General features: G+C 46.4%; 48 protein-coding genes, 1 pseudogene, 1 riboswitch and 1 other annotated feature. Of the genes and pseudogenes, 32 read left to right on the top strand and 17 right to left on the bottom strand.

All coding sequences use genetic code 11. The features are described from left to right. Positions 1–368 precede the first annotated feature (368 nt). Entirely contained in the window at positions 369–1,262 is an 894-nt protein-coding gene (locus C232_RS0110585) for a metal ABC transporter solute-binding protein, Zn/Mn family (RefSeq protein ID WP_018663993.1), read from the bottom strand. Positions 1,263–1,637: 375 nt separating this feature from the next. Further along, positions 1,638–1,886: a membrane protein insertion efficiency factor YidD gene (yidD, locus tag C232_RS0110590; RefSeq protein WP_018663994.1), complete on the bottom strand. Its 249-nt coding sequence runs from the start codon at positions 1,884–1,886 to the stop codon at positions 1,638–1,640. A 132-nt stretch (positions 1,887–2,018) separates the two neighbouring features. Here yidD and C232_RS0110595 point away from each other — a divergent pair, with 132 nt between their 5' ends. Further along, positions 2,019–2,468: a Dps family protein gene (locus C232_RS0110595; protein ID WP_018663995.1), complete on the top strand. Its 450-nt coding sequence runs from the start codon at positions 2,019–2,021 to the stop codon at positions 2,466–2,468. A gap of 360 nt (positions 2,469–2,828) precedes the next feature. Here the strand turns inward: C232_RS0110595 and C232_RS0110600 are convergent, their stop codons facing one another. Beyond that, positions 2,829–3,077, bottom strand: a complete 249-nt coding sequence (locus C232_RS0110600; RefSeq protein ID WP_018663996.1) for a DUF6154 family protein — start codon at positions 3,075–3,077, stop codon at positions 2,829–2,831. 190 nt (positions 3,078–3,267) lie between these two features. Between C232_RS0110600 and ytkD the strand changes: the two genes are divergently transcribed. Next, a complete protein-coding gene (gene ytkD / locus C232_RS0110605; RefSeq protein ID WP_018663997.1) occupies positions 3,268–3,738 on the top strand; it encodes an RNA deprotection pyrophosphohydrolase in 471 nt (156 codons plus the stop codon). A gap of 32 nt (positions 3,739–3,770) precedes the next feature. On the opposite strand, the gene C232_RS0110610 is transcribed toward ytkD, so the two are convergent. The 3 genes from C232_RS0110610 to C232_RS0110620 all read right to left on the bottom strand — a co-directional run bounded on the left by C232_RS0110610 (position 3,771) and on the right by C232_RS0110620 (position 6,428). Further along, the gene (locus C232_RS0110610; RefSeq protein ID WP_018663998.1) at positions 3,771–4,577 is read right to left on the bottom strand and encodes an ABC transporter permease; all 807 of its coding nucleotides are present in this window, start codon (positions 4,575–4,577) and stop codon (positions 3,771–3,773) included. Next, complete coding sequence (locus C232_RS0110615) at positions 4,561–5,334, bottom strand: ABC transporter ATP-binding protein (RefSeq protein WP_018663999.1); 774 nt, start codon at positions 5,332–5,334, stop codon at positions 4,561–4,563. Before C232_RS0110615 ends, C232_RS0110610 begins: the two co-directional genes overlap by 17 nt. Before the next feature lie 74 nt (positions 5,335–5,408). Further along, entirely contained in the window at positions 5,409–6,428 is a 1,020-nt protein-coding gene (locus tag C232_RS0110620; protein ID WP_018664000.1) for an ABC transporter substrate-binding protein, read from the bottom strand. Positions 6,429–6,654: 226 nt separating this feature from the next. On the opposite strand from C232_RS0110620, the pseudogene C232_RS18545 reads away from it, so the two are divergent. Next, a pseudogene (locus C232_RS18545) lies at positions 6,655–6,843 on the top strand (GntT/GntP/DsdX family permease); the annotation flags it as partial. Between the two features lie 191 nt (positions 6,844–7,034). Here C232_RS18545 and gntK read toward each other — a convergent pair. Next, positions 7,035–8,585, bottom strand: a complete 1,551-nt coding sequence (gene gntK, locus C232_RS0110630) for a gluconokinase (protein WP_018664002.1) — start codon at positions 8,583–8,585, stop codon at positions 7,035–7,037. A gap of 214 nt (positions 8,586–8,799) precedes the next feature. Between gntK and C232_RS0110635 the strand changes: the two genes are divergently transcribed. The 4 genes from C232_RS0110635 to C232_RS0110650 all read left to right on the top strand — a co-directional run bounded on the left by C232_RS0110635 (position 8,800) and on the right by C232_RS0110650 (position 11,052). Continuing rightward, positions 8,800–9,342, top strand: a complete 543-nt coding sequence (locus tag C232_RS0110635; protein WP_026314577.1) for a flavodoxin family protein — start codon at positions 8,800–8,802, stop codon at positions 9,340–9,342. Positions 9,343–9,348: 6 nt separating this feature from the next. Then, a complete protein-coding gene (locus C232_RS0110640; RefSeq protein ID WP_018664004.1) occupies positions 9,349–10,131 on the top strand; it encodes an alpha/beta hydrolase family protein in 783 nt (260 codons plus the stop codon). Between the two features lie 47 nt (positions 10,132–10,178). Continuing rightward, positions 10,179–10,415 carry a DUF2584 domain-containing protein gene (locus C232_RS0110645; protein ID WP_422723661.1) on the top strand — a complete coding sequence of 79 codons (237 nt, stop codon included), beginning with the start codon at positions 10,179–10,181 and terminating at the stop codon, positions 10,413–10,415. Between the two features lie 202 nt (positions 10,416–10,617). After that, a complete protein-coding gene (locus C232_RS0110650; protein ID WP_018664006.1) occupies positions 10,618–11,052 on the top strand; it encodes an NUDIX domain-containing protein in 435 nt (144 codons plus the stop codon). Here C232_RS0110650 and pckA read toward each other — a convergent pair. Beyond that, complete coding sequence (gene pckA, locus C232_RS0110655) at positions 11,049–12,641, bottom strand: phosphoenolpyruvate carboxykinase (ATP) (RefSeq protein ID WP_018664007.1); 1,593 nt, start codon at positions 12,639–12,641, stop codon at positions 11,049–11,051. The genes C232_RS0110650 and pckA overlap by 4 nt on opposite strands. A 200-nt stretch (positions 12,642–12,841) precedes the next feature. Continuing rightward, positions 12,842–12,989, top strand: a riboswitch (SAM riboswitch). Between the two features lie 188 nt (positions 12,990–13,177). On the opposite strand from pckA, the gene metK reads away from it, so the two are divergent. Together metK and asnB are read left to right on the top strand one after the other, a co-directional pair. Further along, positions 13,178–14,389: a methionine adenosyltransferase gene (gene metK / locus C232_RS0110665; protein ID WP_018664009.1), complete on the top strand. Its 1,212-nt coding sequence runs from the start codon at positions 13,178–13,180 to the stop codon at positions 14,387–14,389. Positions 14,390–14,670: 281 nt separating this feature from the next. Next, positions 14,671–16,569 (top strand): asparagine synthase (glutamine-hydrolyzing), encoded by a 1,899-nt coding sequence (gene asnB / locus C232_RS0110670; protein ID WP_018664010.1) that lies wholly within the window; start codon positions 14,671–14,673, stop codon positions 16,567–16,569. A 165-nt stretch (positions 16,570–16,734) separates the two neighbouring features. Here asnB and C232_RS0110675 read toward each other — a convergent pair whose 3' ends face one another. Next, entirely contained in the window at positions 16,735–17,253 is a 519-nt protein-coding gene (locus tag C232_RS0110675) for a gamma carbonic anhydrase (protein ID WP_018664011.1), read from the bottom strand. Positions 17,254–17,425: 172 nt separating this feature from the next. Here C232_RS0110675 and C232_RS0110680 point away from each other — a divergent pair, with 172 nt between their 5' ends. From C232_RS0110680 to C232_RS0110690, 3 genes are read left to right on the top strand one after another with little or no spacing between them, the layout of a single operon-like run. Further along, positions 17,426–18,232: an alpha/beta hydrolase gene (locus C232_RS0110680; RefSeq protein WP_018664012.1), complete on the top strand. Its 807-nt coding sequence runs from the start codon at positions 17,426–17,428 to the stop codon at positions 18,230–18,232. A 13-nt stretch (positions 18,233–18,245) separates the two neighbouring features. After that, positions 18,246–19,340 carry a tetraprenyl-beta-curcumene synthase family protein gene (locus C232_RS0110685; RefSeq protein ID WP_018664013.1) on the top strand — a complete coding sequence of 365 codons (1,095 nt, stop codon included), beginning with the start codon at positions 18,246–18,248 and terminating at the stop codon, positions 19,338–19,340. An 18-nt stretch (positions 19,341–19,358) separates the two neighbouring features. Next, positions 19,359–20,363 (top strand): LLM class flavin-dependent oxidoreductase, encoded by a 1,005-nt coding sequence (locus C232_RS0110690; RefSeq protein WP_018664014.1) that lies wholly within the window; start codon positions 19,359–19,361, stop codon positions 20,361–20,363. A 174-nt stretch (positions 20,364–20,537) separates the two neighbouring features. Here C232_RS0110690 and mnmM read toward each other — a convergent pair whose 3' ends face one another. After that, on the bottom strand, positions 20,538–21,110 hold the full coding sequence (mnmM, locus tag C232_RS0110695; RefSeq protein ID WP_018664015.1) for a tRNA 5-(aminomethyl)-2-thiouridylate-methyltransferase MnmM: 573 nt from the start codon (positions 21,108–21,110) through the stop codon (positions 20,538–20,540). Then, positions 21,107–21,319 carry a hypothetical protein gene (locus C232_RS0110700; protein WP_018664016.1) on the bottom strand — a complete coding sequence of 71 codons (213 nt, stop codon included), beginning with the start codon at positions 21,317–21,319 and terminating at the stop codon, positions 21,107–21,109. Before C232_RS0110700 ends, mnmM begins: the two co-directional genes overlap by 4 nt. A gap of 90 nt (positions 21,320–21,409) precedes the next feature. Between C232_RS0110700 and C232_RS0110705 the strand changes: the two genes are divergently transcribed. The 8 genes from C232_RS0110705 to C232_RS0110745 all read left to right on the top strand — a co-directional run bounded on the left by C232_RS0110705 (position 21,410) and on the right by C232_RS0110745 (position 28,166). Then, a complete protein-coding gene (locus C232_RS0110705) occupies positions 21,410–21,685 on the top strand; it encodes a YtzC family protein (protein ID WP_018664017.1) in 276 nt (91 codons plus the stop codon). A 23-nt stretch (positions 21,686–21,708) separates the two neighbouring features. After that, the gene (locus C232_RS0110710; protein WP_018664018.1) at positions 21,709–21,882 is read left to right on the top strand and encodes a hypothetical protein; all 174 of its coding nucleotides are present in this window, start codon (positions 21,709–21,711) and stop codon (positions 21,880–21,882) included. 184 nt (positions 21,883–22,066) lie between these two features. Continuing rightward, on the top strand, positions 22,067–23,263 hold the full coding sequence (locus C232_RS0110715) for an MDR family MFS transporter (protein WP_018664019.1): 1,197 nt from the start codon (positions 22,067–22,069) through the stop codon (positions 23,261–23,263). Positions 23,264–23,318: 55 nt separating this feature from the next. Further along, positions 23,319–23,527 (top strand) — a binding site (T-box leader). A 67-nt stretch (positions 23,528–23,594) separates the two neighbouring features. Next, positions 23,595–26,009 (top strand): leucine--tRNA ligase, encoded by a 2,415-nt coding sequence (leuS, locus tag C232_RS0110720; protein WP_018664020.1) that lies wholly within the window; start codon positions 23,595–23,597, stop codon positions 26,007–26,009. A 714-nt stretch (positions 26,010–26,723) separates the two neighbouring features. Further along, positions 26,724–26,942, top strand: coding sequence for a hypothetical protein (locus tag C232_RS0110730; RefSeq protein WP_155891567.1), 219 nt, complete (start codon positions 26,724–26,726; stop codon positions 26,940–26,942). A 25-nt stretch (positions 26,943–26,967) separates the two neighbouring features. After that, positions 26,968–27,441: a hypothetical protein gene (locus C232_RS0110735; RefSeq protein WP_018664023.1), complete on the top strand. Its 474-nt coding sequence runs from the start codon at positions 26,968–26,970 to the stop codon at positions 27,439–27,441. Then, positions 27,431–27,934 carry a hypothetical protein gene (locus C232_RS0110740; RefSeq protein ID WP_018664024.1) on the top strand — a complete coding sequence of 168 codons (504 nt, stop codon included), beginning with the start codon at positions 27,431–27,433 and terminating at the stop codon, positions 27,932–27,934. Before C232_RS0110735 ends, C232_RS0110740 begins: the two co-directional genes overlap by 11 nt. A gap of 49 nt (positions 27,935–27,983) precedes the next feature. After that, positions 27,984–28,166, top strand: coding sequence for a sporulation protein Cse60 (locus tag C232_RS0110745; protein ID WP_018664025.1), 183 nt, complete (start codon positions 27,984–27,986; stop codon positions 28,164–28,166). A gap of 47 nt (positions 28,167–28,213) precedes the next feature. Here the strand turns inward: C232_RS0110745 and C232_RS0110750 are convergent, their stop codons facing one another. After that, positions 28,214–29,488 carry a BaiN/RdsA family NAD(P)/FAD-dependent oxidoreductase gene (locus C232_RS0110750; protein WP_026314578.1) on the bottom strand — a complete coding sequence of 425 codons (1,275 nt, stop codon included), beginning with the start codon at positions 29,486–29,488 and terminating at the stop codon, positions 28,214–28,216. Positions 29,489–29,749: 261 nt separating this feature from the next. Here C232_RS0110750 and C232_RS0110755 point away from each other — a divergent pair, with 261 nt between their 5' ends. After that, positions 29,750–31,375 (top strand): putative polysaccharide biosynthesis protein, encoded by a 1,626-nt coding sequence (locus tag C232_RS0110755; RefSeq protein ID WP_018664027.1) that lies wholly within the window; start codon positions 29,750–29,752, stop codon positions 31,373–31,375. Between the two features lie 165 nt (positions 31,376–31,540). On the opposite strand, the gene C232_RS0110760 is transcribed toward C232_RS0110755, so the two are convergent. After that, the gene (locus C232_RS0110760; RefSeq protein WP_018664028.1) at positions 31,541–31,723 is read right to left on the bottom strand and encodes a hypothetical protein; all 183 of its coding nucleotides are present in this window, start codon (positions 31,721–31,723) and stop codon (positions 31,541–31,543) included. Positions 31,724–31,951: 228 nt separating this feature from the next. Beyond that, positions 31,952–32,173, bottom strand: a complete 222-nt coding sequence (locus tag C232_RS0110765) for a DeoR family transcriptional regulator (protein ID WP_018664029.1) — start codon at positions 32,171–32,173, stop codon at positions 31,952–31,954. A gap of 358 nt (positions 32,174–32,531) precedes the next feature. Between C232_RS0110765 and pepV the strand changes: the two genes are divergently transcribed. Together pepV and dat are read left to right on the top strand one after the other, a co-directional pair. Continuing rightward, a complete protein-coding gene (gene pepV / locus C232_RS0110770) occupies positions 32,532–33,950 on the top strand; it encodes a dipeptidase PepV (protein ID WP_018664030.1) in 1,419 nt (472 codons plus the stop codon). 36 nt (positions 33,951–33,986) lie between these two features. After that, positions 33,987–34,856 (top strand): D-amino-acid transaminase, encoded by an 870-nt coding sequence (gene dat, locus C232_RS0110775; protein WP_018664031.1) that lies wholly within the window; start codon positions 33,987–33,989, stop codon positions 34,854–34,856. A gap of 36 nt (positions 34,857–34,892) precedes the next feature. Here the strand turns inward: dat and C232_RS20015 are convergent, their stop codons facing one another. Continuing rightward, entirely contained in the window at positions 34,893–35,057 is a 165-nt protein-coding gene (locus C232_RS20015; protein WP_018664032.1) for a hypothetical protein, read from the bottom strand. A gap of 156 nt (positions 35,058–35,213) precedes the next feature. On the opposite strand from C232_RS20015, the gene thpR reads away from it, so the two are divergent. From thpR to C232_RS0110795, 3 genes are all read left to right on the top strand, one after another. Beyond that, a complete protein-coding gene (gene thpR / locus C232_RS0110785; protein WP_018664033.1) occupies positions 35,214–35,786 on the top strand; it encodes an RNA 2',3'-cyclic phosphodiesterase in 573 nt (190 codons plus the stop codon). 13 nt (positions 35,787–35,799) lie between these two features. Further along, entirely contained in the window at positions 35,800–36,771 is a 972-nt protein-coding gene (locus tag C232_RS0110790; RefSeq protein ID WP_018664034.1) for a hypothetical protein, read from the top strand. 376 nt (positions 36,772–37,147) lie between these two features. Next, on the top strand, positions 37,148–37,939 hold the full coding sequence (locus C232_RS0110795) for a phosphotransferase family protein (protein ID WP_018664035.1): 792 nt from the start codon (positions 37,148–37,150) through the stop codon (positions 37,937–37,939). A 45-nt stretch (positions 37,940–37,984) separates the two neighbouring features. Here the strand turns inward: C232_RS0110795 and C232_RS0110800 are convergent, their stop codons facing one another. Next, positions 37,985–38,260 carry a YtzH-like family protein gene (locus C232_RS0110800; protein WP_018664036.1) on the bottom strand — a complete coding sequence of 92 codons (276 nt, stop codon included), beginning with the start codon at positions 38,258–38,260 and terminating at the stop codon, positions 37,985–37,987. Between the two features lie 212 nt (positions 38,261–38,472). Here C232_RS0110800 and trmB point away from each other — a divergent pair, with 212 nt between their 5' ends. Together trmB and C232_RS0110810 are read left to right on the top strand one after the other, a co-directional pair. After that, positions 38,473–39,150 carry a tRNA (guanosine(46)-N7)-methyltransferase TrmB gene (gene trmB, locus C232_RS0110805; protein WP_018664037.1) on the top strand — a complete coding sequence of 226 codons (678 nt, stop codon included), beginning with the start codon at positions 38,473–38,475 and terminating at the stop codon, positions 39,148–39,150. Between the two features lie 150 nt (positions 39,151–39,300). Beyond that, positions 39,301–40,140, top strand: a complete 840-nt coding sequence (locus C232_RS0110810) for a YtnP family quorum-quenching lactonase (RefSeq protein WP_026314580.1) — start codon at positions 39,301–39,303, stop codon at positions 40,138–40,140. Positions 40,141–40,599: 459 nt separating this feature from the next. Here the strand turns inward: C232_RS0110810 and C232_RS0110815 are convergent, their stop codons facing one another. After that, positions 40,600–40,911 (bottom strand): propeptide PepSY amd peptidase M4, encoded by a 312-nt coding sequence (locus C232_RS0110815; protein ID WP_018664039.1) that lies wholly within the window; start codon positions 40,909–40,911, stop codon positions 40,600–40,602. A 197-nt stretch (positions 40,912–41,108) separates the two neighbouring features. On the opposite strand from C232_RS0110815, the gene C232_RS0110820 reads away from it, so the two are divergent. From C232_RS0110820 to C232_RS0110850, 4 genes are all read left to right on the top strand, one after another. Then, the gene (locus C232_RS0110820; protein WP_018664040.1) at positions 41,109–42,182 is read left to right on the top strand and encodes a M42 family metallopeptidase; all 1,074 of its coding nucleotides are present in this window, start codon (positions 41,109–41,111) and stop codon (positions 42,180–42,182) included. Positions 42,183–42,240: 58 nt separating this feature from the next. After that, complete coding sequence (locus C232_RS0110825; protein WP_018664041.1) at positions 42,241–42,777, top strand: DUF84 family protein; 537 nt, start codon at positions 42,241–42,243, stop codon at positions 42,775–42,777. A gap of 455 nt (positions 42,778–43,232) precedes the next feature. Next, the gene (locus C232_RS18550; protein ID WP_018664043.1) at positions 43,233–44,489 is read left to right on the top strand and encodes an MFS transporter; all 1,257 of its coding nucleotides are present in this window, start codon (positions 43,233–43,235) and stop codon (positions 44,487–44,489) included. Between the two features lie 193 nt (positions 44,490–44,682). Further along, positions 44,683–45,759, top strand: coding sequence for a DUF1646 family protein (locus C232_RS0110850; protein ID WP_018664044.1), 1,077 nt, complete (start codon positions 44,683–44,685; stop codon positions 45,757–45,759). Positions 45,760–46,066: the final 307 nt, after the last annotated feature.

A 46,066-nucleotide genomic window follows, 5' to 3' on the forward strand; every position in this document is an offset into this window, starting at 1 on the left:
TACTTTAGCTTGGTTTTCGCAACTTCGGTATACATGGTGTAGGCGATTGAACGTTGAAGATTTTACGTGACAGACGTTTTTCCTGTCACAACCTCATATCTTCAGTTTTCAAAGAACAACTTACAAGTATATAATAGCACATATGTTCCTGTTCTTCAACAACTTTGGCTAACGCCAACCGACATTCATCTCCCACCTATTCATTGGGCTAATGCCCTTCACATTCCTTGAGGTGGGAGTCTTCTGTCGGAAAATGATAAAAAGAAATGCAATAACCATTATAAAAGAAAATTTCTATACAAGAACCCTATATCCTGTTCAAGGATATAGGGTTCCAAATCTTTTTGAACAAACGTCCAAGCGTTGGTCTAGTGCAAGGCTTTTTTTAATGCCGCTAAGTTATTTTGCATCAATGTAAAGTAATCTTCATGCGCATTGATTTCTTTTTTTGTGCGGACGCCGAGGTGGTGGATGTATACCGGCTTCGTACCCGTTTCATCCCGGACCACATTCGCAATTTTTGAGGAAGCATTTTTTTCAAAGACTATATATGCCAGGCGGTCCTTTTTCACGCGTTGAATAATGTTCTCCAGCTGTTTTTGCGACGGTTCATCCGAGGTCGAGAGCCCGGCAATCGGGAGCTGCCTGATTCCGTATCGTTTCACCCAGTACCCGTAGGCTGCATGGGAAACGACAATTTCTTTGTTGGGTGATTTTTTCACGGTTTCTTTATATTCCTGATTGACATTATCTAGTTTTTTGGCCAGCTGTTTGTAGTTGGTTTCAAAATACGCTTTTTTCTTTGGCATTTTTTTCGATAACTGCGCGGTGATCATGGCTGACATTTGTTTGACGTAAATGGGATCCAGCCATACATGCGGGTCAACGTTCTGGCTGTTTTTATCCGGAACATCAAGCCGGTCCCCAAGCGCCACCATTTTCACATTCTCGCCTTGCAAAACATTTTTCGCCTTATTTGCAAAGCCTTCAAGCCCGAGACCGATGTAGAAGAAAAAATCCGAATCGGCAAGCTTTAAAATATCTTTTTGGGAAGGTTCATAGGTGTGTTCATCCGTTCCCGGCGGGTAAATCGTATTGACTTTAACATATTTTCCGCCAATTTGCTGGGTTACATATTCCAATGGATATACAGTTGTATACACGGAAATCGTATTGCCCGCTGATTTATTTTGCCCATTGTTAGCACAGGCGCCAAGAAGCAGTACGGTGCAAATGAAGAGCGCGAATGCGGTTTTTTTCAAAACAAAAGCTCCTTTCAGTTGATGTTTTCCGGTTAATCTTTCGGGTTTTTTCAGCTGCAGGTATTTGTGAATAAGAATGATTACGATTTACCATGCAAAAAACATCATACTAGAAAGCTGGCGTGAAAGCAAGTAAAATTTTTGCTGCATGAAAACGAAAAAGGGCAGCGTAAAAGTCTGCCCCTGTTCTCCATGCGCGCTGCCTTTATCCTCCACAGCCAGCTGTTTCCAGCATGTCGTATGAGCTGTTCATCGCTTGTACATGCAAGTCCGCACCAAAAGAACAAGCTTTTTGGTGCGGACTTGCAAATTTTATGTTGCTTTCTTTTATCATCAGCAGCGTATTCTACATAAAAGGCGGATGGCGTGTCTGCCTTATTCATGGGAAGTATGTTTTTTTCCGGGCCATTGTTCCGGAACGGGATCATAGCCGCCGGAGTGGAACGGGTGGCATTTTAAAATTCTTCTGATGGTTAAATACCCGCCGCGCAATGCTCCAAACCGCTTAATGGCCTCCAACCCGTAATTGGAGCAGGTTGGCTGGAAACGGCAGCTTGGCGGCGTGAGAGGGGAAATCACCAGTTGGTAAAAACGGATCATTTTGATTAAAATCAATTTCAGCATCGGCCGGCCCCTTCAATCAAATATGGTTCTGACCTTATTTTAGCATGATTTGAATAGATCTGTACAAGATATGTATTAGGTGTTTGAATACCTGGCAAACGGGTATCACAAAAAACAGGAGGTTGATTATACATGGCTGAAAATGAACAATTACTTGGCATATTGAACAAGCAAGTGGCAAACTGGACAGTGCTGTACACAAAATTGCACAATTACCATTGGTATGTAAAAGGCCCGCAATTTTTGAGCCTTCATGCTAAATTCGAGGAATTATACGATCTTGCCAACTTATACATCGATGAATTGGCAGAACGCTTACTGGCTTTGAACGGTAAACCGGTTGCCACTTTAAAAGAGTCCCTGGCTACTGCATCTATATATGAAGCAAACGGCCATGAAACAACGGAGGAAATGGTGGAGCAGGTTACCAATGATTTTGCGGTCATCGCAAAAGAACTGGAAGAAGCCATCCAATTGGCAAACGAAGTCCACGACGACGCAACCGCCGACATGTTTATCGGCATCCAGGAAACCCTCGACAAAAACATCTGGATGCTCGAAGCCTACCTCGAAAAACGGTAAAAAGAAAAGCGGAGGGCGCTTGCCCATCGGCGACAGGCAACTGGGCCGGCCCCAATGAAGTCCGCCCTTTGACTTCAATGGGGCAGGAACAGTTGACCCCGAGCCGATAGCGCCCACAGCTGGATCAAGAAAAGCGGAGGCGACTGTCCATCGGCGTACGGATTTTGCAGTCTTTGACTGAGATAAAGGAAACACGATGAGCCTGATAAGGCGAATCGATGTTGACTTATCGCAGGGAAAAGACGTAGAAATCCGCTAGCCGATAGGAGACGCAGCTGGATCAAGAAAAGCGAAGGGCGCTTGCTTATCGGCGTCTAAATTCAAAAAACAGCTGCTCCGGAAAACCGGAGCAGCTGTTTTTTATTGCAAATATTTGGTTGACGGGTAAGCATCATAGCTGGCGTAATCCGCGAACTTATTTTTTAACGTTTCCAATATGTATAGTCCGATAAAATGCTCAAGTTCTGCATTGCTCATATCATTTACGATTGTGAGCAAATCTTTGCGGTTATAATTTTCAATTACCGCTGCTGTGATCGCGTCCAAGTCCTCTTCATCCCCTGTCAGCTGGTCCCGGTACAACTCGAACAATTCATCAACTAACCTCATAGCCTCTCCTCCTTTGCCGGTTTATCCCACCTTAACGGGCACTTTATTTTACACGTATCCTTAAATATGCACTTTTAAACATTGTATGGTTATTTTATCGGAAAGTACAGCAGAAAATACACAGGCTTACAAGAAAAAATTCGATCCATTTCGCGGCCCCTGTCGTATAATGGGGTCCAGGGGGGATTTTATGTGCCAATTTGTCGATTTGAATGGCAACCCGGTCTTATTAAAATTTAAAAAAAACGCATTTTCTATTGAACCCCGCCATGTCCTTGTCCTCGCAAAATACAAGAAGGACTGGCTGTTAACCAAACACCCGATACGCGGCCTTGAATTTCCGGGCGGCAAAAGGGAACCAGGGGAAACGGTGGAAGAGGCGGCAGCCCGCGAATTATTTGAAGAAACAGGCGGCATTGCCGAAAGCATGGACTACCTCGGTGAATACATGGTGGAGGACCGCCGGAACGAGCCGTTTGTGAAAGCTATTTTGTACGCGGAAATCAGCCGTATGAAAGCAAAGGAAAATTACAGGGAAACAGACGGACCTGTCCTGATTCAAGGAGAACTGCGGGACAAACTTCATGATTCGGAATACAGCTTTTTGATGAAAGACGGGGTTGTGGAAACGGCAATCGAAAAATTATCGGATAAGTTATGATCCGGTGCAGCAAAAAATGCACCGGAACAAGCTTATTTGTCTTTGATTAATTTTTTCTCGAGCAGATCAACCAGCTGATACATAATCGTGGCGATCACGGCGATGATGATCATGGACAGCATTACGAGTGTAAAATTAAAGACCTGGAAGCCATAAATAATCATGTAGCCGAGTCCTTGTGAGGAAACCAGGTACTCGCCGACAATGACGCCGACCCAGGCAAGCCCGACGTTGACTTTTAAAGTGGAAATCACAGTCGGAATGGTCGCCGGGACAATCGCTTCACGGAAGACCTGGAAGCGGGTAGCACCGAAGGAACGCAGCACCTTCACATAATTTGGATCGACATCGCGGAATGCCGTATAGATGACAATCGTCGTCACAATCACGGATATAATAATCCCCATTGAAATGATGGATAAAAACCCGGGGCCCATCATCACGATCAAAATCGGTCCGAGCGCCACTTTCGGCATCGCGTTGAAAATCACCAAATACGGATCAAAAACTTTGGATAAAAATGGCGACCACCAGAGAATTGCGGCGATCACAGCACCGAGAAGGGTTCCAAGGATAAAACCCATCACTGTCTCGAATACGGTGATGCCCAAATGGACATAAAGCGATCCGTCCTCGATTTTGTCTGCAAACAGCGCCCATACCTTTACCGGCGAGCTAAAAATTAGCGGGTCTATCCAGTGGTAGCGGCTCGCGATTTCCCAGAAGCTGAAAAATAAAACCAGAATCAGCAGCTGGTAAAAGCGGACTTTGCGTTTTTCTTTTTGAATCCCGGTAATATAGTCTTGGTGCTGGAGCAGCGGCTTACCGTTCGTTTTCAAGAGACTCCAGCTCCTTCCATATTTCATTAAACAGCACTGTGTAAGATTCTTTGCTGCGGGCTTCAAACGGGCGGACCATGCGCAGCTTTTCAGGCACTTCAAACACTTTATGGAGCCGTCCCGGTTTTGCAGCCAGCAGCAAAATCCGGTCGCTCATCGATATGGCTTCCCCGATATCATGGGTCACCAGAATCGCTGTTTTCTTGAACTGTTTTAATGTCGCAAACACCAGATCTTCAAGTTTTAACTTTGTCTGGAAATCGAGTGCGGAAAACGGCTCATCCAGCAGCAGGATTTTCGGGTCCACGGCCAGTGTCCGCACAAGTGCCGCACGTTGCCGCATTCCGCCTGAAAGCTGGCGCGGAAACTGTTTTTCAACTCCGTGCAACCCGATATCATGCAAAAACTGCAGTGCCTTTTGCTTCGTTTCCGGGTTCAATTGGTTTTTCATCTTAAGACCCAGGCAGATATTTTCTTCAATCGTTTTCCACGGAAACAAATAATCCTGTTGCAGCATATAGCCAATGGAAGATGCACGGAGATCGGGTGCTTTCCCGTCAATCCGTACTTCGCCCCCGGTTGGCTGCAAAAGTCCGGAAATGATCGAAAGCAGTGTTGTTTTCCCGCAGCCGCTTGGGCCAAGAAGCGAAACAAATTCGCCTTGCTCCATACTGAAGGAGATCGCTTCTAGTGCCTTCGTCGCCTGCTTTGTCGTGAAATAAGTATGGTTAACGCTTTTAACGGTCAAAAAGCTCATGAATGATGCCTGCTAAGAAGCATAGCAGGATCCACCACCTTTCTGAAAAAATTGGCTGCAGCCAGGTATCATATTTATTTCGATGCATTTTTCACAATCGATGTGTTGACAAGCTGATCGTAATCAATCTTTTGCTCGAGTTCGCCGGCTTCTTTCATAATGTCCTGGAGCGTGTTCCAGCCTTTTTTGGTTAAAATCATATCCGAACTAAACGAGCCCTGGCTGCGGTAACGTTCAATAGAGGAAGCAAGAATGTCCGGCTCCGTATCTTTAAAATAAGGATGAACACTTTCCGCAACTACTTTCGGATCGGTTTTTTGCACCCATTTTCCAGCCTTCAGCAGGGCGCGGACAAATTTTTCGGCGGTCTTTTCGTTTTTGTCCAAGTAACTTTGTTTGGACATGAATGTTGTGTACGGCACTTCGCCGGATTCTTTTCCAAACGAAGCCACAATCGTACCTTTTCCTTCTTTTTCCATGATCGAGGCCGTCGGTTCAAACAGCTGGACAAAATCACCAGTGCCGGACGCGTAAGCATTTGCAATATTGGCAAAGTCAATGTTTTGGATCAATTTCGTGTCATTGTGCGGGTCAATATGATGTTTTTTCAGTACGTATTCGCCGACCATTTGCGGCATCCCGCCTTTACGCTGGCCAAGGAAATCCGAACCTTTCAGCATATCCCAGGAAAAATGGCTGATCTTTTTGCGCGAAACAAGGAAAGTCCCGTCTGTTGCTGTAAGCTGTGCAAAATTGATGACCGGATCTGAGGTCTGCTGCTTGTGGACATAAATCGATGTTTCCGAGCCGACAAGTGCGATATCCGCTCCGCCGGAAAGCAGGGTGGTCATCGTTTTGTCGCCGCCCCAGGTGGTGGTCAGTTGAACATCCAACCCCTCCTCTTTAAAATAGCCCTTTGCAAGTGCCACATAGAGCGGCGTGTAGAAGACGGAGCGGGTGACTTCCGCGACACGCACTTTTTGAACTTGCTGTTTTTTCGTCCCCGAAATCTTCCCGCTGCCGCATGCACTCAAGCTGAATAACAGAATAGCGGCCAAAAACAAGGAGAAACCAATTTTCAACCATTTAACCATGAAAAAACCTCCTCAAAAATTGGGCTTTTTTCTTATAGCCTATGCCGGAAAAGGGGATGTGTGAATGATGATAAATCTTCCAGTAAAAGTGAAATCGTCCGTTTTCATGTAAAATTAATTTTTCCAGGCGATACTTGATTTCAAAAAATTTTTTATATAATAGTAGGTATGAAAACCTCATGAATACTCTTTTTGAAATCGTTTACCAAGAGAGGGGAATGGGATCATGGATACTTATCTACTGCTGATTACATTGTTAGCAATTGTAATTGTTATTTTAGGAGTTTCTGTGTTTAAGTGGCATGCATTTATCAGCCTGCTCGTTGCCAGTGCATTTCTGGCAATATGCTCGGGCATGCCATGGGATAAAATTGTGAGCAGTTACGAGGCCGGGGTTGGCAGTGTGCTGGGTCACAATTAGACAAAAGAGAAAGGAACGAGGTGTCTTTTGTCTAATTAGAAGCCCCAATTAGACAAAAGGGAAAGGAACGAGGCGGCTTCTGTCTAATTAGAATCCCCAATTAGACAAAAGCCAACGGAATAAGGTACCTTTTGTCTAATTGAAGGAAAAACCGGCCGCCATGCGTGGGTTCGTTGAAAGAAATGTTATTCGCCCTTTACCCACTTCTTCTGAAACGCCGCAATTTTTCCGTATTCTTCTGCCAGCAATTGCGAAACACGGATATAGATCGGAATCAGTTCCTGATAAACCGCTACATTTTCCGCAATTGGCTGGTGCGTATGGGTAGTGCCGACCCATTCTGAAACAATCGAGAAATCGTCAATTTCTCCGAGTGCGTACATACCGAGGACGATGGCGCCGAGGCAGGAGCTTTCAAAACTTTCCGGGACAACGACTTGCTGATTGAAAATGTCGGCAAGCATCTGGCGCCACAGCTCGGATCTTGCAAAGCCGCCGGTTGCCTGAATTTTCTGCGGAACACCGATTATTTCCTGAAGCACGAGCATAACCGTGTAGAGGTTTAAAATAACACCTTCCAGTACGGAACGAACCATATGCTCGCGTTTATGGTGCAGGCCGAGTCCGAAAAAGGAACCCCTTGCGTTTGCATTCCAAATCGGGGCACGTTCGCCGGCGAGGTACGGATGGAAGATAAGGCCGTCCGATCCCGGGGCGACCCGCGCGGCAATTTTCGTCAGTACCTCATACGGATCGATGCCAAGCCTTTTTGCAGTTTCAACTTCGGCTGCGGCGAGTTCATCGCGCACCCACCGGAATGTCATGCCGCCGTTATTGACCGGCCCGCCGACCACCCAATGGTTTTCCGTTAGCGCATAGCAGAAAATCCTGCCTTTTGGGTCGGTTACAGGTTTGTCCGTAACGGTCCGGATCGCGCCGCTTGTCCCGATCGTGATCGCAACAACACCAGGATCGATCGCGTTTACGCCCAGGTTGGACAGCACCCCGTCACTTGCTCCGGCTACAAATGGCGTGTCAGCCGGGATCCCGATTTCGTCAGCATATTTTTGTTTTAAACCGGTAAGGGTAAATGTAGTCGGTACCGGTTGTGAGAGGTTCTCCGCTGTGATACCGGCAATCTCAAGTGCGCCTTTGTCCCATGTGAGCGCTTTTAAATTAAATAGCCCGGTTGCAGACGCAATTGAATAATCAATGACATATTCGCTAAAAAATTGATAAAAGATGTATTCTTTGATACCAATGAATTTATAGGTTTTTTTGAACAAAGCCGGTTCATCGTGCCGGAGCCAGGTGATCTTTGCCAGGGGCGACATCGGGTGGATCGGGGTGCCGGTTCTTCTGTATATGTCAATTCCATTCCGGCCCTTTTTGATTTCTTCCGCCCAGCCTGTTGCCCGTGCATCGGCCCAGGTGATGCAGCGGGTGAGCGGCCGGCATTCTTCGTCTACGGCAATCAGGCTGTGCATTGCCGCACTGAAGGATACGAGTTCAATATCCGCCGGGTTCACGCCGCTTTTTTTGATCGCAGTTTTCATTGTCTCTATTACCGCTCGGAAGATATCGCCGGGATCCTGTTCGGCTACTTGCGGCGACGGGCTGTACAATGGATAGCCTGTATGGTGCATGCCGACGACCCTTCCTTTTTCGCCGAACAAGACAGATTTTGTTGACGTTGTACCGATATCTACGCCTAAATAATAGGATGAACTTGTCATGGGAAGTCAATCTCCTTTATGAACCTGTTGCTTCAAAATGGTTTCTGCAGTTCAGAAACGATTTTTTAAAATTTTTTCCAGCGTCTTTATTTTAACTGAAACCGTTTTGGTTTTAAACCTTTTGAAAAACCGCCGGGATCCGAATTGCTTGACAGGTGCCGGCTGCGGCCGACATACTAGCATAGAAAGTAATTTGACAAAAGGGGTTACAACCATGACGATTGCAGTTATTTACGGAGGATCGCGCCCGCGCGGCAATACAGAGCTGCTGACAGAACGTGCAGTGGAAGGATTGCATGTGGAGCGCTTTTATTTAAAAGATGCGCATATTCTTCCGATCGAAGACAAACGCCATACGGAATCAGGATTTTCAAAAGTGGAGGATGATTATGGCATTCTCATTCAGCATATTTTAATGTGTGACACGATTATCTTTGCAACGCCGATTTACTGGTACGGGATGTCGGGGCTGATGAAAAACTTCATTGATCGCTGGTCGCAAACATTGCGGGATCAGCAGTTTCCGGATTTTAAAAAAAGAATGGCGGAGAAAAACATTTATGTGATTGCAGTCGGCGGGGATAAACCGCGTATAAAAGGACTGCCGCTGATCCAGCAGTTTGCTTATATTTTTGGCTTTTTAGGCATGCATTTTGACGGTTACATACTTGGAGAGGGCAATAAACCCGGCGATATTGTACAAGATAAAGAGGCAATCCTTGCAGCGGATCAATTAAATGAAACACTGAAAAGGTGATGCATGATGAAGATCATGGTCGATAAGCAGCTTTTCCCCTCGCCGAATCCGCGTGTGCGCATGTATGTCGTCACCTATTTATCGGATGGATTAAAAGTGAAGGGGCTGCTCGCGGAACCGGATGACAACCATATATATGACGGCTTTTTGTATTTGCGCGGCGGCATCAAAAGCGTCGGCATGGTCCGCCCGGCGCGCATCGGCCAGTTTGCGTCGGAAGGTTTTATCGTGTTTGCGCCTTTTTACCGCGGCAACTGCGGCGGGGAAGGAAACGAGGATTTCGGCGGTGATGACCGCCATGATGCTTATTTTGGATTTGACCTGCTGCTGCAGCATGAACGGGTGGCGGGGAAAGTCCATGTTTTCGGCTTTTCGCGCGGCGGCATCATGGCTGTCAGCACTGCTGTCATGAGACCGCAAACCGCATCACTTGTTACGTGGGGCGGTGTATCGGATACAGCACTTACATATGTTGAACGCGTCGATTTAAGGAGGATGATGAAGCGTGTCATTGGCGGCACTCCGCAAAAGTATCCGCAGCGCTACCGGGAACGGACGCCGCTTTATCAGCTTGGTGCGATCTCATGCCCTGTTTTAATTATTCACGGCGAGCAGGACAAGAACGTTTCAGTTGAACATGCCCGCCGCCTGGAACGCGGGCTTGTGGCAGCTGGAAAGAGTGTGGAAACATGGTATTTCCCGCAGTTCACGCATTATTTTCCGCCTGCTGTGAACCGCCGCATGGTCCGCGATTTATGTGAATGGATGAAAAAACAGGTACGGCCATGATAAAATAAAAGCGCCAGGAAATTATTTTGGAGGTGATCCGGTTGGGAATGCCGGTCGACTTAAATACGATGCTGATTACCCATGGGGAAGAAGAACGCGTTGAACAAAATCTATTTGAATTGAAAAAAACGGGCTACTGCCTGTACCCGCTTGATATCCCCGTTGAAGTACGAAAAACACAGGAAAGCGAAGCAAGCGGCAGCGCCGTGATCCAAAAAATTGCGTGGGAAAAAGGGATGACTTTTATCCGCTATGAACTTGTATCACTGAATACGCCGAATTAACAGGTCTGGCGCCGCTAAATGGGTGCCGGGCCTTTTTTGTCGGCTATCGGTACGGGGTCAATTGTTCTGGCCCACCTGAAGTCTTAAGGCGGACTTCACTGGTGCCGGGCCTTTTTTTGTCCAGTTGGTGCAACAATTGGCATGAATCGATTGAGAATGAACATAATAATGCCGAGAACGAATTCAGGAAGGGGGGAGTGAAGTGTTTTTTGAAGAGCAAGCAGCAAACTATGATGCCTATGCCGTCATTTTTGACGCAAAAAACGAACGGATTGGCCTTGTGCAGACGAAAGATGGGGAATATACATTGCCAGGCGGGAAAATCGCACAGGGGGAAACTGATGTTGAGTGCCTTGAGCGCAGCGCCAGAGAAACTCTCGGCGCGGAACTGGAAGTCAGCGGCTATTTGGGGACTGCCTTACAATCTTCCCCGCTGCCACGGGAAGAGGAGCACATGGAAAGCGGGAACTTGTTTTATTTGGGGAAAATCGTGAAAAAAGCAGGACAGCCCCGGGAAGATTGCCATAACCTTGAATGGCTTCATCTTCATGAGGCTGTCCAAAAAGTAAAAGATCAACAACATAAATGGGCCGTGGAGGAAGGAATCAGCGCCATTCAATCGAGCACTTTGTTTTAGTGTGAAGTGAAGGGCCCGCCCAGTTTTTCAATCTCACCCGGCAGCGATGTGAACCTTTTGAAATTTTCTTTGAAACGTGCAGCTAGTGCGAGCACTTGCTCACGGTAAGCCTGTTTGTCCGGCCATGTTTCACTCGGAATAAGGACTTGGTCGGGAACACCTTCGATATGGAGCGGGATGTGCAAACCGAAAACTTCATCCTGCTTTGTTTCCGCGGCTTTTAATTTTCCTTCAATGGCGGCTTGCACCATTGCCCGCGTATATTTCAGCTTCATTCTCGAGCCGGTGCCATATCCGCCCCCGGTCCAGCCGGTGTTGACAAGAAAGACCTGAACATTGTGCCTGGCAATTTTATCACCCAGCATTTCGGCATAAACCGCGGGTTCAAGCGGCAGGAATGGTGCGCCAAAACAGGTGGAAAAAGTGGCTTCCGGGCTGGTCACCCCGCGTTCGGTGCCGGCCAGTTTTGACGTATAGCCGCTTAGAAAATGGTACATCGCTTGTTCCTTTGTTAATTTGCTGATTGGCGGCAGCACACCGGAGGCATCCGCCGTGAGAAACAGAATCGTGCCCGGGTGCCCGGCCATGCCCGTACGAGCGAAATTTTCGATGTTTTCGATCGGGTATGCCGCCCGTGTATTTTCCGTCATTGTATTTTTGTCAAACAGCGGCCTGCGCGAATCCGGATCGATGACCACATTTTCGAGCACGGTGCCGAACTGGATGGCCCGGTAAATCTCCGGTTCTTTTTCTTCAGAGAGGCCGATGCACTTTGCATAGCAGCCGCCTTCAATATTAAAAATCCCCTGATCTGACCACCCGTGTTCGTCATCGCCGATTAAGGCCCGGTTCGGATCGGCGGATAAAGTTGTTTTCCCGGTGCCGGATAAGCCAAAGAAAAGTGCGGTAGTCCCGTCTTCTCCGGCATTGGCGGAACAGTGCATGGATAGGATGCCCTGCTTTGGCAGCAGATAATTCATGATTGAAAAGATACTTTTTTTCATTTCCCCGGCATACTCAGTTCCGCCAATTAAAACGATGCGGCGCTCGAGCGAAATGATGATAAATGCTTCCGAGCGGGTGCCATCCACCGCCGGATCGGCTTTTAGATGCGGTGCGGACAAGATTGTAAAAGCGGCCTCGCGGGTCTGCTGTTCTCCCGCTTTTGGCCGGATAAACAATTGGTGCGCAAATAAATTATGCCAGGCCAATTCATTGACAACCTGGATGGGAAGGCGGCAGGAAGGGTCTGCACCCGCATAGCCTTTAAAAACAAATAGTTCATTTTTGCTTTTTAAATACTGCTTTATTTTTTCGTATAGATGGTCAAATACCTCTGCAGAAATCGGCTGGTTTACCGTCCCCCAGTCGACAAGATCCTTTGATTCGGCATCCGCGACAATGAATTTGTCCAGTGGCGAACGCCCCGTATATTTCCCCGTGACAGCGGAGACGGCGCCTTCAGACGTTAGGACCGCTTCTTTCCGTTCGAGAATTTTTTCGATGAGCTGCGGTACGGAAAGCTGACTGTAAACATTTTCTCCCGACAGCAATTGATTCAGATCATTTGAAGTGCCAATAAGATCCATTTCGTTAATCCGCCCCTTTGAACAAAATAAAACGCTTTTAAACGAATATTAGTATAACATATTTATAAAAGTCTTCCACACTTTTTCGACAATTAATGGTTGCAAAAGAAGGAAAAATGAAAGGGCTTGCGGCTGGAATTATTGATGTGAAGCATTGACACGGCCCGTCAAATCGCGTATGATTTTACTTTGAACGGATACTCTTATCCCGAGCTGGTGGAGGGACGGGCCCTATGAAACCCAGCAACCCGCTTCTGGAACAGGCTGATGCACTCGCAATGCATGGGCTGCTTGAATTCCAGGCAAAGGTGCTAACCTGCAGCAAGGAGATTCCTTGGACGATAAGAGTGAAAGGCGCGATTGAGTAAAAATCAAAACCTTTCCACTCTCAAATCAGTGAGGAAAGGTTTTTATTATAGGCTTTTTATTTGCGACTTCTCCTATTAATATACTTGGAATTTAGCCCGCTTCTGCGTATTCCAAAATCAGGGATACGAGTATCGAAACAGCACGTGACACAAAGGAGGAAAAAGTTCATGTCAAAAAGGCGGCACTTATTTACATCGGAATCTGTAACAGAAGGCCATCCCGATAAAATCTGCGACCAGATTTCCGATGCCATTTTAGATGCCATTCTAGCAAAAGATCCAAATGCCCGTGTAGCTTGCGAAACTTCTGTTACGACAGGGCTTGTCCTGGTGACCGGTGAAATTTCCACCAATACATATGTGGATATTACAAAAGTGGTGCGCCAAACCATAAAAGAAATTGGCTATACCCGCGCAAAATACGGCTTTGACGCCGAAACATGCGCTGTGTTGACCTCCATTGATGAACAGTCAGCAGATATTGCCATGGGTGTTGACAAAGCATTGGAAGCGCGTGAAGGGCAGATGAGTGATGCGGAAATTGAAGCGATTGGTGCCGGCGATCAGGGCTTAATGTTCGGCTTTGCCTGCAATGAAACAGAAGAATTAATGCCGCTGCCGATTTCCCTTGCCCATAAACTGGCGCGCCGCCTGGCCGAAATCCGCAAGCAGGATGTACTTCCGTATTTGCGGCCGGATGCGAAAACGCAGGTGACCGTTGAATATGACGAAAATAACCAGCCTGTGCGAATTGATACGATTGTGATATCCACTCAGCATGATCCGGATATCAGCCTGGACCGGATTCACGCGGATATGAAAAAATATGTGATCGATCAGGTTGTTCCGTCCGCGCTGATTGATGCGGACACCAAATATTTCATTAATCCGACCGGCCGTTTCGTCATTGGCGGGCCGCAGGGGGATGCCGGTTTAACAGGCCGCAAAATTATCGTCGATACATACGGAGGTTATGCCCGCCACGGCGGCGGTGCATTCTCGGGAAAAGATCCAACAAAAGTGGATCGTTCCGCTGCCTATGCCGCCCGTTATGTCGCAAAAAACATTGTCGCAGCCGGGCTTGCAGAAAAATGTGAAGTCCAGCTTGCGTATGCGATCGGGGTAGCAAGTCCGGTTTCCATTTCCATTGATACATTCGGTACCGGGAGAGTCTCTGAAGACGTGCTAATTGATGCTGTGCAGGCCAACTTTGATTTGCGCCCGGCCGGCATTATTAAAATGCTTGATCTGCGCCGCCCGATTTACCGGCAAACCGCAGCGTACGGGCATTTTGGCCGCAATGATTTGAACGTGCCATGGGAAAAGACGGATAAATCCGAGGTGTTAAACCTGTTTGTACAAAACCATCAGGAAAAATGATGAGGACAGATGGAGCAGACCCCGTAATTTGGGTTTGCTCCTTTTTTTGGCCTTTCCCCAAAACAATATATTTCTTTTTTAACAAATCCGCTTTTCCTCTGCAAAGCTCCGGAAAAAATGCTAATATGTTATTATGTTTGTTGAAAATTCCCGGCGAGATTTGTCAGGTAAGCATTTGCTTGTCAGAAAGTTTTATCCACCATTTGTTTTTTTGTGAAAAAATCTTAAAATAGAGGTTGTACGATTCAGAGACGAATTTATCAAAGTAGGTGACTTTTATAATGTGCGGATTTATTGGCTGTGTCCATGATAAAACCATCGCATTATCAGATGAAGATAGACAGTTATTTAAAAGTATGAACCATGTGATCGAGCACCGCGGCCCGGATGATGAAGGCTTTTATGAAGATGAGCATATCCAGTTCGGGTTCCGCCGTCTGAGTATCATTGACATCGCGGCGGGGCATCAGCCGTTAACCTATGAAAATGAACGGTACTGGATTATTTTTAATGGTGAAATTTACAACTATGTGGAACTGCGTGAGGAATTGCGAAAAGAAGGGCTTACGTTTGAAACTTCTTCAGATACAGAAGTGATTCTTGCTTTATACAGCCATCTCGGTGAAAAAGCGATTGAAAAACTGCGCGGCATGTTTGCGTTTGCCATTTGGGATAAACAGGAGCAGACACTATGCGGCGCCCGCGACCCGTTCGGCATCAAACCGTTTTTCTATTATCAGGACGGCGATCAAATGTTTTTCGGTTCGGAAAAGAAAAGTATTCTGCTCGCAATGGAAAATCCTGAACTCAATTACGATGCCGTACAGCATTATTTAACCTACCAATTTGTGCCGGAACCTTTCAGCATGACAAAAGGCATTAACAAATTGGAACCGGGCCATTATTTTACAAAGAAAATCGGCAAACCGATGGAAATCAAACAGTATTGGAAAGCATCGTTCCACCCGGTCCGCAAAAGCGAAGACGAATTTATTAAAGAAGTGCGCGACGTCATGATCGATTCAGTTAAAGTCCATATGCGCAGTGATGTTCCGGTTGGCGCTTTTCTTTCGGGCGGGATTGATTCCTCGATTACCGCATCGATTGCCAAACAATTCCATCCGGCCATAAAAACATTCTCTGTCGGGTTCGAACGTGAAGGCTTCAGCGAAATTGATGTTGCCAAAGAAACGGCGGAAAAACTCGGTGTTGAAAATATCAGTTATGTCATCTCACCAAAAGAATATATGGAAGAATTGCCGAAAATTATCTGGTATTTGGATGATCCGCTTGCCGACCCTGCCTGTGTGCCGCTATACTTTGTCGCGCGCGAAGCAAGAAAGCATGTGACCGTTGTTTTATCCGGTGAAGGCGCAGATGAATTATTCGGCGGCTATAATATTTACCGTGAACCGCAATCCCTTGAAGTGTTTAATAAAATCCCGGCTGCCGGCAAAACGCTTTTGAAAGCTTTGGCAAAAGTCCTTCCTGAAGGGGTCAAGGGCAAGAGCTTTATTGAACGCGGTGTAACGCCGATGGAAGACCGCTATATCGGCAACGCGAAAATGTATACGGAAGAAGAAAAACATGACTTGCTCCGCACTTACCATGAGGGGCTGGATTACCGCGAGATTACAAGGCCGCTGTATAACGAAACAAAAGGGTATGACCCGGTGGATCGCATGCAGTATATTGATATCCACACCTGGATGCGCGGCGATATTTTGTTGAAAGCGGACCGGATGACGATGGCCCATTCGCTTGAACTGCGTGTACCGTTTTTGGATAAGGAAGTATTCCGGGTTGCCTCGCAAATTCCGGCAAGCTTAAAAACAGCCAATCATACGACGAAATATGTGCTCAGAAAAGCGGCGGAAGGGATTGTCCCGGATCATGTGCTGAACCGCAAGAAACTCGGCTTCCCGGTTCCGATCCGCCACTGGCTGAAAAATGAGATGCATGACTGGGCGGTGCAGATCATTAAAGAAAGCCCGACCGATGAGATCATCAATAAGCAGTATGTGTTAAAACTATTGGAAGACCATTGTGCCGGGAAACTTGATTACAGCCGGAAAATCTGGACGGTCCTGATTTTCATGTTGTGGCATGCCGTTTTCGTGGAAGACAAATACGGCTTCCAAAAAAGCGCCCGCAGTGAACTGGCCGGCGCGATGATGTAAAATCATAAAAAAGGGGAAATCACATCAAGCTGATTTCCCCTTTTTTACAGAAAGCCCGGATCGCCGCCCTTCAGCATGGAAAAACATTCATCCATCCGAGCGTCTTTTCTGTAAAGCGTATGAAACTCTTTTTAAACTTAGAACGGTCAAGTTTAAAAGCACGGCTCATATATTAGATTGTAAAGACTTGTAGTATTGCGCTTTTTCAGCGTATTCGTTCATGATTCTGCGCATGTCGCGGATGTCTTCTTCAGTCAGTTTGCGGACGACTTTCGCCGGCCTGCCGAATGCAAGCGTAAAGGGAGGGATCTTTTTTCCCTGGGTAACAAGGCTGCCTGCGCCGATAAAAGCACTCTCGCCGATTTCTGCCCCGTCCAGGATAATGGAACCCATCCCGATCAGGGCTTTCGAATGGACATGGCAGCTATGTAAAATTACCTGGTGCCCGACCGTTACCCCGTCTTCAAGAATGAGCGGGAGATTCGGGCTTTGGTGGAGCACGCAATTGTCCTGGACATTGACTTTGCGCCCGATCACCACGGGGGAGACATCCCCGCGGATAGACGTGTTAAACCAGATGCTTGACCCGTCTCCGATTTCGACATCGCCGCTGATCGTTACATGGTCGGCAATAAATGCGGTTGGTGAAATTTTCGGGTGATTTCCATTGAAAGGATAAATCATAGAATACACACTCCTGATTCAGACTTATACCTATTATATTAAAGAATTGTATACGAATTGTGAATAAATTGCGTAAAAAATGGCATATCTTTTTCAGATTGGAAAAATTATGGGTAAAATAAAAGAAGGCGATACTGGAGTAAAGATTGTGGTTTTGGAAGGAGCAGTAATCATGTGGAAATGGGAAGCAGATGAAAATCCAAAAGCAGTCATCGTAATGGTCCATGGTGCCATGGAACATCACGGCCGCTACAGCTGGCTGATTGAAATGTGGAGGTCAAACGGCTTTCACGTCGTCATGGGCGATCTGCCCGGACACGGCATGACGTCAAGGTCAAAGAGGGGCCATATCGATTCTTTTGATGAGTACACCATTGAGATCAAAGACTGGGTCCAGGCCGCCTACCAGTTTGACTTGCCGATTTTTTTGTTTGGACACAGCATGGGCGGGCTGGCTGTGATTCGGCTGCTTCAGCAGGAACGCCTGAAAATTGCCGGCGTCATTCTTTCGGGCCCGTGCCTCGGCCTTGTGAATTATCCTTCAAAGCTGCTCGGCCTTTTGTCCATCGGCTTAAATAAAATTGCTCCGCACGTCCGGTTCAACAGCCCATTAACGGTACAAATGGCAACCAGAAACCGGGAAATTCAGGAACAGGCCGTGAATGATTCGTTAATTTTGACAAAAGTTTCCGTACGCTGGTACCGCGAACTAATCAATGCGATGCGGCTGGCCCATACGGATGTGCTGAGGCTGCCGGACATCCCGTTTCTTTTGATGCAGGGCGGCAATGATAAAATTGTGGACAAGGCTGCCGTGATGAATTGGTTCAACCAGACATCTTTATCTGAAAAACTGTATAAAGAATGGCCGAAATGTTATCATGAAATTTTTAATGAACCGGAAAGGGAAGATATCTTTTTGTACACGAAAAATTTCGTGGAAAACCGGCTCCGCACTTTGGGCTATATTATCAATTGAGGTGAATACGCAGATGGCAATCCCGTCCTATCCTATTTCGTTAATGAATCAAGTGTATCGCAAGGTCATGCCGGTGGTCCACCGCGAACTTCACCATTGGCGGGAAAGGGCGCGCCAAATCCCGAATGAAGAGTTGAGGCTGCAGGCACTGGCAAGCATTCAACATAAAACTTTCCACTGTGAAGGAGGTTCGATTTTAGGGCTGCTTGCCATGGAAGGACGCTGCCATGCCATTTCCTTTATTGTGGCGTATCAAACAATCAGCGACTATTTAGACAATTTATGTGACCGCAGCACCTCACTGGATCCGGATGATTTCCGCGCTTTGCATGAATCCATGTGTGATGCGCTCACAACCGGCGCGCCGTTAAAAAATTACTACCGCCTTCGCGCCGATCAAGATGACGGCGGGTATTTGCATGAATTGGTGCAAACATGCCAGTCCGTCCTGCAGGAAATTACCAATTATGCGGCAATCAAGCCGTATTTGCTTGAATTATGCCGTTACTATTCCGATTTGCAAGTACATAAACATGTGCGTGTCGAGGAAAGGGTGGCACGGCTGCAAAATTGGTTTAACCAATATAAGGCAAACTTCCCGGATATGGAATGGTATGAGTTTTCGGCCTGCTCGGGCTCCACGCTCGGAATTTTCTGCCTGGTTTCTTATGCACTGCGCCCCGATTTCCGGCCGGAGTACGCAAAAATCATCCGTGACGGTTATTTCCCGTATATTCAGGGGCTCCATATTTTACTGGATTATTTTATTGACCAGGATGAAGACAAAAAAGGCGGGGATCTGAACTTTTGCTTCTACTATCCAAGTGATGAAAAACTTTTTCAGCGCCTGAAACATTTTCTGGAGGAAGCGGACAAGCATACAGCACGCCTGCCGAACCCGAAATTCCACAAGCTCATTAACCGCGGCTTGCTTGCTGTTTATTTATCGGATGAAAAGGTACGGAAACAGCGCAATGTCCACAGATTATCAAAAAAAATGATCAAGTTTGCCGGATCCATCAGTTTGTTTTTCTATTTGAATGGAAAAATGTACCGCACCGTTAAAAACCTGATACCGGCGGGCCTTGCCAAAACGCTCGTAAAATAGATGAAGGAGGGATGGCATATGAAGCCTTTAAAACTCAGCATTTTAGATCAGTCCCCGGTCTCGGAGGGCATGGATGCAGAAGAAGCCTTGAAAAATACGGTCGAGCTGGCCAGCCATGCCGAAAAATGGGGATATAACCGTTTTTGGGTCTCTGAACATCATGACTCCGCAGCTTTGGCAGGTTCGGCCCCGGAAGTGTTACTTTCCCATATTGCTGCCAAAACCTCGCGCATCCGCCTTGGCTCCGGCGGCGTGATGCTTACCCATTACAGTGCGTTTAAAGTGGCTGAAAATTTCCGGGTCCTCTCCGGTCTTTCGCCGGGCCGCATTGATCTCGGAGTCGGCAGGGCGCCGGGCGGGATGCCGCGCGCGACCTATGCGCTCCATGACGGCGAAAGGAGGAGGATTGACCGTTTCCCGGAGCAAATAGATGAACTCGAGATGTATTTGCACGATGCCATTGATCCGGCCGACAAATTATACGGATTAAAAGCTACCCCGGTTCCGCAGACGGTTCCGCAGGTTTGGCTGCTCGGCTCAAGCCCGTCAAGTGCTGCGCTCGCTGCTGAAAAGGGGCTGCCCTATACGTTTGCACAATTTATTAACGGAGAGGGCGGTCCGGAGGCGATGCAGACTTATTTGCAACAGTTCAAACCTTCCCGTTACTTAAAAACCCCCAAAAACATGGTCGCCGTGTTTGTTACCTGTGCCGAAACCGATGAGGAAGCACAGCGGCTGAATGCCAGCATCGAACTGGCGATGGTCATGCTCGAACAGGGCATGCCGCTTGAAGGGACGCCGGGCCCGGAGAAAGCACTTGCCTATCCGTACAGCCGCTTTGAACGGGCCCATATGAAAGAAAACCGGAAACGGATGATTGTTGGTTCGCCGCAGACAGTCAAATCCTCCCTGCAAGCGCTGCGTGAGGCGTATCAAACGGATGAAATCATGCTTGTTTCGAATCTGTACCGGTTTGAAGACAAGTTGAAATCATTCGAACTGATTGCAAAAACGATGGATTAAAAAAAGTTTTAGCCATTCTACGGGCTAAAACTTTTTTATCCCAACCTAGCGGCCAGTAAGACGCCAGATACGAAGAAGAGGCGGGCGTTTCACTTCATCCCAACCTAACGGGAAAGTAAGACGCCCGCCTCAAGATTCAAGGTACGAAGAAGAGGTGGGCGTTTCAATTTATCATCATCTTTTTTCAATGGCGATCACAAAAGGCGGATGGTTTTCCTGGTTGATAAATCCGTATTGCAGCACATGCGCCTGCTTCTGGTCGAGTGTTTTGGCAAATTTCAGCAGCTGGTCACGTTCATAGCCGCCGCCATCATGGCCATGGTAAACAACAATAGCGATGATGCCGCCGGTTTGCAGCATGTCCAGGATTTGCCGGACAGCCGAAATTGTGGTTTCAGGCCTGGTAATAATCGATTTATCGCTTTTTGGCAGGTAGCCTAAATTAAAAAGCGCGCCGCTGATTTTCCCATGATAGAAAGCAGGAATGCATTCACCAGCATGTTCATGACCGGTCTGAAAAAGCTGAACACGGTTTTCCAATCCCGCTTTTTGCAGGCGCACAGCCGTACGGTTGACCGCTGTTTTTTGGATGTCGAAAGCGAACACTTTTCCGCTTTCGCCTGTTAAACCGGCCAAAAACGCCGTATCCAACCCGTTTCCCGCAGTGGCATCGATGGCAAAACCGCCTTCCGGGACGGTTTTTTCCATTAATGCATGGGCAAATTGGATAACAGAAAGCATGTTCATTTTGCCGATGCCTCCCATGATTTTTTGTAAAATTTTTGTTGCCAGTTGTTCTGCCCTTTCCATTCAGCATTTATCGCAAGCAGCACTTCCGATTTATAGAGAAATGGATTTTTTTCCGCCATCGTTTCACGCCCCCTCCTTGCATAATAAACGGCTGCGCCTTGTGCAACCTGAAACGATTGCAGGATGTACGCCTCGTATTTTACCATTAAAGTCCCTTTGTTGAAAGGAATGCTCCGGGTGCCGGCGGGCAAACTATTGGATGAAGCGCCAATGCTTCAAAGAAGGAGGAATTGGTCATGGCAACACGTGAAGCGGTGGAAAATTGCATCAGCCGTTGTGAAAATGCCGTTCACTCCGCGCGTGAACAATTCATGGGAGGCATCCGCGAAGAAAACTTCGGATACTTCGACTTTACAGCGCCGTTAAAGGAACTGGAAGATGCTTACAATGAGTTATGCAAACTTGCGATCAGCGCCAATTCGCAGCAGCGCGAACGCCTCCACCGTATGCGCCTGCAAATCCAGCAACTGCAGAACCAGATGATTTTGCAAGAGCATGAGCCGCTGATGTAATTTGATAAAAGTGAGGGAAAAATATGCCGAGAAAGCGTTCAAAGCAACAAAATCCTGAGCAAAAAACAAAAAACGGCATCAACAACCAGGACATGGAAGCCGGACGCGATTATGATCCGGTCAAAGAACTGAAAAAGAAAAACAGTAAAAAAAGCCAGCCGGTAAGGTCGAAACAGCATATCGAAAATCCGGATTAACAAGCTGAATGAAGAGAGAGCGTCTCTCTTCATTCGGCTTTTTTCCTTTGCCACTTTTCTGCATAAAAGTTGACGAAATATTACTTCTTTCCTTTCCCGCACAAATAGTTCTTGCCTGAAAGCAAAAAAACACCTAAAATGCTTTTGAAACAAGAATTATCGAAAACAGAAAGGGAGCGTTATCATGCCAAAAACGGTTTGGCTCCTGGTAATTGGGATGGCCGTTAATATTACCGGCTCTTCTTTTTTATGGCCGCTAAATTCAATCTACATCCATGACCATCTCGGCAAATCACTGTCCGTCGCCGGGCTTGTTCTAATGCTCAACTCATTTGCAAGTGTGATTGGAAGCCTTGCGGGCGGATATTTATACGATAAAATCGGCGGATACCGCTCGACACTGCTCGGAACATTTATCACGGTTGCGGCTTTAACCGGTTTGGCAATTTGGCATGGCTGGCCGCAATATGTCATCTTTTTGGCCATCGTCGGGCTTGGTTCCGGGATCATCGGGCCGGCCATGTTTGCAATGGCCGCCTCCGTATGGAAAAACGGCGGGAGAAAAGCGTTTAATGCCATTTATGTTGCGCAAAATATTGGCGTTGCGGTTGGCTCGGCTCTCGGCGGTGCGATTGCATCCTATTCCTTTGATCTTATTTTTCTTGCCAATCTGCTGATGTTTCTTGTGTTTATGTTCATTGCAATTTTTGGTTATAAAAATATTTCAGAAAAACATACGCCACATGCAAACAAAATGCAAGCGCCTATTTCCATCCAGAACCGTTCCCATATTATGGCGCTCATCATATTATGTGCAGCATACTTGTTATGCTGGATCGCCTATGTTCAGTGGCAGGCCACCATTTCAGCGTATACGCAAACACTCCATATTTCATTGAACCAGTACAGCCTGTTATGGACATTAAACGGCGCCATGATTGTATTGGGGCAGCCGGTTCTGATTCCGGTCACAAAAAAACTGCTGTCCCGTGTAAAAACACAAATCATAGCTGGCATTATCATTTTTATCATCTCTTTCAGCGTGGCCAGCTTCGCCGAACATTTTCAGGGCTTTGTTGCCGCAATGGTGATTTTGACAGTCGGGGAAATGCTGATGTGGCCTGCTGTTCCTGCAGTCGCGAGCGACCTTGCGCCTAAGGGAAGGGAAGGTTTTTACCAGGGGATTGTCAACAGCGTCGCAACTGCCGGGCGCATGATCGGGCCTGTCATTGGCGGAATGCTTGTTGATGCATACGGTATGAAAGTCCTGTTCGCGTTTTTAATCGTATTGTTTATCATCGCCCTTGTACTGGCTGCTTTTTATAACCGGCCGTTGAAAAAACAAAAAAAGCTGGACCAAACCGCATCTGCAGGCAATTAATGTATTGAAACGATGTATAAATTTCTGTACAATAGTAAATAAATTGAATGAATATTGAAGAACGTTGACGAGGAGTAGTAATGGCGGTGCTGAAAACAGGAAATTGGCGGTTGCTGCGAGCCAATCAGGCCACCCCGTGAACTCGCCTCCGAGTTGCAAATATGAATAGAAATAGTATTTGCCGTTTTCCGCGATAAGGATCAATGAAGTGAGTGCGTGCACTAATCTGGGTGGTACCGCGGGAGCAACCCTCTCGTCCCAATGATGGGATGAGAGGGTTTTTTGCGTTTTTTGATATTGGCAAGAGGCAAAAAAAGGAGGAAGTTTCAGGATGAGTTTTCAACATCGGAAAATCGAGAAAAAATGGCAAAAGTATTGGGAAGAAAATAAAACCTTTCATGCAACGGAAGATTATGGTAAACCGAAATTTTATGCGCTTGATATGTTCCCTTATCCTTCTGGAGTCGGCCTGCACGTTGGCCACCCGGAAGGTTATACGGCGACCGATATTTTAGCGCGGACAAAGCGGATGCAGGGGTATAATGTGCTGCATCCAATGGGCTGGGATGCATTCGGCCTTCCTGCAGAGCAGTACGCGCTTGATACCGGAAATGACCCGGCCATTTTCACGGAACAGAACATCAATACATTCCGCCGCCAAATCAAGTCGCTTGGCTTTTCCTATGATTGGGATCGTGAAATTAATACGACAGACCCGGGATATTACAAATGGACGCAGTGGATTTTCCTGCAACTATGGAAAAAGGGCCTTGCTTATGTTGACGAAGTGCCGGTCAACTGGTGCCCGGCGCTTGGAACCGTGCTTGCCAACGAGGAAGTTATTGACGGCAAAAGCGAACGCGGCGGCCATCCGGTCATCCGCAAACCCATGCGGCAGTGGATGCTGAAAATCACTGCCTATGCCGACCGCCTTCTGGAAGATTTGGAAGAACTCGACTGGCCGGAAAGCATTAAAGACATGCAGCGCAATTGGATTGGCCGGTCGGAAGGGGCTGAAGTGACGTTCAACATTGACGGCAGTGATGAAACGTTTACGGTTTTCACGACCCGCCCGGATACGCTGTTCGGGGCTACTTATGCGGTGCTTGCGCCGGAACATCCTCTGGTTGACCAAATCAAAACAGCGGAACAGGCGGATGCGATTGCTGCGTATCTGCAACAAGTCCAGTCGAAGAGCGACCTGGAACGTACGGATTTGGCAAAAGAAAAAACCGGCGTCTTCACCGGCGCATATGCAGTCAATCCCGTTAATGGCGAAAAAATGCCGATCTGGATTGCCGACTATGTATTAATGAGTTACGGGACGGGCGCGATCATGGCAGTGCCGGCCCATGATGAACGCGACTATGAATTTGCGCGCAAATTCCAGCTGCCGATAAAAGAAGTCGTTGCCGGCGGAAATATTGAAAAAGAAGCGTACACCGGTGACGGCGAACATGTCAACTCGGAATTTTTAAACGGGCTTGATAAACAAACGGCGATTTCACGCATGATTGAATGGCTCGAGGAAAAAGGCACAGGGCAGAAGAAAGTCACTTATCGCCTGCGCGACTGGGTGTTCAGCCGCCAGCGCTACTGGGGTGAACCGATTCCAATTATCCATTGGGAAGATGGCACATATACAGCTGTGCCGGAAAGTGAACTGCCGCTGATGCTGCCGAAAACGACGGAAATCAAACCGTCCGGAACAGGCGAATCGCCGCTTGCCAATATTGATGACTGGGTGAATGTGACGGATCCCGAAACAGGCAAAAAAGGCCGCCGCGAAACGAATACGATGCCGCAATGGGCAGGCAGCAGCTGGTACTTCCTGCGCTATGTTGATCCACATAACACAGAAGCGCTTGCCGATCCGGAAAAACTGAAACACTGGCTGCCGGTCGATGTGTATATCGGCGGCGTCGAGCATGCCGTGCTTCACTTGCTATACGCTCGTTTCTGGCATAAGTTTCTATACGATATCGGGGTTGTGCCGACGAAAGAACCGTTCCAAAAACTGTTCAACCAAGGCATGATTCTCGGTGATAACAATGAAAAAATGAGCAAATCGAAAGGCAATGTTGTGAACCCGGATGAAATTGTCGAAACGCACGGGGCGGACACACTGCGGCTGTATGAAATGTTCATGGGCCCGCTGGATGCATCGATTGCATGGTCGACAAACGGCCTTGACGGCTCAAGGCGGTTCCTTGACCGGATCTGGCGCTTGTTTGTGAAGGAAGACGGCAGCCTGTCGGAAAAAATTCAGGGGAAAGCAAACCCGGCGCTTGAAAAAACGTATCATATGACCGTCAAAAAGGTAACGGAAGATATTGATGCCCTGCACTTTAATACCGCCATCTCACAGTTGATGGTGTTTATCAATGACTCGTATAAGGCGGACTTTATCCCGAAAGCTTATGCGGAAGGTTTTGTCAAAATGCTTGCGCCGTTTTGCCCGCATATTGCCGAAGAACTTTGGGAAAAACTCGGGCATACAGGCACGATTTCATACGAAGCGTGGCCGGTATTTGATGCCTCAAAACTTGTTGACAACGAAGTGGAAATTGTGCTCCAGGTCAACGGCAAAGTGCGCAACAAGGTGAAAATTGACCGCAACACAAGCCGCGAAGAGATGGAAAAACTCGCATTTGCTGATGAAAAAATAAAAGAATTTACAGAAGGGAAGACGGTCCGCAAAGTAATCGCCATCCCGGGCAAGCTTGTCAATATCGTGGCAAACTAAGATTGGAAAGAGGCCTCCGCAGCGCTTGTGCTGCGGAGGCTTTATTAATTTAATGGGCTCGATTCAGCATGGGAGGCCTGTTGAGTAAGACGGTGAACGTTATTATAAGCGGAGAAGCGGGTTGAAATGGCGTTCATAGGGCCGAAAAACTGGAACGAGGCACCCGTTGTCCAATTAGGAGCGGCAATTAGACAAAAGGGGAAGGAATGAGGTGACTTTTGTCTAATTAGGAGCGGCAAATAGACAAAAGGGGAAGGAACAAGGTGACTTTTGTCTAATTAGAAACGCCAATTAGACAAAAGGGGAAGGAACGAGGTAGCTTTTGTCTAATAAGAAGCGCCAATTAGACAAAAGGGAAAGGAACGAGTAAAAAAAGAGGTTGCGATGGCGTTCATATCCCGAATGAACGCGATCACGAATGAAAAAGAGGGTTGCGATGGTGTTCATAGAGCCGATGAACGCGATCACGAATGAAAAAGGGGGTTACGATGGTGTTCATATCCTGAATGAACGCCGTCACGAATGGAAAAGGGGATTACGATGGTGTTCATATCCCGAATGAACGCGATCACGAATGAAAAAGGGGATTACGATGGCGTTCATATCCCGGATGAACGCGATCACGAATGAAAAAAGGAATTACGATGGCGTTCATAAGTCCGATGAACGCGATCACGAATGAAAAAAGGGGTTGCGATGGTGTTCATATCCCGAATGAACGCGATCACGCATGAAAAAGGGGGTTACGATGGTGTTCATAAGTCCGATGAACGCGATCTCAACCAAAAAGGAAATCATACTGTCTCTCATAGAAAGATGAACGGCAATTTTTCTACTAAAAATCCGGTAAATGGCTTTCTTTTTTCAGCGAAAGGCCACTGGGTAAAAACTCCTCATAATTTTCTTCCAAAACAGCAAACTAATCCTATCTAACTTTTATCAAAAGGGGAACACTGGCATGATTATTCTATTTCCGGTGCTGGCAGCGATTGTTTTACTGGTGCTGTGCCTCCCGGTTTACAAGAAAGCAAGGCTGAAAACAATCTGGTTTTTTTTATGGGTGTACTGCTGGAATGTTAACAATATTAGAATTTTGGAACTTAATCTGCACTGGCTGCATGACCGCCACACGCCGGTAGGATTTGTTTCACGCCAGCTCGTTATGCTGCTTTTTCCGCTTTGGTTTGTTCTGTACCTGTATCTGTGGGAAAAAGCAAAAAATATCACGGCCAGGATCGTGGCAGTCATTCTGTATTTGCTGGTATTGCCGGTGTATCTTCATGCTTTATATATGTCAAGGATTATCTATACATCCGACTGGAAATGGTGGTACGGCTTCATCTTCGCAATGATTAGCCTGCTTATTCTGCATGCGGGGAAATTTGTTTATACACGGTGGTTGCAAAAGGGGGCATACAAAAATGCTTCCTAAACAATTTGACCAAAACGAGCTATTTGTCCTTGGCGTACTGCTCGTCTTAATTGTTGCCCTGCACCTGCTGCCCAAGAACGTATCAAGGCTGGCGGGCTTTACCAACGGCATGTTCTTTGCGGCCGTCTCCAACTTTGCAGATGAAATTCTCGGCGTCATGTATCCCATTAATTTTTACGATACACTTGACTCCACCAATTATGAACTATTCGATATCATCATGTTTATTTTTGGATATACGTTATACGGCTATGTATTTATTTGTCTGCTGAAATTAAGTTTGTCCCACCTGACCACCACATTCCTGAAAGTCCTGTACCTTCTTGCCTGGTCTTGTGCATCAACCGTTTTTGAAGGCATTTCCGACTTGTTCGGCGTGTTCCATTATTTAAAAGGCTGGAATCTTTTGCACTCCTTCCTTGCTTACTGTCTCGTTTTTCCGTGTTTTTACTGGATTGCCCGCTGGATTTTAAAAATGGATGATGATGTTTAGAATGTTCAGAAATCGGACAAGATAGTAAAAAACGAAAGGAAGGATAACTGTGGTACAAGTGAAGCTTTTTGACTGTGAACATGAAAAAGACCTGGAAGAAAGCATGAACCGTTTTTTGCAAAAGATCGGTGAAGACCAGATTATCGATATCAAGTATAATGTCGCTGCGATGGTGGAGCCGGATGACGAGCAGATTTACTGCTTCTCCGCGATGATCCTCTACAGCAAGTAGGCGGATAATGGAAAACCAAGCCTTTTCCATTATCCGCCTGGCAGGGGCTAATTTTCCAAAGCAAATGCCGCGGCATTCAAACCGGCTAGCCTTCCGGTAACGAGCGCTGCCGTAATATTATAGCCGCCTGTGTAACCGTAAATATCCAGCACTTCGCCGCAAAAATATAAACCGGGCATCGGCTTTGACGCCATCGTTTTTGGTTCAATTTCCTTGATCGAAACACCGCCGCCCGTGACGAACGCTTTTTCAAGCGGGAGTGTCCCGTTTACCTGGAATTGAAAATGTTTGATGTGCCCGGCAAGCATGCGCAGCTTTTCATGGGGAACATTTGAGCAGGGCGTATGTCCGTCTATGCCGCTTCTTTCTAAAAGAAATAATAAGTATCTTTCCGGCAAGAGGCCTTTTAGATTGTTTTTTACTGTTTTTTTCGGATCTGTTTTAATTTGCCGGCTGAGCTCCTGAAAAACCTGCTCCTCATTTTTATCCGGAATGGCATCAATGGCCATCACCACATTTCTGAGTTTCCACTTTTTCATCGCTTTGACGACGAATTGGCTGCAGCGCAATACGGCCGGGCCGCTGACGCCGAAATGGGTGAATAGCATGTCCATTTGGTGGGTAATCAGCGGTTTTCCTTTTGGAGTGAGAACGCTGACGCCGACATTTCGGAGCGCGAGGCCCTGCAGTGTTTTCCCGCGGATAAAGGCTTCATCGGAAGTGACCGGCACTTCGGTGGGAAACAACTCGGAAATCGTATGCCCGGCCTGCTCCGCCCACGGGTAGCCGTCCCCGGTTGAACCGGTTTGCGGGACGGACTTGCCGCCGACAGCGGTAACGACGGCTTTGGCAGCCATTTTCCCCCCGTTCTCCAACACGACGCCGGACGTGCGGTTCCCATCAAATATAATTTGCCGGACAGGGCAATTGGTCAATACCTTAACGTTCAATGCTTCAAGCCTGTCCAGCAAAGCATCGACAACCGACTGTGCCCGGTTGGAAGCCGGGAACATCCGCCCATGGTCCTCTTCTTTTAATGCAACCCCGAGCTTTTCAAAAAACGCAATAATATCTTCATTGTTGAAAATCGAAAAAGCGCTGTATAGAAAACGCCCGTTGCCCGGAATATTTTTAACAATTTCATCGATGGGCAGGCGGTTCGTCACATTACAGCGGCCGCCGCCGGAAATGGCGAGTTTTCTGCCCAATTTATTGCCTTTATCTACAAGCAGCACGCGGCTGTTTGTTTCGCCGGCAGCAATCGCGGCCATTAATCCGGAAGGGCCGCCGCCAATGACGATGACATCATAATCATTCTGCATAAATTTGACCTCTTTTTCTTTTTTGTCCACATTATTGTAAAATATAGGGAAGCCCATAAGCAACCTTGATTTTCTTTAAAATAAAGGCCTGGCTGCAAGAAGCAGTGTTGCAATCCATATTGAAATGGTTCATAAAAAAATTGTCAAGCCGGGTGGTTCGCGTTACACTACATTATAGTGTGTGAATAAATGCCTGTTTTTTTTGGAAAAACGGGACGAAGATCAAGTAAGTGAATTTGTTTTCGGTCGGGAAGGGATGCTATGTCTTCAAATTTATTGCGCGGTACATTTATTTTAACGTTGGGAACGATTATTTCAAAGGTGCTCGGGCTGTTTTATGTGATCCCGTTTGATGCCATTGTCGGCGGTTCGGGCCCGGAAGCGCTCTATCAGTTCGGGTATGTTCCTTACAATATTTTTATCAGTATTTCTACAGCCGGTGTCCCCCTGGCTGTTGCAAAATATGTAGCGAAATACAATGCCCTTGAGGAGTACGCTGTCAGCCGGAAACTGTTCAGGTCAAGCGTGTACTTAATGCTTGCAACCGGATTTTTGAGTTTTTTGGCGATGTATATTTTTGCGCCTTATTTTACGGAAATGGTGATGGCCGGGAACGATAATGCCCAGCAATTCTCGAAAGCAGACGTGACAACGGTGATCCGGGCTGTCAGTTTTGCTTTGATTATCATCCCGGTCATGAGCCTGATCCGCGGGTTTTTCCAGGGACATCAATCAATGGGGCCGTCCGCTGTTTCACAGGTGGTGGAACAGATTGTCCGCATCCTGTTCATGCTGGTTGGCGCCTATATTGTGCTCCATGTGCTTCACGGCAGTATTGTGACCGCAATCAGTGCAGCAACCTTTGCCGCGTTTGTCGGCGGGATTGCCGGCCTGATCATTCTTATTTGGTACTGGAAAAAGCGCAAACCGGGGCTGGATAAGATGCTGGAACAGGACAAGGGCACCATGCAGGTTTCGGTGTGGAGCATGTATAAAGAAATCATTATCTCTGCCCTGCCGTTCGTTTTTGTCGGCATCGCCAATTCGCTGTATCAAATGGTTGACCAGTTGACGGTGAAACGCGCGATGGAGGCCATTCATATGGGAAAAATATGGGAGACGCAGCTTGGGATATTAAATTTCCAGTCGCATAAGCTGGTGATTATTCCTGTGTCGCTTGCCACGGCTTTTTCGATGACACTGGTGCCGATGATTACGGAAGCTTTCTCTAAAGGGCGGCGTGATTTGCTGGTACGTTCTGTTGACCAGACGCTGCAGGTTCTCCTGTTTATTACGATTCCGGCAGCAATGGGGATGTCGATTTTGGCCAAGCCGATTTTTGCCATCTTTTATAATGTTGATCATGCCGTATCCGTAAGCGTGCTTTCGAACTATGCGCCGGTTGCAATATTATTTTCGCTCTATTCCGTTACAGCGGCAATTATGCAGGGGATTAATGAGCAGCGCTGGACAGTATTAAGCTTATTGGTCGGGATTCTCCTGAAGCTGAGCTTTAACATTCCGCTCATTAAAATATTTGGCATAAACGGCGCGGTTTATGCAACGGCAATCGGCTATACGGCGTCGATATTAATCAGCTTCGTTGTGATTAAAGTTTTTGCGGATTATCCTTTCCGCATGGTAATCCGGCGTACCCTGCTGATTGTGGTTTTCAATGCGGTCATGCTTGCCGCCGTCTGGGTCGTATACCAGGCCTTGTCGCTTGTATTAACGCCTTCATCAAGATGGCAGGCTTTCGTCATTCTCGCCATCTGCGCATCCACAGGCGTATTGGTTTATGCTTACCTGGGCCTGAAATCCAAACTCGCCGATAAACTATTCGGGGTCCGCATCCAGCGCGTAAAAGCGCTCCTCCATATGAGATAAAGCGAACTTCCATCAGTGGGGGGTTCTTCATCCCCCGTTGATTAAAAAATGAACAAAGGTCAAGAACGCAGGCGGTCTGCATGATACGATAGAATGGCAGTGTGCCCGCTGGATGCCGCGGACGAAAAAAAGAGAGGTTACTTTAAGCCTCTCTTTTTTATTACTTTAGCAGGGGCCGCCCATGTTTTGCTGCTGCAGGCAATAGCGGATGTAATGTTCCATTTGGTTCACATGCAAATTTGTTTGGTTCAGCTTTTTTTCAAGCAGATCCAGTTTGCGGTTCATCTCCTGCAGGCTCTGTTCAAAGCCGGCGTGAAAAGGATAGTGATAAGAATTCTGGCGCTCCACAGTATACACTCCATTCGTATCTGGATAGAACAGCCTATGTAAAAAACCGCCAGCTTGAATAGGCAGGCGCCAAAGCCAAGGGGATTATATTTTTTGAGAAAGGATAAAACCGCTGGCAAATACGGAACGGAGCTGCCCGCGCCCTGTCGGAGGAGAACGATAAATGCCAAAAGCGGCTGAACAAATCCAGTCAGCCGCTATCCAATCGTATACTTCCTAATTTTTTTATTAAGATGACATCTTTACTTTTTTCTCAGTTGTTGTCCAAATACCTCTATGTGTGCTTTTGACTAAGTCATTGTATGCCAACACATTCAAATCTCTTTGAATGGTGCGGGGAGTGATGCCGAATTCATCTACCAGTTCCTGGGTCGTCACAGTCCCTTTCTCCCTAATAAAAACATAGATTGATTTAATTCGAGTAAGCATGCGATTTGTTGATGGTTTCAAAATACCACTCCCTCATCTTTTTTCCAAAGACAAAGACGACAAACAGCTTCACATCATTGAATGGAATCAATGGTTCTCGTTTAAACTTTTACAGTATTGACAACTCCTTTTCGTTAAAATCTTTTTCTAAGATGTCAGACAATTGTATTGTACATCTTTTAGTGGAAATTGACAAATTTTTTTGCTTTTTACAGTTCCACCATATGTTGCGCGTGAAATAGATATGACTGCTATTGATTGCGTTTTCCCAATGGCTTTGCTGGTTTTTCGGCGGCCGGGTCCGATATTTATAAATAAAAGAAATAAGTGTAAAATAGAAACCGAATTTACATACAGATAAAAAGGAGTGAAAAACAGGATGGCTGATATCAATTGGATGGACGAAGCCGTAAAAAGAAAAGATCAGTTGATCAAAGATTTGCAAGGGCTGTTAAAAATCAAAAGCATATGCGATGAGGAACACGCCTCAGATGAAGCACCGCTTGGCCCGGGTGTGAAAGCCGCATTGCAATATATGCTTGATTTGGGCAGTAAAGACGGATTCACAGCGAAAAATGCCGGCAATCTGGCAGGACATCTTGAAATGGGGGCGGGGAAAGAGATACTCGGGATTCTCGGCCATGTTGATGTCGTTCCGGAAGGCGATGGCTGGAGTGTCGATCCGTACAGCGGCATTGTAAAAGACGGAAAAATTTATGCCCGCGGGTCAAGTGATGACAAGGGGCCGACAATGGCAGCCTACTATGGCATGAAAATCGTCAAAGAACTTGGTCTGCCTTTGAATAAAAAGGTGCGCCTGATCGTCGGCACAGACGAAGAAAGTGACTGGAGATGCATGGATTATTATTTTAAACATGAGGAAATGCCGGCCATCGGTTTTTCACCGGATGCCGATTTCCCAATCATTTATGCAGAAAAAGGGATTGCCGATTTTGACATCATTCAGGCACCGCAAACAACAGCTGGGAACGAAGCGGCAAAGGCTGATGTTCTTTCCTTCCAGTCAGGGCGCAGATACAATATGGTACCGGATTTTGCCCAGGCCTCTCTCTGCATTCACGGCGAGCAGACTGAATTTTTACAGAAATTCCATGATTTCCAAAAAGAAACAGGATTGAACGGGCAGGACTATGTTGATAACGGGGAATTGGTATTGAAATTGGAAGGGGTGTCGGCACATGCTGCAGAGCCGGATAATGGGAAGAGTGCCGGGCTTTACCTTGCAAAATTTTTAGCACAGTTTGATCTCGATGCATCCGCCAGAAAATTTATCGGTATACTGAATCAATTCTACGGGAAGTCACGCGGCGAATATTTCGGCATTCAGTATCAGGACGAGATTAGCGGTGATTTAACGATCAATGCCGGCATCATGTCGTATCATCGGGAAAAAGGCGGGCGCATAGGATTAAGTATGCGGTATCCGGTAACTTTTGATTTAGAAGCAGGAAAAACAAAAATGGAGTCGAAATTGAAAGATGACGGTTTGTTGCTTCAAAACTTTTCGGATTCAAAACCGCATCACGTCGACAAAAACGATCCATTGATCAAAACCCTTCAGAAAGTATATGAAGAACAGACCGGAGAAAAAGCGGAATTGCTGGCGATTGGCGGCGGTACATATGCGCGAGCGCTTGATAAAGGCGTCGCATTTGGCGCATTATTCCCGGGGCGCGAAGATGTGATGCACCAAAAAGATGAGTACATGTATGTGGAGGATCTGTTAAAAGCAAGCGCGCTCTATGCACAAGCCATCTATGAACTGGCAAGAAATTGATTTGATGAAAAAGGACACAGGCAAAGGAGAATCGTAATGGAGAAATTGATATTAAATGGCAAGCTGATCGGCAGGGAGCAGGCTAGTATTGACATTGAAGACCGGGGCTACCAGTTCGGGGACGGCATTTACGAAGTCATCCGCGTGTACGGAGGCCGGCTCTTTGCAAATGAAGCACACTTGAGGCGGCTGTATTCGAGTGCGGAAAAACTGTCTTTGGATATTCCGTATACGGCACAGGAATTAACGGAACAAATAGAGGCGCTCGTGAGGGGTAACGGGCTTGATACCGGCATTGTTTACTTGCAGTTTACGCGCGGCGCCGCCCATCGGAAACACAGCTTCCCTGAAAAAAGCGAAACGGTGTTTGTTGCCTATACAAACGAGCTCGAACGTCCGCTTCATCAGCTCGAGCATGGCATTCAAGCGGTGTTGACAGAAGACATCAGATGGCTGAGATGCGATATCAAAAGCCTCAATCTGCTCGGTAATGTGCTGGCCAAACAAAAAGCAGCAGAAAACGGCTGCGGCGAGGCGGTCCAGCATCGCGGGGAAATCGTAACAGAAGGGTCTTCTTCAAATGTTTTTATCGTCAAAAACGGCGAATTGATTACCCATCCGCTGTCAAACCTGATTTTAAACGGGATTACGCGGCAGGTTATTCTGGATATATGTGAAAAGCAGCAGCTTCCTGTCCGCGAAGAGACATTTACCATTCGGCAGCTGTTCGATGCAGATGAAGCCTTCATTTCAAGCACAACATCGGAAGTCATGCCTGTTGTGCAAATCAATGATCAAAAGATTGGCAGCGGAAAACCGGGGGCTGTGACGAGAAAACTCCAGGGGTATTTTAAAGAAAGAATGGATCAACTTACAAAAGCGATCACAACGGGCCCGGCAGAATAACAAAAAGGCCCGGCACAGGATTGTGCAGGGCCGTCCCTAATGGGGCTGCTGCGCATCTTTTACAACCCGGGTGAATTCGGATTGATGCGCCAAAATGATCTGGTGAAGAAAAGGTTTTTTTAATTCACAGTAGCCGCTTCTGTAAATATGGATGATTTCACAAACTTCCCCTTTGTATAGTACATGGTCTCCGACTCTCACAAATGTCCCTCCTTAACTTTTTTATATACCCCATTCTCATGAAAAAGAAAACTTCTTTGCTTAAAATATGGAAAAATATTTCGAAGTATGTCATATTCGGAAAGATTTTTGTTAAAATAATAGATAATATGTCATTTTAGGATAGGGGGCGGATCAATGGCGGACCATTATTTTTATGCCGTATACCTGGAAGCCCCGGTAAAAGATGAACTGCAGGAGATCATGCCGGGCTTGAAAAAAACGCTGCCGTTCACAAAATGGGTACACCGGGATGATTGGCATATTACCCTTGCCTTTTTAGGCGCAGCGGACGAAGGGCAATTGGCAAAAACCAACCGGGCGATTGTGGAAGGAACAGAAAATTACCCATGCTTTTCTTTAACCCTTGACCGCCTTGGCACATTTGGCAAAAAAACAGAGCCCCGTATTTTTTGGGCAGGGACAGCGCGGTCGGAACCGCTCCTGGCCTTACAAAAGAAGATATACCGCCACTGCATGAATGCAGGTTTCCAATTAGACAAAAAGCCTTTTAATCCGCATATCACGCTCGCCAGAAAATGGCGCGGCAATGATCCTTTCCATACAACAGCGCTGGAAAATATAATCAAAACGCCGGTGTCATTTCCGGTAACCCGGATTGTGCTGTACCGGACCTATCCGGATCGGACGCCAAAGTATGAAATTCAAAGATCTTTTTATTTAAAAGGCGCGGAAGGCAAAAAATTTTAATAAGGGATAAGATATGGGACAGTTGTTGAAAATTCAAGACTATGTATCGCGTTATGAAATGGATTTAATCCGCTATACCAACCAGTTTGTCCGCCTGAAAAAGCAGAAGTGGCAGAAATTCCGGGAGAATTGGAAGATTGAGCAGGAATTCGGCCCGGCGGCGCTTTTGCCAAATGAACCGGACGCCGGTGATGAAGCGCCTGCCCCCGTGCTGGAACGTGTCAAACACTGGTTTAAAAAACATAATGATGAGCGGGAAGAAGTGCCGGAGATACCGGCAGCACAGCCGCACACGATTCAATTTTCGCCGCAGCTGGCTTATTTTCCGGAAACAGAAGCACAACTGAAACAATTGTTTTTGGACCAGTTATTCCGTTTTCAGCTGAAATGGGCAAGTTCCACATTGCTGGAGGAAGCAGACATCCCGGCTTCTTACTATTTTGACGCAAACTTAAAATATTTTTTGCAGAGATTTCCGGATACTTTTTTATTGATGTATAAACCGGTATTCACTTTAAAGAAAACTGTAATGGAAATGGAGACCCTTTTCATTACGCCGACAGCCGTGTGGTGCCTGAAGTTTTTGGAAGATCGAAAGGATGCGGTTTTCCTGGGTTCAAAAGCGCATTTTTGGAGCAAACGGACGGAAAAAGGCGAAAAAAAAATCTTGAGCCCGATGATCGCGCTCGACCGGACGGAAAACATTATCCGCCAGATTTTGAAGAAACATGGGGTGGCATTCCCGGTTGAAAAAGGGCTGATTTGCCGCAATGGCTATATTGATTACCCTGACGCGCCAGTTGGTTTGCATGTGCTTGACAAACGGGCTTATCCGGAATGGTTCCACAGCCAGCGCCAGTTACGGTCACCGGTCAAGTATATGCAGTTGAAGGCGGCACAGCTGTTCATGAATGAGTGTTTGTCAGCAGGCGCAATCCATAAAACAGGGGAACATGATGAAGAACCGCAACGGGACGGAGAATGAGCCGGTAATGGACTTAATCCGGCAGCAGAACCATTCCCCCGTCGGATTGAAAGTCTGCCCGGGCAATTGGCGTTTACCGGAACCCGGTCGTACGCCTGTCAATATTCGCCGTATGACCCCAGGATAATAATTTCAACTTGACGAAAAAAGTCTAAAAGAGATAAAATTTACAGAAGGTGGCTATTGTAGAATTATTATTGCCAATAGCTGTCTTTTTTTATTTCAGGTCTAAAATAAATCAATTTCAATCAAAGCCGGGAACAGGGTAGAAATGAGAGAGAAGTCAAAAATTCACGGAATCCTTAATGAATGTGGTCCTGTTTTACACTGCAGTTTCACGGACATGAGGTTGACTTACTTAATTTGAAGGTGAACAATGTTGGAAGATATATTAGGAAAAGGCTGGGAGATCACCCCGGCCGGTGGGGCAACAGGAGAAGCCTTCTATGCCAGGTATCAAGAACAGACGCTTTTTTTAAAGCGAAATTCTTCGCCTTTTTTGGCAGTTTTATCCGCAGAAGGATTTGTCCCAAAGTTGGTTTGGACAAGGCGGATGGAAAATGGCGATACGATCACCGCACAGCAATGGGTGCAGGGAAGGGAACTGAAACCGTTTGAAATGGAAGAACAGCGTGTTGCCAGGCTGCTGAAAAAAATCCATGATTCAAAGCCGCTTTTGAGTATGCTGCAAAGACTCGGAATGGCGCCGATGAAGCCGGATGGCATGCTTACCAATTTAAAACGGCAGATGGATGAAGCATTGCTGGAACTGTCCTGTGTGCGGTCGTCGATTCAGTTTCTTGAAGCGGAAAAATACAATGTTGAATCAGATGAATTTGTCGTCTGCCATGGGGACATTAACCATAATAACTGGCTGCTGTCCGATGAGAACGAACTGTTTTTGATCGACTGGGACGGCCCCTTAATTGGGGATCCGGCACTGGATATCGGTATGCTGCTGTATTCTTATATTTCACCCGAAAACTGGGAAAGCTGGCTTAGGCAATACGGCACAGAATTGACGGAGGATTTGTTCTTAAGAATGAAATGGCATGTTATGTTCCAGTCAATTGCCATGATCCAATGGCATAAAGAGAAGGAACGCCTGGATGAAATGCAGGACTGGCTGCAATTTCTGCATACGGTTCAGCGTACCGGGCAAAGGTAAAGAAGAGAAACCGCCCGAGAGCGATTCCTCTTCTTATTTTCCTGGCTAATAAGCATTAAGCTGGTCAACCCATTCAGATAATTGGTTTTGGTGCGCTTCGATATGGTCATCTAAATGCTGGGCATTTTTCCCCGCCTGGCTGTACCCGTAAACATTTGTCAACGTTTGTTTCATCTCTTCCTGGACAGCCGGATTGACAAGCAGCGATTTAACCAGTCTCTCCAATTGTTCACATTCTGAAACGGATCCGCAGCAATCAGTTTGGTGGTCATCTAAAATATCGGTTAATAAAGTCAGCTGGTCACGATGAGTGAGTGCCAAACGGAACACATCCTTCACTTTGAATATGCATTTGTTTTGATTGATCATGTTTTCCGGTCTGTTTGCCGTTTCGTATGAAGGATCCCATCATTTTTTCGCCCCGTTTCATAAAGATACCGGGCTCCATTCTTTCCTTCATACAACTATATTGTTTGATTTTCACTCGTATTTATACAAAACGAAAGAAAGCTTTTTTCATTTGAGGTGCTGACATGAGACTAAGGAATAAGCCTTGGGCAGAAGATAAATTAAAGCAATATCCCCAATATGTTGTCCAGGAGCCGGAAAAATGGCGCGGAAAATGGCAGCAACTGTTTGGAAACGACAAGCCGCTGCATATTGAAATCGGCACGGGCAAAGGAAAGTTTATCACGGGGATGGCAAAACAAAATCCGGATATCAACTACATTGGCATTGAAAAACAGCCAAGCGTCATTGTGTCGGCTTTGGATAAATGTATTGAACAGGAACTGGATAACGTTAAGCTTTTAAATGTGGACGGCATCAGGCTTGCGGCGTTTTTTGCGAAAAACGATGTTGCCCGGATCTATTTGAATTTCTCTGATCCGTGGCCGAAAAAGCGCCATGAAAAGCGGCGCTTAACATACCGCAGCTTTTTAAAACTGTACGAAAGCATTTTAGAGGACGAAGGCGAAATCCATTTCAAAACAGACAACCAGGGTCTGTTTGAATACTCGCTGAAAAGTTTCTCGGCTTACGGGCTCCTGCTAAAATATGTAAGCCTTGACCTGCATCACAGCGATTATGAAGGCAATGTCATGACAGAATACGAAGAAAAATTTTCTTTAAAAGGCCAGCGCATTTACCGTTGTGAAGTCCAATACCGGAAGAAGCAGGCAGGAAAGCCGTGCAGCATGCCGGATAAATAAAAGAAGGGCCCGTACGTCATGGGCGCTTTTGCGATGCAGGATGAAAGACGCATCGCAAAAGCGCTTTTTGGTTTTTGGAAAAAAGGAAAATCAAACAGAATGGCGAATAGATTAAATAGGAAGCGATTACATAATACGGGAGGGAAAGAAATGGAACAGATTAAAATTGGAGATATGACGCTTTACTGGTTAAACGGCGGGGTGACGCATCTGGACGGCGGTTGTATGTTCGGCGTAGTGCCGAAGCCGCTTTGGACAAAAAAATACCCATATAATGAAAAAAACCAAATTGAACTGCGTACCGACCCGATTTTTTTTCAATGGAACGGGAAAAATATTCTGATTGAATCCGGAATCGGAAACGGGAAGCTGTCCGAAAAACAAAAACGCAATTACGGGGTGACGGAAGAGTCGCAGATCGACGCATCTTTGCAGGAGTTCGGCTTGACGCGGAATGACATTGATATCGTTTTGATGACGCATCTCCATTTCGACCATGCCTGCGGGCTCACAGTGCCAAAAGGGGATGGCTTTGTATCGGCGTTTCCAAATGCGGTGATCTACACCTCGGAAATCGAATGGGAAGAAATGCGCCACCCGAATATCCGTTCCAAAAGCACGTACTGGAAAGAAAATTGGGAAGCGGTGCAGGATCAGGTGGAAATATTTACAGAAGAAATTACAATTGAAGGGGCGATCCGCATGATCCATACCGGCGGGCACAGCGACGGCCATGCGATTGTCACAGCCGAATCAGGCGGGGAGAAATGGGTCCATATGGCCGACCTGCTTCCGACCCATGCGCACCGCAATCCGCTTTGGGTAATGGCCTATGATGATTATCCAATGACCTCGATTTACCAAAAACAAAAATGGATTGACAAAGCAATACAGGAAGACGCCTGGTTCATTTTCTACCACGATGCGATATACCGCGCGCTCAAATGGGATGGGGAAGGAAATATTGTGGAAAAGGTGAAAAGGGCATAAAAAACCGGATCCATGAACGCTGTTTCGGGATAATTCAAGCAGCAAAATGGCGTTCATCAGGCCTATGAAAGCTACCTCAACGAAATGCAAGCGGCAAAGTAGCGTTCATCAGGCTTATGAAAGCTATTTCAACGAAAAGCAAGCGGCCAAATAGCGTTCATTGTACTTATGAAAGCTATTTGGGCAGTATTTTTGCTTTGAAACAGTGTTCATGGGTCCGATGAACGCCACTGCAGCATAATTCAAGCAGCAAAATGGCGTTCATCAGGCCTGTGAAAGCTATCTTAACGAAATGCAAGCAACAAAATAGCATTCATCAGGCCCGTGAAAGCCATTTCAATAAAATTCAGGGCAATAAAATGGCGTTCATCAGCCCCATGTCACCCCAACAATATTCAGCCAGCAATATGGTATGCATCCTATTCCTGCGTCCCTTAAACGCAAACGCGCTACTTGTCCTTAAATCGGATACACATCCAGTACGATGCCGGTTTTGGTATCGGCGATAAATTCATACTGTTTTTTTTCTCCATCTTCGGTCAGCGAAATGCCACCGCGGTAAACTTTGGATTTAAACGGGTATTTTTCATAATCTTCTTCTGTCATCTGGATCCACGAGCCGTCAATCGGGCCATTTTCTTTAAATGCTTTTTTGACTTTCGCAAGTACGCTTTCAGGGGAAGCTGTAACTGCCCGGTGTACCGCTTCATTCATCGCGTACCCCGCAGCCGCTCCAACTGCAATCCCTGTCACAAATGTTTTCCAATTCATGTCTGTTCTTCCTTTCCTGTAAATCGGTTAGACTTAAAGCATTACTGTCTCTTATTATATACTTTCGGGCCCTGTCCGAAAATGAATTCACTTACAAAATTACAAAATCAGGTGAAAATCTGGCAAGGAAACCGCCCGTTAGGTAAAATAAAACTTGTACATAAGATAAAATGCAGGAACATAAAGGAGCTAAAAGCATGGAACAAGAAACGCTCGATTTATTTAAAACGCTGACTGAACTGCCAGGCGCACCGGGTAATGAGTCGGCCGTCCGCCAGTTTATGAAGCAGGAGCTGCAAAAATATTCGGATGAACTCATACAAGATAATCTCGGCAGCGTCTTTGGCGTAAGACGTGATCAGGAAGACGGGCCGGCCGTGATGGTGGCAGGGCATATGGATGAAGTCGGATTCATGGTTACATCCATTACTGAAAATGGCATGATCCGCTTTCAAACGCTTGGGGGCTGGTGGAGCCAGGTGCTGCTGGCCCAACGCGTACAAATTTATACGGATAATGGTCCTGTCATCGGCGTTGTTGGTTCAATTCCGCCGCATTTATTGGATGAAAATCAGAAATCCAAACCGATGGACATTAAAAATATGCTGATTGATATCGGTGCTGATAACCGCGAAGATGCTGAAAAAATCGGGATTCGCCCGGGCCAGCCCATCTTGCCGGTCTGCCCGTTCACCCCAATGGCCAATCAAAAGAAAATTCTCGCCAAAGCCTGGGATAACCGTTATGGCTGCGGCCTCTCCATCGAATTGTTAAAAGAACTGCAGGGTGTAAAACTTCCGAACACGCTTTATTCGGGCGCTACGGTTATGGAGGAAGTCGGGACGCGCGGTGCACAGACAGCAGCGAATATGATTCAGCCGGATATTTTCTTTGCCCTCGATGCCAGTCCCGCCAATGATGCGTCCGGCGATAAAGAACAATTCGGGCAGCTTGGAAAAGGTGCATTGCTGCGGATTTACGACCGGACGATGGTGACACATAAAGGCATGCGTGAGTTTGTTCTCGACACAGCTGAGAGCAATGATATCCGCTACCAGCATTTCGTGGCCCCGAATGGCGGGACAGATGCCGGCCGTGTTCATACCTCTAATGAAGGGGTACCGAGTGCCGTGATCGGGGTTTGCGCCCGCTATATCCATACACATGCCGCAATCCTTCATGTCGATGACTATGCGGCAGCCAAGGCCTTGATCGTGAAATTGGTGCAGGCATGCGACCGGTCAACAGTGGATGCAATCCGTGCCAAGTAAAAAGTAGCTGCTATCCAGTTTTTTAAACGGAAAAGCCAGACATATTGGGGTGAAAGGTTTGATAGTTGCAATTGGTTCAACCAATCCGGCGAAAGTGTCGGCTGTCCGGAAAGCCTTTGAAGTGCTTGACAGGCAGGAAGTCGAATTTGTCGCAGCAGGCGTTGCGTCCGGCGTAAAGGAACAGCCGTTTTCCGATGAAGAAACACTTGCAGGGGCCGTCAACCGTTCGAAGGCAGTGCTTGCTGAACAAAATGCGGATATCGGGATCGGTCTTGAAGGTGGTGTAGTTGAGACACCGCAGGGCTTGTTCCTGTGCAACTGGGGCGCGCTGGCTGCAGAAGGAAGAGAGCCATTCGTCGCAGGCGGCGCAAGAATCCCGCTCCCGGATGAAATTGCCGGACGATTGCGGGCGGGAGAAGAACTGGGCCCGGTGATGGAAGAGTATGCAAAAAAAGAAAATGTCCGCAAAAAGGAAGGCGCAATCGGTGTTTTTACCAATGAACTCGTCACACGCGGCGACATGTTCACACATATTACAAAGATGCTTTTAGGACAGTATTTGTATCAGAAAAGTAAAACGAAAGCTTCTAAATAAAACTGATTTTACATTCATCAGGCATACCCGGTTCTTTAGATTCCGGTAATATGCCCTTGTCACGATTTTTAAAAAGCAGCTCCAAAAGTCCGGAACCGGTCTTTTGGAGCTGCTTTTTTGCGTAAAATAAGATAATTAAACGACGCGACAATTTTTCTTGGCATTTTATTTTTCATACAAAACTGCATTTTATATAATTGAATCCGTTTACTGAAATAAAGGATTATCAAATTGTTCTCTATCTTCTTTTTTTCCAGCCATATCGTAAGAAAATTCTTCAAGCGAACGGTAATAAGGTATAAAAAATGGCGGATAAAGGTTCCGAATTGAAAGAAAATCCATTGACACGCCCTTGCGATGTGATGTTTAATAACATTAAATAATAAAAAATGAAGAAATATAAAAATTTTTTAAGATTTATGTTATAAAATATAACATCAAAAAGGAGAATGTTCATGAAAACGAAGCATCCTGCAGTTTTAATTATCTTATTTGCACTTGGCTGGGCCTTTATGTATGCAGATCGAAATATTTTGTCTCCGGTAATGGGACTCATTCAAGATGACTGGAATTTAACCAAAAGCGAATTGGGTCTGATGTCTACTGTGTTTTTTATTGCATATGCCGCCATGCAGATCCCGGCCGGCTTTATTGCGGACAAGTTTGGCAGGGTGAAAGTTCTCGTTGCCGGTTACGTTTTATTCGGGATCGGGACATTGCTTAGTGGAATGGCGCCTGGCCTGATGGTGTTTTTATTCATCCGTGCACTCACAGGAATCGGGGAGGGAACTTATTACGGGCCTCAATACGGCATTTCTTCCAGTTATATCTCAAAAAAATACCGTGGCATTTCCTCTGCAGCAATTAACAGCGGAATGGCTGTTGGCATATCGCTTGGATTTATGGCTTCTAGTTATTTTACATTTACATTACATAAAGATTGGCAGTTTTCCTTTTACGTATTTGGCGCGCTTACGGTTATTGTCGCCATCCTGATCGGGCTTTTCATCAAAGATGAACGTGGCGGGCAGGACGCACCCGGATTTGTGAACAGCCAGCCTGAAAAATCGGATTTAAAATTGCTGTTCACGAAAAACCATATTTTCACTTATATTCTGATTTTCTGTTCCTTATACGGTTTTTTCAGCATGATAACCTGGCTTCCTTATTATTTGCAAACAGAAAGGGGCATTGATGGGTCGAAAACAGGGATTATCGCTTCTCTCGTCCCCTGGGCCTCCATACCGGGCGCGATATTGTTCGGCTATTTGTCAGACCGGATCAAAAACAAAAAGTTTATGATTCTATTGCTTGCCATACTGGGCACGGCCTGTCAGTTTATCATTCCGTATACGGATAATTATTCGTTTATGCTGGCCGGTTTGGTGATTTACGGTTTAATCGGGAAACTGGCACTTGATCCGGTTTTGATTTCGTATATTGCTGATCAAACACCGGCAAATATGTACGCCAGAGCGTATAGCATTTTCAATTTTGCCGGTATGCTTTCCTCGATATTTGCCCCGTATATTACAGGATTTATGGCAGAAGTAACCGGGAAAATAGAAGTGGGGTTCTATATTTCGGGTATTTTACTTTTGATCGGCGGACTTCTTTTCTTGTTCACTGATGCTAAAGTTCCTGTGAAAAATTTAAACGTAAGGAAGGAAGCAGGGGAGGGTGCGGTAATGATGCCGGCTGAAAAGTTTTAAATGTTTTCCGCCATTTTAATATTGAAAATTTGCATTCACACCGGATATATGTTAAAATTACAATATACATTCGAAAACCAAAAGTAATTTAATAGATTGTCTTTTTTGGAGGAGCCTGTCACCAAGGGATACGTATGTCCCACGGTGGCAGGCTTTTTTAATTCCAGAAAAAAATTAACGAAGGAGTGGTTTAATGGTCATTGGATTATCAATCATTTTATTGCTGGTGCTGTTCCTGCCGTTTACAAAATTTGTCGAGCGGAACATTGAAGTGTTTTTGTTTGTGATGGGGATTGCGGCTGTGATTGTCAGCCAGTCTTTTTCCTGGCATCTTGTGAAGGAAGCTTTGATACACCCGTTAAGCATTACGATAGCTGTACTGATTGCCGGGCTCTTGTTCCGGTGGTTTGAGAAACCAATTGAAAAAGGAATTGTCTGGATCAGCAATGCGATGCCGTACCGATTGTTTATTGGATTATTTGTAGTGGTCCTCGGGCTCCTTTCAAGTATCATCACCGCAATCGTTGCCGCTATTGTCCTGGTTGCAGTGATCAGCATTTTACGGCTTGACCGGAAGACGGAAATCCGATTGGTTGTGCTTGCTTGTTTTGCAATAGGTTTGGGCGCCGTGCTCACACCGATTGGGGAGCCGCTGTCCACAATTGTCGTGAGCAAATTGAATGAAGACTTCTTTTATTTATTGAAGTTGGTTGGTACTTCCGTGATTCCGGCAGTCATCATTTTTGGGGTAATCGCTGCTTTCATGGTGAAACCCGGACAGCATTCGCTCGGCCGTCTGGAAGCGGCAGCAGGAAAAGAACTGGAAAAGCAATCCGTGGAAGATGGCGGCTTAACAGCTGAAGCTTCTTCATTATCAGAATCCTACAGGGAAATTTTAATCCGCGGCTTAAAGATTTATTTGTTTGTCATGGCGCTGACTTTTCTTGGCGCCGGATTTGAACCGTTTATTGAAGCGTATTTGCTGGATCTCAGCCCGCTTGTTCTGTATTGGATAAACATGGTTTCTGCTGTACTGGACAATGCCACACTTGCCGCGGCAGAAATCAGTCCGGCGATGGGTGATGAAACCGTTAAAGATATTTTAATGGGTCTTTTAATCAGCGGCGGCATGTTAATCCCGGGAAATATTCCGAATATCATTGCTGCCGGGAAGTTAAAAATCACCAGTAAAGAATATGCGCGTTTTGCGTTTCCGATTGGTTTGGCTGCGATGGCCATCTATTTTGTGATTATTGTTTTGGTAAAATAATTCACCCACTTAAAATGAGGACTTCGTACAGAAGTCCTCATTTTTGGTGCGCCGCGCATGACGATTCGCTAGGCGGCGAAAGTCCGCTATGGGGGTAGATAGCGACCAACCATTAGCCAAGAGCAAGGGTGTCCATTGTGAAGTGGAATCTGAAGGAAGCTGGAGGCAAAATTCTGACCCGAGGAACACGAATACCATCAGGCGTACTCTTACAGGGTAAGACTGCCAAACAAGTCAAAGCCCAAAAGCTATCCGGATGTGGAGGCGTAAATGGTACGGGTGCATGGAATGAAAGGGAATCGTCTTA

It is taken from the genome of Heyndrickxia acidiproducens DSM 23148 (assembly GCF_000374345.1).
Classification (GTDB): domain Bacteria; phylum Bacillota; class Bacilli; order Bacillales; family Bacillaceae_C; genus Weizmannia; species Weizmannia acidiproducens.

Coding starts and splice junctions, on each gene's coding strand:
- yidD (WP_018663994.1), bottom strand. CDS start 1,886: ATGCTGAAATTGATTTTAATCAAAATGATCCGTTTTTACCAACTGGTG.
- C232_RS0110595 (WP_018663995.1), top strand. CDS start 2,019: ATGGCTGAAAATGAACAATTACTTGGCATATTGAACAAGCAAGTGGCA.
- C232_RS0110600 (WP_018663996.1), bottom strand. CDS start 3,077: ATGAGGTTAGTTGATGAATTGTTCGAGTTGTACCGGGACCAGCTGACA.
- ytkD (WP_018663997.1), top strand. CDS start 3,268: ATGTGCCAATTTGTCGATTTGAATGGCAACCCGGTCTTATTAAAATTT.
- C232_RS0110615 (WP_018663999.1), bottom strand. CDS start 5,334: ATGAGCTTTTTGACCGTTAAAAGCGTTAACCATACTTATTTCACGACA.
- C232_RS0110620 (WP_018664000.1), bottom strand. CDS start 6,428: ATGGTTAAATGGTTGAAAATTGGTTTCTCCTTGTTTTTGGCCGCTATT.
- gntK (WP_018664002.1), bottom strand. CDS start 8,585: ATGACAAGTTCATCCTATTATTTAGGCGTAGATATCGGTACAACGTCA.
- C232_RS0110635 (WP_026314577.1), top strand. CDS start 8,800: ATGACGATTGCAGTTATTTACGGAGGATCGCGCCCGCGCGGCAATACA.
- C232_RS0110640 (WP_018664004.1), top strand. CDS start 9,349: ATGAAGATCATGGTCGATAAGCAGCTTTTCCCCTCGCCGAATCCGCGT.
- C232_RS0110645 (WP_422723661.1), top strand. CDS start 10,179: ATGCCGGTCGACTTAAATACGATGCTGATTACCCATGGGGAAGAAGAA.
- pckA (WP_018664007.1), bottom strand. CDS start 12,641: ATGGATCTTATTGGCACTTCAAATGATCTGAATCAATTGCTGTCGGGA.
- metK (WP_018664009.1), top strand. CDS start 13,178: ATGTCAAAAAGGCGGCACTTATTTACATCGGAATCTGTAACAGAAGGC.
- asnB (WP_018664010.1), top strand. CDS start 14,671: ATGTGCGGATTTATTGGCTGTGTCCATGATAAAACCATCGCATTATCA.
- C232_RS0110675 (WP_018664011.1), bottom strand. CDS start 17,253: ATGATTTATCCTTTCAATGGAAATCACCCGAAAATTTCACCAACCGCA.
- C232_RS0110680 (WP_018664012.1), top strand. CDS start 17,426: ATGTGGAAATGGGAAGCAGATGAAAATCCAAAAGCAGTCATCGTAATG.
- C232_RS0110685 (WP_018664013.1), top strand. CDS start 18,246: ATGGCAATCCCGTCCTATCCTATTTCGTTAATGAATCAAGTGTATCGC.
- C232_RS0110690 (WP_018664014.1), top strand. CDS start 19,359: ATGAAGCCTTTAAAACTCAGCATTTTAGATCAGTCCCCGGTCTCGGAG.
- mnmM (WP_018664015.1), bottom strand. CDS start 21,110: ATGAACATGCTTTCTGTTATCCAATTTGCCCATGCATTAATGGAAAAA.
- C232_RS0110700 (WP_018664016.1), bottom strand. CDS start 21,319: ATGGTAAAATACGAGGCGTACATCCTGCAATCGTTTCAGGTTGCACAA.
- C232_RS0110705 (WP_018664017.1), top strand. CDS start 21,410: ATGGCAACACGTGAAGCGGTGGAAAATTGCATCAGCCGTTGTGAAAAT.
- C232_RS0110710 (WP_018664018.1), top strand. CDS start 21,709: ATGCCGAGAAAGCGTTCAAAGCAACAAAATCCTGAGCAAAAAACAAAA.
- C232_RS0110715 (WP_018664019.1), top strand. CDS start 22,067: ATGCCAAAAACGGTTTGGCTCCTGGTAATTGGGATGGCCGTTAATATT.
- leuS (WP_018664020.1), top strand. CDS start 23,595: ATGAGTTTTCAACATCGGAAAATCGAGAAAAAATGGCAAAAGTATTGG.
- C232_RS0110730 (WP_155891567.1), top strand. CDS start 26,724: ATGAACGCGATCACGCATGAAAAAGGGGGTTACGATGGTGTTCATAAG.
- C232_RS0110735 (WP_018664023.1), top strand. CDS start 26,968: ATGATTATTCTATTTCCGGTGCTGGCAGCGATTGTTTTACTGGTGCTG.
- C232_RS0110740 (WP_018664024.1), top strand. CDS start 27,431: ATGCTTCCTAAACAATTTGACCAAAACGAGCTATTTGTCCTTGGCGTA.
- C232_RS0110750 (WP_026314578.1), bottom strand. CDS start 29,488: ATGCAGAATGATTATGATGTCATCGTCATTGGCGGCGGCCCTTCCGGA.
- C232_RS0110755 (WP_018664027.1), top strand. CDS start 29,750: ATGTCTTCAAATTTATTGCGCGGTACATTTATTTTAACGTTGGGAACG.
- pepV (WP_018664030.1), top strand. CDS start 32,532: ATGGCTGATATCAATTGGATGGACGAAGCCGTAAAAAGAAAAGATCAG.
- dat (WP_018664031.1), top strand. CDS start 33,987: ATGGAGAAATTGATATTAAATGGCAAGCTGATCGGCAGGGAGCAGGCT.
- thpR (WP_018664033.1), top strand. CDS start 35,214: ATGGCGGACCATTATTTTTATGCCGTATACCTGGAAGCCCCGGTAAAA.
- C232_RS0110790 (WP_018664034.1), top strand. CDS start 35,800: ATGGGACAGTTGTTGAAAATTCAAGACTATGTATCGCGTTATGAAATG.
- C232_RS0110795 (WP_018664035.1), top strand. CDS start 37,148: ATGTTGGAAGATATATTAGGAAAAGGCTGGGAGATCACCCCGGCCGGT.
- trmB (WP_018664037.1), top strand. CDS start 38,473: ATGAGACTAAGGAATAAGCCTTGGGCAGAAGATAAATTAAAGCAATAT.
- C232_RS0110810 (WP_026314580.1), top strand. CDS start 39,301: ATGGAACAGATTAAAATTGGAGATATGACGCTTTACTGGTTAAACGGC.
- C232_RS0110815 (WP_018664039.1), bottom strand. CDS start 40,911: ATGAATTGGAAAACATTTGTGACAGGGATTGCAGTTGGAGCGGCTGCG.
- C232_RS0110820 (WP_018664040.1), top strand. CDS start 41,109: ATGGAACAAGAAACGCTCGATTTATTTAAAACGCTGACTGAACTGCCA.
- C232_RS18550 (WP_018664043.1), top strand. CDS start 43,233: ATGAAAACGAAGCATCCTGCAGTTTTAATTATCTTATTTGCACTTGGC.
- C232_RS0110850 (WP_018664044.1), top strand. CDS start 44,683: ATGGTCATTGGATTATCAATCATTTTATTGCTGGTGCTGTTCCTGCCG.